This window comes from Polaribacter sp. YIW18 (assembly GCF_057219325.1).
The window spans coordinates 115,344-173,014 of record NZ_JBXVVE010000002.1 but is presented as its reverse complement, the minus strand read 5'-3'; the positions used below and the strand labels follow the sequence as shown (position 1 = coordinate 173,014).

The 57,671-nt window shown below is 29.7% G+C and carries 52 protein-coding genes, 1 other RNA gene and 1 riboswitch (2 of these 54 cut by a window edge); of the genes, 24 read left to right on the top strand and 29 right to left on the bottom strand.

Going from position 1 to position 57,671, the window contains the following annotated elements; translation table 11 throughout:
• A protein-coding gene (locus tag AC2D6T_RS02935) for a M28 family peptidase (RefSeq protein ID WP_484680405.1) crosses the window boundary here: on the bottom strand, positions 1 to 190 show its 5' end (the start). Its footprint begins 791 nt before the window's first position; only the first 190 of its 981 coding nucleotides appear in the window; it begins with the start codon at positions 188 to 190; its stop codon lies off the left edge, out of view.
• Positions 191 to 396: 206 nt separating this feature from the next.
• On the opposite strand from AC2D6T_RS02935, the gene kdsA reads away from it, so the two are divergent.
• Both kdsA and AC2D6T_RS02925 read left to right on the top strand, forming a co-directional pair.
• The gene (kdsA, locus tag AC2D6T_RS02930) at positions 397 to 1,215 is read left to right on the top strand and encodes a 3-deoxy-8-phosphooctulonate synthase (RefSeq protein WP_298947936.1); all 819 of its coding nucleotides are present in this window, start codon (positions 397 to 399) and stop codon (positions 1,213 to 1,215) included.
• Between the two features lie 387 nt (positions 1,216 to 1,602).
• Positions 1,603 to 2,175 carry a hypothetical protein gene (locus tag AC2D6T_RS02925; protein ID WP_298947937.1) on the top strand — a complete coding sequence of 191 codons (573 nt, stop codon included), beginning with the start codon at positions 1,603 to 1,605 and terminating at the stop codon, positions 2,173 to 2,175.
• Between the two features lie 235 nt (positions 2,176 to 2,410).
• Here the strand turns inward: AC2D6T_RS02925 and AC2D6T_RS02920 are convergent, their stop codons facing one another.
• Together AC2D6T_RS02920 and AC2D6T_RS02915 are read right to left on the bottom strand one after the other, a co-directional pair.
• The gene (locus AC2D6T_RS02920) at positions 2,411 to 2,635 is read right to left on the bottom strand and encodes a DUF3820 family protein (protein ID WP_298947938.1); all 225 of its coding nucleotides are present in this window, start codon (positions 2,633 to 2,635) and stop codon (positions 2,411 to 2,413) included.
• A complete protein-coding gene (locus tag AC2D6T_RS02915) occupies positions 2,622 to 3,827 on the bottom strand; it encodes an NAD(P)-dependent oxidoreductase (RefSeq protein WP_484680404.1) in 1,206 nt (401 codons plus the stop codon). The genes AC2D6T_RS02920 and AC2D6T_RS02915 overlap by 14 nt, the downstream gene beginning before the upstream one ends.
• Before the next feature lie 521 nt (positions 3,828 to 4,348).
• On the opposite strand from AC2D6T_RS02915, the gene ssrA reads away from it, so the two are divergent.
• Positions 4,349 to 4,743, top strand: a transfer-messenger RNA (tmRNA) gene (gene ssrA, locus AC2D6T_RS02910).
• A 301-nt stretch (positions 4,744 to 5,044) separates the two neighbouring features.
• On the opposite strand, the gene AC2D6T_RS02905 is transcribed toward ssrA, so the two are convergent.
• From AC2D6T_RS02905 to AC2D6T_RS02895, 3 genes are all read right to left on the bottom strand, one after another.
• A complete protein-coding gene (locus AC2D6T_RS02905; RefSeq protein WP_484680403.1) occupies positions 5,045 to 5,284 on the bottom strand; it encodes a hypothetical protein in 240 nt (79 codons plus the stop codon).
• Positions 5,285 to 5,468: 184 nt separating this feature from the next.
• Positions 5,469 to 5,642, bottom strand: a complete 174-nt coding sequence (locus AC2D6T_RS02900; protein WP_484680518.1) for a tetratricopeptide repeat protein — start codon at positions 5,640 to 5,642, stop codon at positions 5,469 to 5,471.
• 154 nt (positions 5,643 to 5,796) lie between these two features.
• Entirely contained in the window at positions 5,797 to 6,459 is a 663-nt protein-coding gene (locus AC2D6T_RS02895) for an IS6 family transposase (RefSeq protein WP_484680402.1), read from the bottom strand.
• Here AC2D6T_RS02895 and AC2D6T_RS02890 point away from each other — a divergent pair.
• The 5 genes from AC2D6T_RS02890 to AC2D6T_RS02870 all read left to right on the top strand — a co-directional run bounded on the left by AC2D6T_RS02890 (position 6,445) and on the right by AC2D6T_RS02870 (position 10,411).
• The gene (locus AC2D6T_RS02890; RefSeq protein WP_484680401.1) at positions 6,445 to 6,837 is read left to right on the top strand and encodes a hypothetical protein; all 393 of its coding nucleotides are present in this window, start codon (positions 6,445 to 6,447) and stop codon (positions 6,835 to 6,837) included. The genes AC2D6T_RS02895 and AC2D6T_RS02890 overlap by 15 nt on opposite strands.
• A gap of 92 nt (positions 6,838 to 6,929) precedes the next feature.
• Positions 6,930 to 7,508, top strand: coding sequence for a hypothetical protein (locus AC2D6T_RS02885; RefSeq protein WP_484680400.1), 579 nt, complete (start codon positions 6,930 to 6,932; stop codon positions 7,506 to 7,508).
• A gap of 627 nt (positions 7,509 to 8,135) precedes the next feature.
• Entirely contained in the window at positions 8,136 to 8,966 is an 831-nt protein-coding gene (locus AC2D6T_RS02880; protein WP_347187009.1) for a helix-turn-helix transcriptional regulator, read from the top strand.
• A 99-nt stretch (positions 8,967 to 9,065) separates the two neighbouring features.
• Entirely contained in the window at positions 9,066 to 9,614 is a 549-nt protein-coding gene (locus AC2D6T_RS02875) for a carboxymuconolactone decarboxylase family protein (RefSeq protein ID WP_347187010.1), read from the top strand.
• Positions 9,615 to 9,676: 62 nt separating this feature from the next.
• Positions 9,677 to 10,411 carry a cysteine hydrolase family protein gene (locus AC2D6T_RS02870; RefSeq protein WP_347187011.1) on the top strand — a complete coding sequence of 245 codons (735 nt, stop codon included), beginning with the start codon at positions 9,677 to 9,679 and terminating at the stop codon, positions 10,409 to 10,411.
• A 145-nt stretch (positions 10,412 to 10,556) separates the two neighbouring features.
• On the opposite strand, the gene AC2D6T_RS02865 is transcribed toward AC2D6T_RS02870, so the two are convergent.
• Positions 10,557 to 11,219, bottom strand: a complete 663-nt coding sequence (locus AC2D6T_RS02865; RefSeq protein WP_484680399.1) for an IS6 family transposase — start codon at positions 11,217 to 11,219, stop codon at positions 10,557 to 10,559.
• A gap of 868 nt (positions 11,220 to 12,087) precedes the next feature.
• Here AC2D6T_RS02865 and AC2D6T_RS02860 point away from each other — a divergent pair.
• Positions 12,088 to 13,125, top strand: coding sequence for a hypothetical protein (locus AC2D6T_RS02860; protein WP_484680398.1), 1,038 nt, complete (start codon positions 12,088 to 12,090; stop codon positions 13,123 to 13,125).
• A complete protein-coding gene (locus AC2D6T_RS02855) occupies positions 13,122 to 13,646 on the top strand; it encodes a tetratricopeptide repeat protein (RefSeq protein ID WP_484680397.1) in 525 nt (174 codons plus the stop codon). Before AC2D6T_RS02860 ends, AC2D6T_RS02855 begins: the two co-directional genes overlap by 4 nt.
• A 68-nt stretch (positions 13,647 to 13,714) precedes the next feature.
• On the opposite strand, the gene AC2D6T_RS02850 is transcribed toward AC2D6T_RS02855, so the two are convergent.
• Positions 13,715 to 14,464, bottom strand: a complete 750-nt coding sequence (locus AC2D6T_RS02850) for an N-formylglutamate amidohydrolase (protein ID WP_484680396.1) — start codon at positions 14,462 to 14,464, stop codon at positions 13,715 to 13,717.
• A 25-nt stretch (positions 14,465 to 14,489) separates the two neighbouring features.
• Positions 14,490 to 14,583: riboswitch (SAM-I-IV-variant riboswitch) on the bottom strand.
• 139 nt (positions 14,584 to 14,722) lie between these two features.
• Here AC2D6T_RS02850 and AC2D6T_RS02845 point away from each other — a divergent pair.
• Genes AC2D6T_RS02845 through AC2D6T_RS02830 form a run of 4 tightly spaced genes read left to right on the top strand, consistent with a single transcriptional unit; the run spans position 14,723 to position 19,940 of the window.
• Entirely contained in the window at positions 14,723 to 18,280 is a 3,558-nt protein-coding gene (locus AC2D6T_RS02845) for a DEAD/DEAH box helicase family protein (protein ID WP_484680395.1), read from the top strand.
• Complete coding sequence (locus AC2D6T_RS02840) at positions 18,277 to 19,197, top strand: endonuclease NucS domain-containing protein (RefSeq protein ID WP_484680394.1); 921 nt, start codon at positions 18,277 to 18,279, stop codon at positions 19,195 to 19,197. The genes AC2D6T_RS02845 and AC2D6T_RS02840 overlap by 4 nt, the downstream gene beginning before the upstream one ends.
• A 2-nt stretch (positions 19,198 to 19,199) precedes the next feature.
• The gene (locus AC2D6T_RS02835) at positions 19,200 to 19,499 is read left to right on the top strand and encodes a DUF6804 family protein (RefSeq protein ID WP_484680393.1); all 300 of its coding nucleotides are present in this window, start codon (positions 19,200 to 19,202) and stop codon (positions 19,497 to 19,499) included.
• Positions 19,500 to 19,538: 39 nt separating this feature from the next.
• The gene (locus AC2D6T_RS02830; protein ID WP_484680392.1) at positions 19,539 to 19,940 is read left to right on the top strand and encodes a hypothetical protein; all 402 of its coding nucleotides are present in this window, start codon (positions 19,539 to 19,541) and stop codon (positions 19,938 to 19,940) included.
• 412 nt (positions 19,941 to 20,352) lie between these two features.
• Here AC2D6T_RS02830 and AC2D6T_RS02825 read toward each other — a convergent pair whose 3' ends face one another.
• The 5 genes from AC2D6T_RS02825 to AC2D6T_RS02805 all read right to left on the bottom strand — a co-directional run bounded on the left by AC2D6T_RS02825 (position 20,353) and on the right by AC2D6T_RS02805 (position 27,383).
• Positions 20,353 to 23,388 carry a DEAD/DEAH box helicase gene (locus AC2D6T_RS02825; RefSeq protein ID WP_484680391.1) on the bottom strand — a complete coding sequence of 1,012 codons (3,036 nt, stop codon included), beginning with the start codon at positions 23,386 to 23,388 and terminating at the stop codon, positions 20,353 to 20,355.
• A gap of 137 nt (positions 23,389 to 23,525) precedes the next feature.
• The gene (locus AC2D6T_RS02820; RefSeq protein WP_484680390.1) at positions 23,526 to 23,807 is read right to left on the bottom strand and encodes a helix-turn-helix domain-containing protein; all 282 of its coding nucleotides are present in this window, start codon (positions 23,805 to 23,807) and stop codon (positions 23,526 to 23,528) included.
• Positions 23,808 to 23,869: 62 nt separating this feature from the next.
• Positions 23,870 to 24,652, bottom strand: coding sequence for a hypothetical protein (locus tag AC2D6T_RS02815; protein ID WP_484680389.1), 783 nt, complete (start codon positions 24,650 to 24,652; stop codon positions 23,870 to 23,872).
• Positions 24,653 to 24,715: 63 nt separating this feature from the next.
• Positions 24,716 to 25,957: a tyrosine-type recombinase/integrase gene (locus tag AC2D6T_RS02810; RefSeq protein WP_484680388.1), complete on the bottom strand. Its 1,242-nt coding sequence runs from the start codon at positions 25,955 to 25,957 to the stop codon at positions 24,716 to 24,718.
• Positions 25,958 to 26,297: 340 nt separating this feature from the next.
• Positions 26,298 to 27,383: an aldose epimerase family protein gene (locus AC2D6T_RS02805; protein WP_484680387.1), complete on the bottom strand. Its 1,086-nt coding sequence runs from the start codon at positions 27,381 to 27,383 to the stop codon at positions 26,298 to 26,300.
• 348 nt (positions 27,384 to 27,731) lie between these two features.
• Here AC2D6T_RS02805 and AC2D6T_RS02800 point away from each other — a divergent pair, with 348 nt between their 5' ends.
• Positions 27,732 to 28,817 carry a glycosyltransferase gene (locus tag AC2D6T_RS02800; protein ID WP_484680386.1) on the top strand — a complete coding sequence of 362 codons (1,086 nt, stop codon included), beginning with the start codon at positions 27,732 to 27,734 and terminating at the stop codon, positions 28,815 to 28,817.
• Between the two features lie 3 nt (positions 28,818 to 28,820).
• Here AC2D6T_RS02800 and AC2D6T_RS02795 read toward each other — a convergent pair whose 3' ends face one another.
• Positions 28,821 to 29,705: a glycosyltransferase family 2 protein gene (locus AC2D6T_RS02795; protein ID WP_484680385.1), complete on the bottom strand. Its 885-nt coding sequence runs from the start codon at positions 29,703 to 29,705 to the stop codon at positions 28,821 to 28,823.
• Positions 29,705 to 30,391, bottom strand: a complete 687-nt coding sequence (locus tag AC2D6T_RS02790; RefSeq protein WP_298947943.1) for a cell division ATP-binding protein FtsE — start codon at positions 30,389 to 30,391, stop codon at positions 29,705 to 29,707. The genes AC2D6T_RS02795 and AC2D6T_RS02790 overlap by 1 nt, the downstream gene beginning before the upstream one ends.
• Before the next feature lie 161 nt (positions 30,392 to 30,552).
• On the opposite strand from AC2D6T_RS02790, the gene AC2D6T_RS02785 reads away from it, so the two are divergent.
• From AC2D6T_RS02785 to AC2D6T_RS02760, 6 genes are all read left to right on the top strand, one after another.
• Positions 30,553 to 33,591: a tetratricopeptide repeat protein gene (locus AC2D6T_RS02785; RefSeq protein ID WP_484680384.1), complete on the top strand. Its 3,039-nt coding sequence runs from the start codon at positions 30,553 to 30,555 to the stop codon at positions 33,589 to 33,591.
• Positions 33,591 to 35,357 (top strand): TonB-dependent receptor, encoded by a 1,767-nt coding sequence (locus AC2D6T_RS02780; RefSeq protein WP_484680383.1) that lies wholly within the window; start codon positions 33,591 to 33,593, stop codon positions 35,355 to 35,357. The genes AC2D6T_RS02785 and AC2D6T_RS02780 overlap by 1 nt, the downstream gene beginning before the upstream one ends.
• A gap of 117 nt (positions 35,358 to 35,474) precedes the next feature.
• Positions 35,475 to 36,905 (top strand): M20/M25/M40 family metallo-hydrolase, encoded by a 1,431-nt coding sequence (locus AC2D6T_RS02775; RefSeq protein WP_484680382.1) that lies wholly within the window; start codon positions 35,475 to 35,477, stop codon positions 36,903 to 36,905.
• A gap of 4 nt (positions 36,906 to 36,909) precedes the next feature.
• Entirely contained in the window at positions 36,910 to 37,272 is a 363-nt protein-coding gene (locus AC2D6T_RS02770; protein ID WP_484680381.1) for a DoxX family protein, read from the top strand.
• A gap of 10 nt (positions 37,273 to 37,282) precedes the next feature.
• Positions 37,283 to 38,896: an amidohydrolase gene (locus AC2D6T_RS02765; RefSeq protein ID WP_484680380.1), complete on the top strand. Its 1,614-nt coding sequence runs from the start codon at positions 37,283 to 37,285 to the stop codon at positions 38,894 to 38,896.
• Between the two features lie 39 nt (positions 38,897 to 38,935).
• A complete protein-coding gene (locus AC2D6T_RS02760; RefSeq protein ID WP_484680379.1) occupies positions 38,936 to 39,388 on the top strand; it encodes an FKBP-type peptidyl-prolyl cis-trans isomerase in 453 nt (150 codons plus the stop codon).
• Positions 39,389 to 39,452: 64 nt separating this feature from the next.
• Here AC2D6T_RS02760 and trpA read toward each other — a convergent pair whose 3' ends face one another.
• From trpA to AC2D6T_RS02690, 14 genes are all read right to left on the bottom strand, one after another.
• Positions 39,453 to 40,217, bottom strand: coding sequence for a tryptophan synthase subunit alpha (gene trpA, locus AC2D6T_RS02755; protein WP_298947950.1), 765 nt, complete (start codon positions 40,215 to 40,217; stop codon positions 39,453 to 39,455).
• A gap of 13 nt (positions 40,218 to 40,230) precedes the next feature.
• The gene (locus tag AC2D6T_RS02750; protein ID WP_484680378.1) at positions 40,231 to 40,998 is read right to left on the bottom strand and encodes a DUF3050 domain-containing protein; all 768 of its coding nucleotides are present in this window, start codon (positions 40,996 to 40,998) and stop codon (positions 40,231 to 40,233) included.
• Positions 40,998 to 42,182: a tryptophan synthase subunit beta gene (gene trpB, locus AC2D6T_RS02745; protein ID WP_298947952.1), complete on the bottom strand. Its 1,185-nt coding sequence runs from the start codon at positions 42,180 to 42,182 to the stop codon at positions 40,998 to 41,000. The genes AC2D6T_RS02750 and trpB overlap by 1 nt, the downstream gene beginning before the upstream one ends.
• Before the next feature lie 31 nt (positions 42,183 to 42,213).
• Positions 42,214 to 42,921: a phosphoribosylanthranilate isomerase gene (locus tag AC2D6T_RS02740; RefSeq protein WP_484680377.1), complete on the bottom strand. Its 708-nt coding sequence runs from the start codon at positions 42,919 to 42,921 to the stop codon at positions 42,214 to 42,216.
• Between the two features lie 77 nt (positions 42,922 to 42,998).
• Positions 42,999 to 43,787, bottom strand: a complete 789-nt coding sequence (trpC, locus tag AC2D6T_RS02735) for an indole-3-glycerol phosphate synthase TrpC (protein WP_484680376.1) — start codon at positions 43,785 to 43,787, stop codon at positions 42,999 to 43,001.
• A gap of 18 nt (positions 43,788 to 43,805) precedes the next feature.
• On the bottom strand, positions 43,806 to 43,976 hold the full coding sequence (locus AC2D6T_RS02730; RefSeq protein ID WP_298947955.1) for a hypothetical protein: 171 nt from the start codon (positions 43,974 to 43,976) through the stop codon (positions 43,806 to 43,808).
• A 56-nt stretch (positions 43,977 to 44,032) separates the two neighbouring features.
• Complete coding sequence (gene trpD / locus AC2D6T_RS02725) at positions 44,033 to 45,025, bottom strand: anthranilate phosphoribosyltransferase (RefSeq protein ID WP_298947956.1); 993 nt, start codon at positions 45,023 to 45,025, stop codon at positions 44,033 to 44,035.
• A 31-nt stretch (positions 45,026 to 45,056) separates the two neighbouring features.
• Positions 45,057 to 45,662 (bottom strand): anthranilate synthase component II, encoded by a 606-nt coding sequence (locus tag AC2D6T_RS02720; RefSeq protein ID WP_484680375.1) that lies wholly within the window; start codon positions 45,660 to 45,662, stop codon positions 45,057 to 45,059.
• Between the two features lie 72 nt (positions 45,663 to 45,734).
• Entirely contained in the window at positions 45,735 to 47,126 is a 1,392-nt protein-coding gene (locus AC2D6T_RS02715; protein ID WP_484680374.1) for an anthranilate synthase component I family protein, read from the bottom strand.
• Between the two features lie 261 nt (positions 47,127 to 47,387).
• The gene (gene gatB/aspS, locus AC2D6T_RS02710) at positions 47,388 to 50,741 is read right to left on the bottom strand and encodes a bifunctional amidotransferase subunit GatB/aspartate--tRNA ligase AspS (protein WP_484680373.1); all 3,354 of its coding nucleotides are present in this window, start codon (positions 50,739 to 50,741) and stop codon (positions 47,388 to 47,390) included.
• Entirely contained in the window at positions 50,741 to 52,135 is a 1,395-nt protein-coding gene (locus AC2D6T_RS02705; protein ID WP_484680372.1) for an amidase family protein, read from the bottom strand. The genes gatB/aspS and AC2D6T_RS02705 overlap by 1 nt, the downstream gene beginning before the upstream one ends.
• A 1-nt stretch (position 52,136) precedes the next feature.
• Positions 52,137 to 52,403, bottom strand: coding sequence for a hypothetical protein (locus AC2D6T_RS02700; RefSeq protein ID WP_484680371.1), 267 nt, complete (start codon positions 52,401 to 52,403; stop codon positions 52,137 to 52,139).
• Positions 52,404 to 52,699: 296 nt separating this feature from the next.
• A complete protein-coding gene (locus AC2D6T_RS02695; protein WP_484680370.1) occupies positions 52,700 to 53,542 on the bottom strand; it encodes a hypothetical protein in 843 nt (280 codons plus the stop codon).
• A gap of 39 nt (positions 53,543 to 53,581) precedes the next feature.
• Positions 53,582 to 53,956, bottom strand: coding sequence for a hypothetical protein (locus AC2D6T_RS02690; protein WP_484680369.1), 375 nt, complete (start codon positions 53,954 to 53,956; stop codon positions 53,582 to 53,584).
• Positions 53,957 to 54,332: 376 nt separating this feature from the next.
• Between AC2D6T_RS02690 and gyrB the strand changes: the two genes are divergently transcribed.
• The 3 genes from gyrB to mdh all read left to right on the top strand — a co-directional run.
• Positions 54,333 to 56,270 carry a DNA topoisomerase (ATP-hydrolyzing) subunit B gene (gyrB, locus tag AC2D6T_RS02685; protein WP_298947963.1) on the top strand — a complete coding sequence of 646 codons (1,938 nt, stop codon included), beginning with the start codon at positions 54,333 to 54,335 and terminating at the stop codon, positions 56,268 to 56,270.
• A 165-nt stretch (positions 56,271 to 56,435) separates the two neighbouring features.
• Positions 56,436 to 57,473, top strand: coding sequence for a DUF6588 family protein (locus AC2D6T_RS02680; RefSeq protein ID WP_438989827.1), 1,038 nt, complete (start codon positions 56,436 to 56,438; stop codon positions 57,471 to 57,473).
• A gap of 125 nt (positions 57,474 to 57,598) precedes the next feature.
• Positions 57,599 to 57,671 carry the 5' end (the start) of a malate dehydrogenase gene (gene mdh / locus AC2D6T_RS02675; RefSeq protein ID WP_438989205.1) on the top strand. 854 nt of this gene lie beyond the right edge of the window, so only the first 73 of its 927 coding nucleotides appear in the window; the start codon lies at positions 57,599 to 57,601; its stop codon lies off the right edge, out of view.

Sequence of the window (57,671 nt, the reverse complement as noted above, 5' to 3'; positions counted from 1 at the left end):
CTTTTTCAATACCTTCTGTACCTGCTTTTCTTCCTTCCATTTCATCAGAAGCCAACGTATATAAATGCTTTTTTACAAGTGTGGAGTCTATAAAAAAAGCCTTTACAGCTTTACTTTTAGTGCTACTATTTACTATAGGTTTACCATCTATACCAACTTTAGCTGTTTGCACAACTTTACAACTATACATATTAAAAATAAATACGAAAACAAATACAATACTTTTAACTAATTTGGTCATAATCTGATAAAAATTTAAGCTATAAATATAGCGAATTAAAATAAGAATCTAAAAGAAGAATAGATTTTAAACAGTCATCATTACTTCATTATGACTTCAAAAAAAACAAAGCTAAAAACATATATTTTTATGTATTTTTGATAAAAATTTTACAGATGATTTTATCAGAAATACCAAACATAAAACACACCACCTCTAATAACTTTTTCTTGTTAGCAGGCCCTTGTGCTATCGAAGGCGAAGAAATGGCTTTAAGAATTGCAGAAAAAGTAATCTCTATTACAGATAAATTAGAAATTCCTTATATTTTTAAAGGAAGTTTTAAAAAAGCCAACAGAAGTAGAATAGATAGCTTTACAGGTATTGGAGACGAAAAAGCATTGAAAATTTTACGTAAAGTTTCCGAAACTTTTAACGTACCTACTGTTACAGATATTCATGAAGTTTCAGACGCTGCAAAAGCAGCACAGTATGTAGATGTGTTGCAAATTCCAGCATTTTTGGTTCGACAAACAGATTTGGTTGTGGCCGCTGCAAAAACAGGCAAAGTTGTCAACTTAAAAAAAGGGCAGTTTATGAGCCCTGCTGCCATGAAACACGCAGTACAAAAAGTAAAAGATGCTGGTTCTAATAAAGCATGGATTACAGATAGAGGTACTATGTTTGGGTATCAAGACATGATTGTAGATTTTAGAGGAATACCAGAAATGCGCGATTTTGCACCTACTGTTTTAGACGTTACACACTCTTTACAACAACCTAACCAAACTGCTGGTGTTACTGGCGGTAGGCCAGAAATGATAGAAACCATTGCTAGAGCTGGTGTTGTAAATAATGTAGATGGTTTATTTATAGAAACACATTTTGATCCTGCAAACGCAAAGTCAGATGGTGCTAATATGTTGCATTTAGACAACTTAGAAAACCTACTAACTAATTTAGTTACCATCAGAAAAACAATCAATAATTTATAATATGTTTTATTTTTTTTTCGTTTTAAATCGCTTTAGCTACTCATTTTTTTCCAAAAAAGATAAAAGGTGTGTGTAAATAATATACATAACCTTTTAAAATATTTTGTATGTAAAAAATTATACTTTTTTTTATTTTCTTAAATTAAATAGTCATTATATTATATAGTTGAGCAAATAGCCAAAAAGGTCTATCATTTAAGTAATAAAAAGGAATTTTCCTTTTGATTTGTAAATCAACTTCTTGAATAGTGCTTTTTATGAAAATTTGCAAATGCATCTAAATAGAATTAGATGGTTTTGGCTGTTTTAAAAAGTATGCTTCTCCACAGAGTATATGAATAAAAAAAGGTAAAGGTAATTTTGTATCTTTACGAAAGTTAAAAAAATATGTCAAACAAAATACATTTACACGATAATTTTGAAGTAAACTTTCAACTTAAAGGTTTTAATAGCATATTAATTGGTATATATATATTTTTAGCTGCCTATGTCTACAAATATGTTTTAGATAGTTATTTGATAGACGATAACCCCTTAGCTTTGTTATCTCCACAACTAATTGAAATATTGTTTATTTCTGTTGCTTTTTTTGTTACTTTATTGAGTTCATTAGCATTATTTTTTAGTGGAAAAAGAAAAGCTAAAAGGTTTCAATTCAAATTATGGAATGGAAAAACTAAAACTGCTTTTTTAAAATATTTGTTAGGTATTTTTATTATTTCTATTAGTGTTTTAACTTTAAAAAACTATGGTAACATAAATTTTATTACTCCTGCATTTTTATTTTTATATGGCTTATTACTTTTAATTTTAAAAAATAAAGGCAGTAAAAGTTTATATATTTTAATTAGTTTGTGTTTGCTGCTAGGTGTTTTATGTATTTTAATACCAACATATTGGTATTCTTCTTTAACCATTGTTGCTATTGCACATATCACTTATGGTGTAGTTGTAAAATAATTTATTTTTAAAAATATTTTTTTTTTACTCAAGTATAATTTTATGTTTTAATCTAATAAATTATACCTCTTTTTATTGTTGGCAATATTTATAGCCAAATCCACAGGGCTTTTACAGGATATTCTGTAAAAGACTAGTTTAGTTTTTTATTTATGAACACCTTTATAATAAAAAGTATTTTTTAAATATTTGTAAAAAATAGAATTAAGCTTTAAATAAAAATTTATGGTTTGAATTATTTAATCTTTCTAATTAAATCTTCTAAACCATTTAATTTTAACTCGTAAACTAATTGCATTTGTAACCCTAACTTACCTTTTGGAAAACCTTTGTTGTGATACCAAACCATATAATGCTCTGGTAAATCTATTAAAAATCTACCTTTGTATTTACCAAAAGGCATTTTCATTTTAGCTAAATCAATTAAAAATTGCCTGTTTTGTAGATTATTCTTTTCCATCTACATAATCTTGTAAATAAGAAAAACGAGGTGTTAATTTGCCATTTTCTGTCATTTTAGCACGTTGTAAAACTCCATCTTTATCGTTATTAAAAAAAGCAGGGATTACATTTTCTAAAAACATTTCTCCAAAACCTTCACTTGCATCTTTTGGCAATTCGCAAGGTAAATTGTCTACAGCCATTACTACTATAGCATCTTTATCTTTAAAATTAACTTCTTTTTCTGTTTGTGGGTTATAACCGTAAATAGGATCTGCAATGGTTGAAGAACGAATTGTTGAAGCTACAGGACCATTGATATCACATGAAATATCTGCTACATATTTTATTTGAAAATCGTTTGATTTTGCATCTTCTCTTGTGTATAAATACGGAGCTCCATCACCATAAAAATGACCTGCAATAAAAAAGTCGGTTACCTTTGCAAAACGCATAAAATTAGCTTCGTAAGCTTCTGGATGCTCGTAAAAATCGAAATTATCTACTACCTTACCATCTGTGCGTTTGTTATAATCTAACACATCTGCCAAACAATACACTGTTTCTGAATAAGTATTTTCTAAATACTCATTTACAGAAACTTCTCTTATCTGCATGGCATCTAACATTTCTTTGGCTCCATAAGCTACTTTACCATTCCCTGTTAGTAATATTTTTATTTTTTTTAGGTTGATTGTTTTTAATTCTGAGATTAATTCTTGTTGGCTGTCTAAAGTTTCTGCTTTAGGTAAATTAAAGGTTTCGTTTGCTAAACCAATGGCTCTAAAACCATTGTAAGCGCCAACGATGCCAGCATACCGTCCGAAACCAATTAAACGTGCGCCATTTTCTTTTACTATGGTTTCATGATCAAAAAGTTGATTTTTTTTATGTAAAATAGCCTTTAACAAATCTCTATTATAGGGTTGTTTTTTAATAGTATGACTAAAGAAAAAGTATTTTTTATTGGGTATTAAAGCATCAATTGGCACTTCTTTTACACCAAATAAAACATCGCAGTCTGATACGTTTTCTACAACATCTATTCCTACATTTTTATATTGCTCATCAGAAAAAACTCTTATGGCTGAACTTTCTACAACAATTGCTGCTGTTGGATACTTTTGCTGGAATTGCTGCAGTTTTTTTGGTGAAAAAACAACTCTTCTATCTGGTGGATTTTTGCGCTCTTTAATAATGCCAAACTTCATATTTCTGTAATTTTATTCGAAGATATTTATTTTAATGTTAATTACGAAAAATTAATTTACTCTTTAGACTTCTATTTCTAATTTTAATATAAAATCGCCTTCATTTTGTTTGATATAAAAGGTTTTGTTATCATCGATGCCATTTCTTGTAACCTCGTGTACTATTCTGTTTTTGTTGATTTATTTTTCTTTAAAACTTAGCGTTGTTATACTTATAACTTTTTGTATTTTTGCAGACCGCGTTAAGGATTGAAGTGATATCCTTTTTTTGTTATTTTTAATATGTATTCTATTCTTTTAAAAAGATTGTTTTTTTTATACTAATGTTAAAATAAATGCTGCAAAAAAAGATTTAACGGAAAGCCTGACCTCGCTTTTTTGCGGGGTAACGCCCTAAAAAATGGTCTGATTTTTAAACTATTTTTTATGTTCTTTGAAAAAATATAATAAGAGTTGTTACGATGCTAAAATAAATTAAGTGTTGTGTTGACTACGCAAAACAGGTTTTGCAAACTTATTAAGGGGACGACTGGTTTTGACAGCAAGGTCAGTGAATTTGTAAGCATATCAAGGAATGAAACTATACTTGTAAAACTTGTTTCAACTTTATAAACGGCGAAGATAACTACGCTTTAGCTGCCTAATCTGAATTAATAGTAAGATTAAGCCTCGGCTCACAAGGTGAGCAAGCTTTATGTCCACGAAAAGCCTTGGTTTATGGCGTTTCATTTATGGGCATCGTAAAAATAAACATAGAAAACTTGTAGCTTTGGCAGGTTTTTGAAACTAAAAAAGATAAGTTAAAAGTGGATTGTTCTTAATCAGCTTTTAAACGAAAACTAAGAAAGAACTAAATATGTAGAAAGCCAATTTGTTGCTTGTTTGGACCCGAGTTCGATTCTCGGCGTCTCCACAATTAAAAAACCTAACAATTTAATAGTAAATTAGTTAGGTTTTTTTATTTAATATTTTGTACGATTTATGTACGATAAATTAAAAATATTTTTATAGTGTCTTATAAGTTTATAACTCATACACACATCTTTTAATAGAGAAACCCTTTTGAACGTAGAGTTTAAAACCCAAAAAATCCTAGGCAAAATTATAAAAACAAGACCCCCTATCGATTTTAAAGTCGGTTTCTTTTTTGAGGATTAGCTGTGAAATGTGTATATAGCCCGACTACTGTGTATATCTAATAGTTATTTTAGAGAGGACTATTTAAAAACCAACTTCTTATATATCTCTTCTGGTTTCTTTCTTCTAGTAAGCCTATTGAACTCTTTTATTTTTTGTTGCTTTAATCCTGAAACTAAAACCTTGTCTTCTATTTGGTCTAAGGCACTTATTTCACCCTCTAAGCTTATAATTTTAAGTACATACAGAAACTGTTCCTTATTAAGTTTAGGTACGTCAAACACGCTAATTCTGTTTGTGAAATATTCTTTGTGTGTCATAACTTATTGTGCTACCAAATACGAATTCTAATGTTTATATTGTTTTTCAATCTTAGATCAAAATACAACCCATAAAAGATTAATGAGTTGATACGATACTTTAGTTTAATCCACTTTCTATGGAAAGGATTTATTTTTTTTTATAATTTTTTAAAAAACTTTTTTGCGTTTAATTTGTCTACGGTTAATTATTAAGATTACTAATTTCCTCAAGAAGGTTTTTAGCATCTTCATTTCCATTTTTTTCGATTGCTTTTTTCAAATCTATAATAGCTTTTTCTTTTTCGTTAATTTTTAAATAAATTCGTGCTCGATTGTAATAGTGATCTGAAAAACTACTTTTAGAATCTGGATTAATAGATAGGTTTGAATAATGTAAAGCATTTGTGTAATCCGCTAAATTATAATAAGCAAGAGCTAGTGTGTCACAAGTATTTTCATATAACTTATGTTTTTTAGGTTCTGTCGCTTCTGCTAAAATTAAGCATTAAGTTTTAAACTAATTTAATTTTTTAAGAAGCTAATGATATAAATGATTTGTAGGTTGAAATTTTAGGGTTCACCAGTTGATTTTTCTTTATCATTCTAACTACTTCTATTCCTGATATGGTTCTCTTTGCTGATTCAAATTCTTTAAAACCTAGACCTAGCATAACACGCCACTTTATCATTCGATGGTCTTTTTCTACAATATTATTGAGGTATTTGCATTGCCTTATTTTTATGTTTGAATAGTTTCTTCGATTGTATAGTTTTATCGCAGCTTTATTCGACCCACTCTTATCGATGTTTATAAGTTCTGGATTAACATTATTCTCTATGGCTTTGATTAAAAATTTCTGTGCAGATATGCGTTGTCTTCTTTTAGTTAACAAAAAGTCTACAGTATTCCCTTCTTTATCAACTGCTCTGTATAAATATCTCCACTCACCCTTTACCTTAATATAGGTTTCATCTAGTCTCCACCTTTTCCCAACTAATTTTTTTCTCTTTTTGAATTGTTGTTCTAAAAGAGGTGTGAATTTGAATACCCAGCGTTGAATAGTAGCATGATCCACTTTGACTCCTCGGATAGATAAAAGTTCTTCTACATCTCTATAGCTAAGACTAAACCTTAATTTGAAGTAAACAGCTTGTAATATGATTGCTTTAGGAAAACAGTGACCTTTGAACATCTTTTTTGTTGTAAATTTAAAAAAATAAAATTTTTCATTACATTAGATGCGACAGAACCGGAACAAAATTTAAATCAAATAAAAATGAAAAAAGTAATGACAATTTTCGGAGCAATCATATTTGCTTCAACAATTCTGACAAGCTGTGGAGGCGGATCTATTGAAAGTGATGCTAAAAAAGTGGCAGAACTTCAATGTAAAGCTCAACAACTAATGAAGAAAGCAACATCTGGAGATATGTCCGTGATGGAAGAAAGCACCAAGTTGGCTTCTGAAGCGGCAACTTTATCACAAGAAATGGAAGGGAAATATACATCTGATTCCGATAAACAAAAATTTGCAGAAGCCTTATTGAAAGAAATGGGCAATTGCAATTAATTTAATAAACAAGTGGAGACCAGAGACCACAATAAAAAACGGGGCGTATCCCGAAAAGCCTTATGAGTAGGAAAATTAAAAAAGGAAATAATATGGACAACAAATTTTTTACATTCATTAAACCTTATTTGTCATTTATTGACAACGGAGACCTTTATCGCAAGCCATTTAGCTGGCTTTATGCGTTATTAGCAATAATAAATTTAATAGTGCCAATTTTTGTTTTTTATCAAGCTGTAGATAATGACATCTTTGATACTCCTGCCAAATTTGTAATAGTATTCCTACTTGTATGGCTAATAATAGCTTTTGCAGGTTGGTTAAGTTTTCAACTTTGGTGGGATAGAAAATCAAAAGTAATTTCCACATCCAACGTAGGAGACGAATTTGTGGCTACACCTGTTTTCTCTCATCTTATACAGACAATAGGTGAATGGCTTGGGACTTGGATTGGTATTGTTGGATTTTCAGTTGCTTTATTGACAACACTTATTTTAGGAGACGAAGGCTATTACTTATCAGAAGCACTTGGACTTGCTTTTATGGAAACTGGGTTTCTGTTTATAATTCTGATGCCAGTTTACGGCTTCTTAATTATTGTTGCCGCAAGATTTTTAGCTGAGCAATTTAGAGCACTATCTTCAATTGCTAATAATACAAGAAAGAATTAAAACCAGCCCATAACATTGTATATGCGATAATTTCGGGGTTTTGTGGTAAAAAGAAACATTGTGCAGGTATGTAACATTTGTACAAACTTGAAAGGTCAGTACCTTGAAATCCCGCAACTACGCATATACTTGTCCGTTGTGAGCAATAAGTGCCAACTTTTGGTCATTTCATATTTATTATTTCGGAATTTTTAAAAGCGGAAAGCTATTTATTAAAATGGAAAAAGTGGAATTGACAGCGGAAATTACAGTTTCTAAACTTATCGATTTCATCGTATGAGAGCTCGCTATCAAATACGTTAGGAACGCATATAAGTTTAAAATTACGGTTTTTTTTTTAGAAAGTCAAATAAAAGACTGAATTTTAGTATTTTAATAAATAGCTTGGAGTCTTATATAAGTGAATTCCGAATTATTTTTATGACGAAACCTTACACGGTACGTAGTGTAAAGTTCATAAGAAAAATAAACTAATAAAATGAATGTCGAATTAGTGTAGCGTTGGACTAACTACATAAATATGAACAATAAAATTATTGTTATATTTACTGCACACAACAGCGTGCATAACAAATGCCCTAGAAAGGGCACTTGCCATGCACACATACGTTAGCTGTCATTAAAAAAATGAAAATAAAAGGACAAACAGACGAATTTATTGAACTAACGGAACTTGATACTAGCTCTTGTTCTGTTTTTAATCAGCCAGAACCAAGTAGTTTGACCATTCTTTGGTTTGAAACAAGTGACAACAACTTTATTATAGATGGGAAAGCATATTCATTTACCAAAAATCAAATTGTCTTTTTTACAGAATTTCATAAGGTTAAAGTACTAAAAAAAGGATCCTCAAAATTTTTAAGATTCAATCGCCCTTTTTTTTGTATAATAGACCACGATGTAGAAGTTAGTTGTAGAGGTATTTTGTTTTTTGGTGCATCTCAATTACCTATCATTACAATTCCAAAAGAAGAAATTGAACATTTTCAAATACTTTGGAAAATGTTTACAATAGAAATGCAGTCTAAAGACAACTTACAAATAGGTATGTTGCAAATGATGTTAAAACGATACCTTATACTATGTACCAGATTATATAAGGAGCAAAATCAGTTTTCAAAAAAGAAAAAAGAAAATGATATTATTAGAGATTTCAATTTTTTGGTAGAACAGCATTTTAACACAAAACATACAGTTGCCGAATATGCAGATCTTTTATTTAAATCCCCAAAAACAATCTCTAACATATTTTCAAAAATAGGAACAAAAACGCCATTAACTTATATTCAAGATCGTAAAATGCTGGAAGCAAAACGATTATTATTCTACACGGACATTCAAATTCAAGAAGTGGCATTTAAAATTGGATACGATGATGTTCAGTCATTTAGTCGATTTTTTAAGAACCAAGAAGGTATTTCTCCTTCAAAATACCGAGAAAAATCTCTTATGGGATAAATCGCCAACTCTAAGGGAAATCTTACCTAATAAAATACTCTATTCTGTTAGCATCTTTGCACTATCAATAATGATAAACAATTATAAAAACAGAATATTATGACACATTTTAATGTACCAACAAGAGAAGAAGTATCTTCTAACAATCAAGATATTTTTGACAACCTAAAAAAAGCAGTAGGTTTTGTTCCTAACCTTTATGCAACCATTGCATATTCAGATACTGCTTTAGGCAATTATTTACAATTTCAAAATGCAAAAACATCACTTTCTAATAAAGAAAAGGAAGTTGTAAATTTAGTAGTTAGTCAAGTAAACGGCTGTAGCTATTGTCAATCTGCTCATACAGCAATTAGTAAACTAAATGGTTTTACCGAAGAACAAATTTTAGAATTAAGACAAGGATATTTTTCAAGTAACGAAAAATTTGATGCACTTGTTAAGGTTGCAAAAGCAATTACCTTAAACAAAGGAAAAGTTGATGACGCAACACTTGATGCGTTTTTTAATGCTGGCTATTCAAAAGGAACTTTAGTTGATGTAATTCTAGCAGTAGGCGACAAAGTTGTAATGAACTACTTACACAATTTAACTAAAATCGATATTGATTTTCCAGTAGTTCAAGAATTAGAAACAATACAAGCATAAATAAAAACGGTATTTAAATTATAATACCATCACAAAATAATTAATTTTTAAACAGATAAAAAATGAAAAAAATAGCATTAACATTAACAGTAGTATTAGCAAGTATAACAAGTATATTTGCTCAATTACCAGATCCAGGATTTACAGTAGATGAAAATACTGCAATTGTAATTACAGATCCTCAAAATGACTTTTTAAGCCCAGATGGAGTAACTTGGGGAGTTGTTGGAGAAAGTGTAACAGCAAACAACACGGTAGACAATATCGAAGCTCTTTTTAAAGTAGCAAAAGAAAAAGGAATTACAGTATTTGTATCACCTCATTATTATTTTAAACACGATCATTCTTGGGAAATTGAAGGTGCCTTAGAAGTATTAATGCACAAAATTGGAATGTTTGACAGAACAGATGCTTTATCAACAGAAGGCTTTGAAGGTTCTGGTGCTGATTGGTTAGATAAGTACAAGAAATATATCGATGGAGATAATGTAATTGTTACAAGTCCTCATAAGGTTTATGGTCCAGAATCTAACGATTTAGCATTGCAATTACGTAAGCACGGATTTAGCAAGGTAGTTTTAGCAGGAATGTCTGCTAACCTATGTACAGAATCACATATGAGAGATTTAGTTGAGTCTGGCTTTGATGTCTCTGTTGTAAAAGATGCAACTGCAGCTGCAATATTACCAGGAATGAATGGATATGAAGCAGCTCTTGTAAATTTTAGAATGATTGCTAGTCATGTTTTTACAACTGAAGAAGCTGTAACAGAATTGAAAAAGTACACTAAAAAATAAATCTCAATAAAATTTATTTTTATGAAAGTGAGGGCTTTATGGCTCTCACTTTTTTTGTTTTATATTATAATTCTTAATATTAAAGAAAACGGATTCTGTCGCATCTGCTAAAATTAAGCATCAAGTTTTAAACTAATTTAATTTTTTAAGAAGCTAATGATATAAATGATTTGTAGGTTGAACTTTCAGGGTTCACCAGTTGATTTTTCTTTATCATTCTAACTACTTCTATTCCTGATATGGTTCTCTTTGCTGATTCAAATTCTTTAAAACCTAGACCTAGCATAATACGCCACTTTATCATTCGATGGTCTTGTTCTACAATATTATTGAGGTATTTGCATTGCCTTATTTTTATGTTTGAATAGTTTCTTCGATTGTATAGTTTTATCGCAGCCTTATTCGCCCCACTCTTATCTATATTTATAAGTTCTGGATTAACATTATTCTCTATGGCTTTGATTAAAAATTTCTGTGCAGATATACGTTGTCTTCTTTTAGTTAACAAAAAGTCTACAGTATTCCCTTCTTTATCAACTGCTCTGTATAAATATCTCCACTCACCCTTTACCTTAATATAGGTTTCATCTAGTCTCCACCTTTTCCCAACTAATTTTTTTCTCTTTTTGAATTGTTGTTCTAAAAGAGGTGTGAATTTGAATACCCAGCGTTGAATAGTAGCATGATCCACTTTGACTCCTCGGATAGATAAAAGTTCTTCTACATCTCTATAGCTAAGACTAAACCTTAATTTGAAGTAAACAGCTTGTAATATGATTGCTTTAGGAAAACAGTGACCTTTGAACATCTTTTTTGTTGTAAATTTAAAAAATTTGATTTTTCCTTACATTAGCTGCGACAGAACCGATGTAAAATAAATTACCTCATTAAAACTGATACTAAATATTCATAATCAGTCATTTCAAAATAAACTTACTCAATTTTGGAATAAAGAAACAGAGGTTATTAGTTCTTGGAAGAAAACACCTAAACGATTTGAATCAATCTTTGTTACACTATAACTAAACTTAGGCTTTATAAAAACGGTAAAATTTTTAGTGTGACATTTGTTAAAAAAAAAATAAATGCGGAAAATCACTTAATTTAAATACGGAAAACCGAAACCTATAAAAAAAAACGTATTTTAGCCAGTAAAATAAATTAAAATGAAAAAAAAAATATGAGCAATTAGCGGATGTTAAATTTAAGCTTAGAGAAAGTTTATGTAAGCTCCTAGATGCTGTAAAAGAAAATGAAGGTAAAGAATTAAAAAAATATCTTTTAAGAGATATTGAAATGAAAGTTAGAGAAATAGAATATCACTAGCAAAGTTAAATATATTTAGAGGCTTGTATCTTTTCATTGAGAATAAGTTACTAAAAACTTAAATCATGTTGTTCGGAATATACAGAAAAAAAACCATAAACGGAGTATGCAAAATTTCAAAAAAAAAAAAAAAAAAATTAAATATTTTAAAACCTTATTAATTGTAATCGGACTTTAATCACTACACAAACATTTTCACAGAACTATACATACAAGCGAGATGCTTTTGACAAACAAAAAATAAATATCCTAGACAGTTATGGTAATGAAGTTGGTTATTATAAAGTAGATGCATTTGATAACAAAAAAATTTTACTAATAAGAGTGCTAAACTTATAAAACAAAATTTTATGTTTATAAAACAAAACTTTAAATTCGTTTTTTTAATCTTTCTTTTTATTTCAAATATTCAAGCACAAGATTTTTACTTAGACGGATCAACAGATTCAAAATCTATTTATAAAATTATTGACCCTAAGTGGTTAAGTATCTCACAGTCTGAAGCAAATTCTTTTTTAATTAATTCTGGTTTCAAAAATATTTCAGTTCAAAAAAATGCAGAGTATACTTCTTATACTGGAAGCTTTAATGAAAGTAAAAAATATACTTTTTATAGAACCTTAATGTTTAAAAATTTTCAGTGTGCTGCATATACAGATGAAGTTGTTATGGTAAGAGAGTGTGCAGAATGCATGACAAGTAAAATCTTAGCAAACAATAGCTATAACATTCAAATGAAAAAAAGTGCTTCCTCTTTTGACAAGGAACAAAAACAACTTTTTATAAATGAAATAAAAAAAAGTTTTAAAAAAGACGGAATAACTGACTTTATTGAAATTTTCAATTATCAAGATAATTTTAATATAACAAAGAATATAAATAAAAATAGTTATCATATTGTTAGACATGCGTCTTTAGAAAAGATATTAAATTCAAACGCATATAAAATGACAGTAACAAAATCAATTATTTCAAATGTTACAGGAGTAATAGTTGGTGAAAGATCTTTAGATAAAATAAATACTTTTGATCTACCTGAAATGGTTAGGTTATTTCTTGAGGATTGTAAAGATCATGGGATTGAATTAAAGCAATCAAACATAGTTGCTGAGTTTAAAGAGTTAGAAGAAAATATATTAGGACTGAGTTATGGGAGGAACGATGATAAACTAATAAAAGTTTATGTAGATCCAGTAAAATGGTCTAACGCATCAAAACCAAAAAAATGGTACCTAATATATCACGAATTAGGTCACGATGTATTAAATCTTTCTCATGGTAATGGGGGAAAAATGATGTTTAATTTTATAGATAGATCATATTCATGGGAAGAATTTAATAATGATAAAGAAATAATGTTTAAATTTTATAACAAATACTACAAATGAGAATATTTACATTCATTATTATATCGGTTTTCTCTCATACCTATTTATACTGTCAATCGGACTCTTTAGAAGATATTGTGAAAGCTGGACATTATGTTAAATTGGGTCTAAAACAAGCTAGCCAAGGAAGTCATAAAAATGCAATCTTAACATTAAGCCAAGCACTTAAAATAAGACCTAATGATAAAATTATATTATATGCTAGAGGTAACTCTTACATGCAAACTTATGATTATAAAAATGCTATAAATGATTTTAGTAAATCTATTGAAATAGATCCATCCTTTGAAGATGCATATTTTAATAGAGCTTTAGTTTACACAAATTTAAAAAATCATAGAAAAGCGATAAAAGATTTTTCCAAAGTTATAGAGTTAAATCCAGAAGATTCCGAATCTTATTACAAAAGAGGTGTTAATTTTGGTTTTTTAGGAGATACTACTTTAGCTTGTTATGATATAGAAAAAGCGAAGTCATTAGGGTATATAATACCTGAATCAATTTCAGCCATTTGTAAATAATAATTTTTAGTCTTAACTGCACCTAAAAACAAATTAAAAAAAATATAATTATTATTTTATTATTTTCCTTAATATGTATAGATTTTAGTTTTCTTTAATAATTTTAAGTATTCTTGAACTACTTCTTTAATTTTTTCATAACCATCTGACTTTTCTGTTCCTGATAGGTATAGCTTTCTATTCACCTCTAGCATTATAGACTGTACCATTTCATATTTTTTATAGTATTCCATTGGAACTATAGTTCCACTATAAGGCTCGTCAATACCCAAACTATACCCTAGTTCCTCAAAGTATCTCTTAGATAACTCAATAAGCTTCTTTGGGGTGTGGAAACCGTCTGTTCCAATATTAAAGTCAGGTCTAAAAGAGGACTTGTTAACAGCGCAATTAAATGATTCTTCAGGGAATGAATGACAGTCCACAATCAAACACTCCCCCTTGGCTTCGAGGCTTGATTTAACAAGGTTTAAGAGCTTTTCGTGGTGCTTTCTATAATAGTCTTGGAGTATTGTTTTACGTAGTTCTGGAGTTACTGTACGAAGCGTATCGCCATTGTCAAACTTCTCATAAAGAGCTCCCATACCAAACTTCGCCATTTCCTCTTGGCTATCGTCTTCAAAGCGTTCTACATCGCAGAATATTCTAGAGAATGGTGTTATAACCTTATCATCAGTCTCGGTTCCAAATAGGTCGTCTGTATACCAGTCAGTTAATTTCCCAATCTCTTTGGTAATTTTTTGTTTGTCATCGACATATCCATCAAAGAATGGGATAGCGGTTGATGAGTGTGGAATGTGTAGTATTAATTTTCTCATACAAATAGTTTTATTTGTACTTTGATAAAGACGTTTATTGTGACGTAATGTCCGTATTGTCTTACCACCGTGGAGACTTCTCTCGGTTGGTACCTATTTTTAGGTTCAAAATACGGTTAAAATTACTTATTTTAATTGTAATTGAGATACTTCATTTTAATTTATCTTAAATTAAATTTAATTTTTAATGAAAATCTACTTGTATAACATTGTTGTTATATTTTTTTTATATTTGATTTGAAATGAAAAAGAATTTAAATGCCTCAATCACAAAAAACATTAGAATTTCTTCAAAAACTTAAGGATAAAGGTCATTGGAATGATGACTATGATTATTCTGAGGTTGAGTATAAAAATGCTCACACTAATATCAAAATAATTTGCAATAAACACGGAGTTTTTTCTCCGAAACCAATGAGTTTAATAAAAGGTTCAAAATGTTTAAAATGTAGTATTAATGATAGAAAAGGTAAATCAAAATACTCTTCAAATGAAATAGTTGAAAAATTCAAAGAAATACATAATAACTTATATGATTATTCAAAAGTAGTATATAAGACAACCCATTCAAAAGTCAAAATAATTTGCAAGGAACACGGTGTCTTTGAACAATCACCAAAGTCTCATTTACGGGGTAGTGGTTGCCCTAATTGCCATGGCTCAGTAAATTACAACACAACCTCCTTTTTGAACACCCTCAAGAGTAAAGGTTATTGGAACGATGATTACGACTACACTGAAGTCATTTATGTTAACGCAAAGACGCCTGTAATTCTATTTAATAAATTAACAAGAACACGTCACAAAGTTAATTCATTTTCATTATTAAATAAAAATTCAAAATGTGTCATTCAAAATGCTATTGATAAAACAGACTTTTTTATAAAATCTTCAAAATTAATTCATGGTGATATTTATGATTATTCATCAACAAAATATGTTCCGGGTAAAAAAGTTAAAATAGGATGTGCTAAGCATGGTGTTTTTGAACAAGCACCAAGCAAACATCTTAATGGTTCTGGTTGTAATTCATGCGGAAATGAATCCATAGGAAACAAATTAAGAAGTACTGATGAAGAAGTTATTCAAAAATTTAAAATTATTCATAGTGATTTATACGATTACTCATTAGTAAAATATTCAAATACTCATGAAAATGTTAGTATAGTTTGCAAAATTCATGGTGTTTTTGAACAATCACCTGGTAGTCATTTAAGTGGCTCAGGATGCCCAACTTGTAACAGAGGTTGGAGTACTAAAAGTGTTGTTAATTTTGTTAATGACATCCAAAATGAGGACATACTAAATATGGACCCTGTAGAGCTTAATATGCTTATTGCTCAGGGTAAACTTCCAAAAGAGTTCGAGGAGTTAGTTTTTACTCTTGAGGGAACCAAAGAAAACTCTCTAAAAACACTTAAAGAAAAGTTAGGGATTGATGAAGAGGAAGAGTTAAGCGAAGATAGAACAGAAGAACTCTCAGATAAATTACTGGAGTTAACCTCAGCCTATGACGATGAGTTAAACGATGCCATCTCTGCTATAGAAGCGCCATCTATTGAAGATGTGGAATACTCTGAGCAAGAGCAAAAAAAGCGTCAAGGTCTACCAAGTATTTCTAATGAAGATATTCTTGTTTTAGATAAAGAACTAATTGGCACTTGTGATGATGAGGCAGTTGAGTTTTTTATCCAGTACAAACTTAAAAAGGTTTGGAACGAAGTTATAAATGATAAAAGAGAGGTTGACGACATAAAAGCCTTAAATGGGGGAGCAAACTCATCTAGACTTCGAGATTTATTTTTAGAGGAATATAACAAGGTAATTGCCTACACACCGCCAAAAGGTTATGCTTTTAAGTATCAACCTAACATGATGCAGAAACTCACAGTTCAGAGAGTTAAAGACTATAAGCGCTATGGGAATTGGAGTGGTACTGGTGCTGGTAAAACAATCTCATTTATAATTGCAAGTAGAGAGATAGATTCAAGGTTAACAGTTGTTATCTGTCTAAACTCAACAGTTTCCCAATTAGAGAAAGACATATTAGATGTGTATCCAGATAGCTTTGTTCATTCAAGCTTTAAGAAAGGTCAAAAGTTCGATAGGTCAAAATACAACTACCTGCTTTTAAATTACGAGAAGTTTCAACAAGGGTATACAGAAGAGATATTTCAAGATTTAAACGAGAATAACCTCATTGATTTTATTGTTTTGGATGAGGTACATAACTCCAAGCAAAGAGATAAAAACGAGAGCCTCCGGAGAGGTTCTTTAATGCGTTTAATAGGGCGTTCAGCAGAGATGAATACTAACTTTCATTTACTTGGAATGAGTGCTACACCAGTCATTAATAACCTTATTGAGGCGAAGTCATTACTTAAGCTTATTACTGGTAAAAAGTATGATGATATTAATACCAGAGGGACTATCACTAATGCTCTAAAGATATTCAATCAATTACTTCTAAATGGAATTCGTTACATACCTAAGTATGATATTATTTTAAAAGAACTTACAGCAGAAAACACATCTACACTTGATATAGATGGCACTGATTTAACGGAAAAGTTAAAAGACAATAGTAGTAAAGATTATCTGGGCTTAGAAAAAATATTGTTAGAGAGTAAGCTAACCATTTTAGGAGGCTATCTTAAACCTAAAACTATTATATACACCTATTTTACTGATAAGGACAGAATTCCAAAAAGGGTTGCTAAGTATGTGAAATCGAAAGGTTTTTCTCATGCACTCTACATAGGAGAACAAAGTACAGAAGAGAGGGAACAGAGTAAGCAAAATTTCATTGAAGGCGAGGTTGATATTTTAATAGCTTCGAGAACTATAGGAACAGGTGTTGATGGATTACAAAATGTTTGCAATAGAATGGTATTACTTACTCTTCCATGGACAGATTCAGAGTATACGCAACTAAAAGGACGTATATACAGACAAGGTAGTAAGTTTGGAGATGTTGAAATTATCATTCCACAAGTATATGTAGAGTTGGATGACAAGCGATGGTCATGGGATAAACAAAGACTAAAATTAATCAGAGAAAAGAGAACACTTGCTGATGCTGCTGTGGATGGAATAATACCCTCTAAGCATATACCATCAAGACAAAAATTATGTTCAGATTCTTTACAAGCATTAAGGTCTTGGAAAGAGAGAGTAAATGATGGTAAGGTAACATCTATAGAACGAAAAGATTTAGTTTTACCATTAAGACCAGAGATTGTTGAATACCTTAGGGCTTCTTTAGGAGACTTCTCAGAGATGAATAAATCTTGGAGTATAACAAGGTCTGAAAATACATTTAAGCGACTTAAAAATAATGAGGAGGAATGGTGGCATTACCATGATTTGTACAAGAAAAGAAGAAAAGATTGGGATGAAATTCCATATTTAGAGATAGCAAAGAAAATAAAGAAATGTCCAGAATGGATAGTTGCTGATATGGGCTGTGGAGAAAATCTATTATCAAAAGAAGTTTCTAACAAGGTACATGCCTTTGATTATGTAGCCATAGACAAGGATGTTACAGCATGTGATATAAGTTCTGTACCTCTTGCAGACCAAGAGATTAATGCTGTTGTCTTTTGCTTATCTTTAATGGGGTCTAATTATTTAGACTATATCAAAGAAGCCTTTAGAGTTACCAAACCTTATGGAAATATATTTATTTGTGAACCCAAAAAGAAGGTAGAAAAGCGTATCGAGGTATTGAAAAAAGAGATAGAATCAATAGGGTTTAAAGTTATAGAGGTAACAACGAGCTCACAATTCGTATATATACACGGAATAAAATTATGAAATATTATAGAATAATGCCAGGAGGAAAAAGCGCTCATTTAAGCGATTGTCTTAAAGGAGAATTTATAGGAATTGATTTTGGTTTAAATGAAGAATTATCAGATTTTATTAATTACGATTGGGAAGCTTTTAAAAAGAAATTTAAACCATACTATAAAAATTTAAATCCAGAAAAGTCTAACATTGCTATTGGTTTGCATGCTGGAAGTGTTCATGCAGTATGTGTATACTTGTCGAAAGGTGACATAATTCTTTGTCCTGATGGGAATGGAGTGTATCATGTTGGAGAAATTTCTTCAGATTATTATTTCGTAAAAGGAGAAATTCTTCCTCATAGAAGAGGGGTGAAATGGTATAGTAAAACAGTAAGTAGATTTGACATGAGTAAATCTCTTCAAGGATCTACTGGATCTGGATTGACTCACTGTGAACTAAGTGATTATGCTGAAGAGATTGAAAAACTAATTGATGGGAATAAGCCAGCATCAATAGTATCTAATGATAAAACTATAGAGGATCCAACAGAGTTTGCATTAGAAAAACATTTAGAGGATTTCTTAGTTAAGAACTGGAAAAGTACTTCTATTGGAAAAAAATATGATATTTATGAACTTGATGGTGTTAGTGTAGGTCAACAATTTCCTTCTGATACAGGACCATTAGATATTTTAGCATTAAGCAAAGACAAAAATACATTTTTAGTTGTAGAGCTTAAAAAAGGGCGTGTAAGCGACAATGTTGTAGGTCAAATACAGCGTTACATGGGATATGTTAAGGAAGACCTAGCTGAGCCTCATCAAGAAGTCAAGGGTATCATAATAGGCTCTGAGGACGACTTAAAAATACGCAGGGCTTTATCTGTAACAACTAACATTGAATTTTATAAATATAAAGTGAATTTTAAACTGCATCAATAATTGTGAAGAAAACAATAGCAATAAAAATAATCTTAAGTATCCTCTTTTTGGTATGCTTGTTAGATATGCCATACGGATACTATCAGTTTGTTAGATTTATAGGCATGATAGGTTTTGGTTTATTAGCTTTTGAGAACTATCAGAAGAATCAGACATGGTTTGTTGTATGGATAAGCTCTGCTCTTTTAATTAATCCTTTTTTTAAAATAGCTTTGGGAAGAGATATGTGGAATATTGTTGATGTGATTTGGGCAGTTTTACTTGTTGTTAGTATATTTTTAAATAAGAGGTTTGTGGATTAATTTTAAAACATAAGTATATGGAAAAGTTTTTTTGAGTCAATGATTGGTAAATTTTTGAGATGGTTAGCTTTAATACCAGGAGCATGTCTAGCTTTAATTTTAGTCCCTAGTTTAATGGATTTAGTTCTTCTTTTTGCAGGACCATATGGTACTAATGAATCTTTTTTATCGACCATTTTTAGACCTTTAATTGTAAGTGGAATAGGTTCTTGGGCTTTTGTTTATATTGGTTCATATATTGCGCCTTTATATAAGAGAGTTGTGAGTATTATACTTTGTATTATTTTGATATCCTTATTTTTACTAATAGTTCTAGGTATTATTAAAAATGACTTATTATGGGCGAATGGTACTTATGAAGGTTGGTTGTTAATTGCAGCTATTTTAGCGTTGATAGTAGGCTCTATATATGGTGTAGTTCAGGTATGGGAGGAAAATTAATTTTATTAGTATTAAGTTTAAATTATTTTTATTCTAAACCATATACATATCCTCTTCTCTAGTTTCTGCTCTTTCTAATCCTCTTAAATAGGTTAGACTTACATTTATAGATGAATGCTTAATAGCTGAGTTAGCTAAATCTTTGAATTAAAAAATGACCTCTGTGTACCATTCTCAAAAGAAAAACCCATTAATACTTTGAATCAATCATAGTTACACTATAATTAAATTTTTTAGCAATTGATATACAGTTACTTATATAAGTGATATTTAAGTATGTTTTGTTTAGTTAGCATATGAATGGGAGGGGTGTAATAGCCCATTCACATAACCAATAAAGTATTATAAAACCCAGGATTCTTAAAAAACGGTCAAAACTACTTGTTTATTCTATATATAACATTAGTAGTTTTTACCGTTTTCCCTTAACTGTATAAGTTTTAGTTTTCTTATTATAAGTCAGTATATAAAACTGTTTTATAATTCTATCTATTACCTCGTAACTCGGTTTGTTTATAAGATGAAGTGTATCAAAGGCTTTATCTATGTCTCCACGAGTGAACTTATTATTTTCTGCTAAACCATTTATTACCCCTAAAATTAGTGTCTTATTTTTCTCATCCCCTTTGGATCTTGGGTTATTTAGAATAGACATTGTCTCTAAATAGTAAACTTCGTTATTAAGTTTTTGTATTGATGTAAGTGATTTTTCACGAATAATAAACTGGTGTGGACCATAACCTAAATCTTCTATACGCATATAGTAGCTGTAATATTTTTCAAATAATTTCAGATGTTTTCTAACTGCCTCAATATACTCATCCTCCCATTCTAACTCAAAGTCACACTCATTTATTCTCTCTCTAATGTTCCTATCTTGAGCTTCATAATGTAAGATACTCAGCACAGTATTAAAGTGGTATGCCCATAGGTCTCTAATCTCTAACTTTACATCTTTATCCCATTTAATTTTAAAGGTCCTATCTATTTTTTTTGGTATAAAGTTTTCGTCCCTTATGGTCTTTATGTTGAAGTTTTCTAAGAACTTATCAAGCATGTAAGGAGTAAACCTTCCAAAACTTTTAAGAGTTGTATTATAAGCAACATATGGCTCATTTATGGAGCAGCCGTCCATGAGGAAATACTTATTATTATTAAACACGTTCGCATAGGTTAGGTAATCGTCAAACTGATTACTCCATGTCTTTAAAGTTTTTATACTGTTATGGTAGTAGTCTTGGTCATTCATATAATTATAATTATAGTTCAGGGAGTACTTCCTATATAAGTAGTACTTAGTTTCTGTATCATGATTCCTTAATCTATTGAAGAACTGTGGGATTGGTTCTGGTCTAGGATTAAATACATTAGATTCAATAAAAACGACACTATCGAAATCCTTATCATATATATTAACTCCTTCATCAATCAAACTAGTTGTTAAAACAATTTTTACATAGTTAGGAAAACGACCTTTCTCTATTAACATCCTATATTCATCACCTTTCTTCACTCGGTTGTCTGAAAATAAAACTAGAATTTCACGTTCATCATAACCATCTTTATCAATTAGTTCAGCCTTAATAGAATCAAGATTATACTGACTATTTAACCTAATAAGACACTTACCTCCATGATCCCTGATATGGTTAATTGCAGTAGCGTATCCAGAGTTATTTGTAAACCTTTCAATTACCTCAATACTAGGAATGCTTTCTTTTTCGCATTTAATAATTTTAAAACCTAGATTACTTATAATACTATTAGGAGTTCCTGTTAGACCTATAATTTTTGATTTACTTTCATTCAAAAGAGATGCTAAAGGTACTAGAACATCTCTGTAATTATTTGATGTGTAGAGCTTATGTACCTCATCTACAATAATGTAGTCAAACTCTTTTGTAGCGATATGTTTAACTCCTTGTTCATAGGTACATACAAATATATTTGATGATTTAGCTTTAGAGTGATATGTAAAATTACTGTCTCCTGTTAAGTAGGGAATCTTAAATTTTTCAGCTGTTTGAGTAACAATAGACTGAAGAGGTGCTAAAAATATAGTACTTTGATTTTTCATAGCTTTAAAATACTCAATAGTCCCTCGAGTTTTTCCATGCCCAGTACCTGCATATATGCAAGTTATTTTATAGTCATTAACAAAATTCATAACTTCTTCCATATTGCTAGCTAAAAAATCTTTAATAATAATCTTACGATCGTATCTAATAGTTAGCTCTGGAACTTTTAAATATTCATGAACATGATTTAGGGTTTGTTCATTTACATTGAGCTTTTCAATAAAGTCGTAACGTTGTGGTATAGTTAGTGATGTTAAGGGGTTACATAGTTCAAATATGTCTTGACTACCTAGATTGTCATTATTTAGGCTAATGATAGCCGACTCAATAACATCCTTTTTAGCTGGAACTACTTCATACTTTGGCTTTAGTGTTTTAGTAAACTCATTACTTGACATACCCTTACTTCTTGCATATAGATCAAATGGGGTATATAATCCTTCTCCATAACTAGAGCTATGACTATAAAATGTATTACTATCAGCATTAACTTGTCCAGTACTGTCGCTAGAAGTAGACGGGTGAAGCCATCTATTATCGGATACTTTATAAAATCCACTATCCAACAAGGCATCCTCTATTGGGGTGTTCTCGTTAAACTGATATCTTACACTACCTTCAAATCCATAATTACTTTTAAAGATTGGTACTCCTGTATGGGTAATATGATCCTCTTCAGTAATATTTATATTAATTTGAATTGGATTATTATTTAGTTTAACAGATACCTCTTGAGGATAAACTTTTCGGAGTTGTCTAAAAGTATTTTGTTTTTCATCAAACTGAACTTTTATGTTTATTTCTTTACTAATAAGCCTGGTTAGCTCAGAACATATTTTATCTCCTATTTTTTTATGAAGATTTTTCTTATCTACAAGTAAATCCTTTAAGTATGGAACGTATAATGCTCCTGCTATACCGAACCCACTGTGCGATCTAAAGACAAAAACACAGATAGTTTGCAAGTAATCAAATACATCACTGTTTAGCTTTGCATCAAAGAGATGTTCATTTTCACCTTTTTTGTTTTTTGTTTGTTTTTTTACATCAATATCAAAGAATAGTAAGTTGGTAGAATCTTTACAGAACTCACCTCTAGTTCCTCCCTCATAAATACCTTTTAAAAAGTTAGGGGCATTATTCTTTGTTGTTTTCTTAGGTAATGTATTTATAAAACTTACTGCTTCTTCTAAGGAATAGTGATTGATTACACCATGATTAAGACCCTTTGGGTTTTTCTCAGAATACCACTGATCTACGAGAGATATACATTTCTCAGAGAAATCTATATTTTCTTCAAGGTTCGAGAATTTAACATCAATAATAGTTTTCTTTTTAATACTACTTGTAACTTTTTTAAACTCCTCCATTACTTCTCTAGTTTTATCATTAAACTTTTGATTTCACTAGCCTTGATGTATATCTGATAGTTTTGAAGTATAACTCTATCTTTAAATTGACCTTTAATAAAATTAAGGTTTTGTGATTTTGAAGTACTCATACCCTTTTATTTTCTTAGTGGAATTAAAGATTTAAGTAATTCAGATTTTTTATAGTACCTGCGGTTTCCAATACCGTAAGCAATCACCTTCCCTTTGTTTGTCCAATGCCAAAGTGTTGAAGAATCAATTTGAAGAAATTTACATGTCTCATCCCTAGTTAGTAACTCGTCAGGGTCATGAGTAGAAATTTCTCTTTTAAAATTTTTTAATTGACTTTTAATGCCGTCTTCAATTATTGCTTTAAGACTTTCTGCATTTAAATTTTCTAATAGAATTGTTTTTACCATAATAATTTGTTTTAAAATTAATATTGCAAAAATCTATATAGAAGCCTTATTTCATAAACACGCTACTGTTCATAAATTGTGCTTTTTTTGTGCTTTTGTGTAATTTGATCTTTTATCGTTTTGTAAAGTTTAAATTTTTTATTGTTATTCATATCATATTCTAATTGTCTATTGTCAATCTTACTAATATGAATATCGTATTTTTCAGAACTTAAAAACCTAACAAAATCAATTTGATTACAGATTAAAAAATCTTTTTCCATAGCATAAAAAAGAAAGCTGAAATATGCTAGTAAATTTTTTTCTGATTTGTACATGTTAAACATTTCTAAAAAGATATTAAACCCTAAATCATTCTTAAAAATCTTAGTATGATTGTTTTTTAAAAGTTTTTCAGGTTCTTCTGATTTAATATCTGTTATAAATTTTATGTTTTTAGAAATTCTGGTAATTGTTTTTATAAAATCTCTCAACCACAACTCTTTAAAGACTTTTTCATCATTAGGGATTAGTTTATTTAAAACAAATCTTTTACGTAAACTTCCTTCATTAGATTTTCTAACAAAACTATAATCCCAATATGAATCTTTATTATTCTTGTCTAGGTCCAAATTATTATTCCCACATTGACTTTTTATAGCTTTATCAAAATTTTTAATAATAAGTTTTACTTTTTTTTCTTCAGCATTAATTAATATACTTTGAAATTGAGGGCAATTTATATCCAAAAAGTCATCATCAATATACTCTTCCTCAAACCAGATGATGTAATGAATAGATTTTGATTCAAGATTTAATTTATTAATTAGGTTTGAGTAATTCAGTAAGTCTTCTATTGTTTTCATTTTTTTTTATATTAGTGAGAAATGTATATAAAAAGTAATAATTTAAACAACTTTATAATTTAGTTAAAAATATTTAAAGGTTTCTTTTGCTAAGTCTTTATTGCTTTTCCCTATATAATTTAAAAACATAGCTTCTGAACTATGATTTGTTATGTTAATTAAATAAGTAGTTGGAATTTTACCATAAAAATTAGTAGCGAAACTACGTCTACCAATATGAGAGGTAACTAATTCATATTTATTGTATATTCCCTCTTTCTTTCTCATACCTTTTTCAGTTTTTTTCATTTTACTACCCTTTACTGACTCATCTATTTCAGCAAGTTTACAAACTTGTTTTATATAATCATTATATTTCTGATCTGAAATTTTATATGGAAACTTTCCGTTTCTTTTTTGTAATATCTCCAAAATCTTAGGATGTATTGGAATTGTTGTTAGCTTTCCTGTTTTCATTTGAGTAAACTCAAGAAAATGTTTATCAGTCTCTACGCGTATATGTTTTTCTGTAAATCTCATAAAATCAGATATTCTTTGCCCTGAATAGCAACTTATAATCAACCAATCTTTTGCATTATCTAAGGTGTCGCTTAATTTATTTATTCCGATATTTTCTATTCTATTCAATTCCTCTATACTCAAATATATATTTACTACTTTTTCTTTATCTAGTCGTAAACTATCTAATTGATAATGTGTCTGTAAACCGAGGAATCGAGCGTGGATACAAAATGTTTTAATAATTGCTAATTCTCTTTGTATGGTGTTTTGAGAATATAATTCATTCTTACAGTAGCTTACAAATTCATTTTTGAAATCATTATTTATATCTGATATTAAAATTTGTTTTTTTCTAAACTTTTCAAGCTTTTTTAATTTATGTCTTATAACATTAAATTTCTTAAATGAAGTTTTTTTTACCTCATTTTTTCTGTAGTCAATATAAAAATCAATATAATTTATTAAATCTGTAGGAATTGTTTTTTCTTTCTGAATGGGGTTATAATAGAGTTCAACTTGATTAATAATCCATTCTTTATTAATTTTACCTGGATCGGTAGTATTAAATGCTTTTAAGATGTGGTTTTCTATTTTATTGAGTTCGTTATTGATATCAGTTTGCATATTGGTAACCTCAATGTCTTTTGATTTTTTTTTATGTTGCTTATTCCAATATGTCTTTTCAACTTCAAGTTTTGTTTTTGAACCAAAAACATAATCTTTTCCTTTGTATCGAAACAATAAGCGTAAAATCAAATTGGACTTATCCTTTGTAGAACGATATAAAAAGTTGATTGATGCCAAAACTAGATTACTTTATAATACAAATATAATATTTTGTACGGCATTTGTACGGTAAAATGAAAACTAATTAAAACTATTTAAAACTATTTAAAACTCTAAATTTCTCTTAAATGATTATATTTGTTGATATTATAGAGCCAGCTCAACAAAATTAAAGGTTTATAATTTTAGCGATTTTTTATATTTGTATTCTCGGCGTCTCCACAATTAAAAAACCTAACTAATTTATTATTAAATTGTTAGGTTTTTTTTAATTGATTATCAGTATTTAAATTGCTAAAAGTTAGCCTAAAACGTAAGCAAAAATAAAATCGATTTATATCATATACACTTTTGCGTTTTACTTCACCGAAAATTTAAATGAAGTTGTAGTTGAATAAGTGTCTCCAGGTTTCAAAATTGTTGATGGAAAATCTTTTTGATTAGGAGAATCTGGGTAATGTTGTGTTTCTAAACAAAAGCCTGTTCTATTTGTATAAATACCACCTTGTTTATTTGGTAAAGTTCCACCTAAAAAGTTACCTGTATATAATTGAATTCCTGGTTCATCAGAAAAAACTTCTAATAATCTACCACTATTTGGTTCGTAAGCAGAAGATGTAAAACGTATACCTTCATTTTGGGCATTTAAAACCCAACAATGGTCGTAGCCTAATCCTCTTTTTAATTGCTCATTATCAGCATTAATGTCTTGCCCAATTGTTTTTGGCTCTCTAAAATCAAAAGGAGTATTTGCAACTTCTTTAAGCTCTCCTGTTGGAATTAAAGTTCTGTTTACAGGTACAAATCTATCTGCATTTATTTTTACAATGTGATCTAAAATAGGTTTAGAAAAATCTCCAGATAAATTAAAATAAGAATGTTGCGTTAAGTTTACAATTGTTTTTTTATCGGTTGTAGCTTGATAAGCAACTTCTAAAGTATTGTCATTCGTTAAAGTGTAGGTAACTTCTGTATTTAAATTTCCAGGATATCCTTCTTCCATATCTTTACTCAAGTAAGATAATTTTAAAGCCCCTTTATCTTTTAAAACTTCTGCAGTCCAAACAACTTTATCAAATCCTTTAACGCCTCCATGCAAATGATTTGAACCATCATTAGTTTTTAAAGCATATTCTTTACCATCTATAGAAAATTTACCATTTGCAATTCTATTACCATACCTACCAATTAAAGCTCCAAAATAAGGGGTTGCTTTTTCATAACTTGCCAATATTTTGTAACCTAAAACAACATCTTCTGAAACACCCTTTTTATTAGGTACTTTTAATGTAGTTATGATACCTCCGTAAGTAATAATACTTACTGCCATACCTTTTTCGTTTTTTAGGGTAAAGCTTTTTACAGAAACACCATCTCTGGTTGTGCCAAAAACTTCTTCTGAAATAGTAATAGGATTATTTTTTGTTATTTGTGTTGAATTCATTTCTTCTTTTTGTCTGATTTACATTTAATATGCTAAAAGTAACTAAAATTTCGGTCAACAAATAAAGATACTTTTTAAATACATTCATAAAAATAATCTAAAAAAACATTAAACCTAAAGTAAGTCTATACTATTTAATTGAAAATATAAACTTACTCGTTTGAACTATCGTTTAAAACAAAAATTTCTTTTTAGCTTTTTTTAGCTAAACATTTAGAAATTTCACAAAATAGCTATTGCAGCGCTTTTTCATCAATATAATTATAAGTTAATGTATTTAAAATAAAAATCACTTACTTTATTATACTTATAGTTTACGCTATATTTGTTTTTTTAAATTTCTTTTTGTTGAATAAAATAATAGTTTCTGTTTCAAACGATTTACATACAGACCAAAGAGTTGCTAAAGTTTGCGACTCTTTGTACAAAAATGGTTACGAAATTGTTTTAATAGGTAGAAAGCTAAAAAACAGTAAAAGTCTTATTAGAAAATACAGAACAAAGAGGTTTAAACTGTTATTTAACAAAGGTTTCTTATTTTATTTTGAATTTAATTTAAGATTATTTCTGTACCTTATTTTTACCAAAAAAAACATATTATTGGCAAATGATTTAGACACACTCTTACCTAATTTTCTAATTAGTAAAATACAGGGTAAAAAATTAATTTTTGATAGTCACGAATTGTTTTCTGAAATACCAGAATTAGTGCACAAACCAAAAATTAAAAATTTTTGGATATGTCTAGAAAATTGGATGTTACCAAAACTTAAAAACAATTATACAGTTTGCAATAGTATTTCAAATTACTACAAGAAAAAATACAACGTAAACTTTACAACTATAAAAAATTTACCTTTTAAGAAGGAGGTAAAAAAAGGGACTTTTAATTTTGATACAAAGGATAAAAAAATAATTCTATACCAAGGTGCTATAAATATTGGGCGTGGACTAGAATTAATGATTGATAGTATGGAATTTTTAGACAATCATATATTGGTAATTATTGGGTATGGAGATATTTACAAAGATTTACAACAAAAAGTAAGTTTAGAAAAACGAGATGAAAAAGTAGTTTTTTTAGGTAAAATGGCACCAGAAAAATTACAATTATTAACGCCTTTAGCAGATATAGGAGTTAGTGTAGAGGAAGATTTAGGTTTAAATTATAGGTTTGCACTACCTAACAAAATTTTTGATTACATACAGGCAGAAGTACCAATTTTAGTATCTGACTTACCTGAAATGAGACAAGTTATTACAAACTATAAAGTAGGTGAATTTATTTCTAAAAGAAAACCAGAACTAGTAGCAAAACAGATTAAAAACATCTTAGAAAAAGACTTTTCGGAAAAATTAAAAATAGCTAAACAAGAATTGATTTGGGAAAAACAAGAAGCCGATTTACTATCTATTTTTAGAAATATAAAATAACATTTAGGTTGCTTTTTTATCCTTTTTTAAAAAACAGAAATAAGCCACTTTCAAACAATTTAAATAAAATACCGATTTTTTTTGCAACGCTTTTTTCTCAAAAAAAGAATATGTTTTTCCAATAATACTTGTAAGTTTTAAAGCATCTAATTTATTAGCTAGTTTTAATAACTTTAAATCGTATTTGGTTACTAAATTTTGCTCTTTTAAATAAAATAGATTTTCTATAGCTTTTTTTGTTTTTTTAATAAATATCAAATCAGTATCTAAACCTAAATGGTATACTTCATTTGCTAAATGCTCTATTTTGTAGCCATTTTTAATCAAATCTAAAGAAAACAACAAGTCTTCTCTACCATATTGTGTTAGTTTTTCTTCAAAATTTACCTGATTAAAAATTTTCTTTTTAATTAAAAAATTTGAGGTAAAAAAATATTTTTCGGGTTGTTGTTTTCTTTTTTCAACAGAGACTTCTTCTTGTTTTTTTCCGAATTTATAGCGTAAGAGATTTACATTTTCTTCCTTATTTTCATATAGTAATCCTCCACAAAAAACTGTATTTTCTTTTTGAAAACAGTTTACATAGTTTTTCATAAAATTGTTAGTTACTGGCATTACATCTGAATCTAAAAAAAGTAACCAAGTGTAATTTGCTTTATGAGATAATAAATTTCTTATTGCGCTTCTGCCAATATTTTTATTTAAAGCAGAAAAAATTGCAAAATCTAAAGTATTTATTTTTTCGTTTTCTGTATTTAAAACAGACTTAGAAGCATCATCTAAACAAATAATTTCAAATTTTATATTTTCTAAAATTAACTGTTGATGAATTTCTTTCACCAAAAAAAAAGCGTTGTAATTATATGTGGGTATTAAAACTGAAAGCATTATACAGTGGCTTGTTGGGCTACTTCAAACAACTCACCACCTTCGCATTTTAATGTTTTTTGCTTAAATTTTACAATTAGTTGATAATCATGTGTAGCCATTAAAATGGTTTTTCCACTTGCGTGGATTTCGTTTAAAAGCTCCATTACTTCCATAGATGTTTTGGGGTCTAAATTTCCTGTAGGTTCATCTGCTAAAATAAGTTCTGGGTCGTTTAATAAAGCTCTTGCAATAGCCACTCTTTGTTGTTCTCCTCCAGAAAGTTCAAATGTTTTTTTATAGTATTGAGATTTCATTCCCACTTTATCTAAAACTTCATGAATTTTCTCTTTCATCAACTCTTTGTCTTTCCAACCGGTTGCTTTTAAGACAAATTTTAAATTATCAAAAATATTTCTATCATTCAGTAATTTAAAATCTTGAAAAACAATACCAATTTTTCTTCTTAAAAACGGAATTTGCTTTTCTTTTAACTTTTTTAAATCAAAATCTACAATACTGCCTGATCCTTTTTGCAGAGGTAAATCGCCATATAAAGTTTTCATTAAACTACTTTTACCACTTCCTGTTTTACCAATTAGATAATAAAAATCTCCTTTATTTATGGTTAAATTAACGTTAGAAAGCACCAAAATATCTCTTTGGTAAATATTTGCGTCTTTTAATTGTAAAACAATATTTTGCATAATTTGAAGTAGTTTGTACAAACTTAAAAGTTTCTATTGATTTTTTTACTATGAATTGGCAACTATTCTTATTTTTGAATAAAATTATTATATTTTACACTTCCCTAATCCAACAAATTAAAATTTTGTACGTTATTAATTTTGAATGTAAAAATAACTATATGAAAATTCGTTTTTTAAAAAAACTATTTATTTTCTTGTCTATTACATTTGTAGTAAATTATAGTTTTTCGCAACAAACAGTTGCCAATACTACAGATTTAAAAGTGTTTAACAATGCGCTAAATCTGTACAATAGTAAAGCTTATGCTGTTGCTCAAAAAACATTTGCACAGGTTAGCAAATTTGCGTCTATGGGCTCTAATTTAAAAGCAGATGCTAGTTATTATGAAGCTATGTGTGCTGTAAAATTAAATCAGCCAGAGGCAGATAAAAAAGTTTTAAGTTTTGTTAAAGAAAACCCAAGTAGCAATAAAAAAAACGTTGCTTTTTTTAATCTTGCCAATTATTATTTTTCTAATAAAAACACTACTTACGCTTTAAAATGGTTCCAAAAAGTAAATATTAATGCACTTTCAAACGAAAATCAAAAGGAATTAAATTTTAAAATGGGATATAGTTTTGTAGTTACCGAAAACTTAAACCTAGCAAAAGAACGTCTCTTGCCTTTAATTAACGATGCAAAATATGGCAATGATTCAAGATACTACTATGGTTTTATTTCTTACAAATTAGGAGATTATGACAAAGCAGAATCTACTTTAAAAGAAATTGCAGACAATGATTTATATAAAGCAGAAATCTCTTATTACTTATTAGATATTAGTTTTAAAGCTGGTAAATTTAATCGTTGTATAAAAGTTGGTTTAGAACTCTTACCAAGCATAGATAAAAAGCTAAAATCTGATGTTTCTAAAATTATTGGAGAAAGTTACTTTAATTTAAAAAAGTATGCACAATCTATACCTTACCTAAAGGTTTATAAAGGTAAAAAAGGTAAATGGAACAATACAGATTATTATCAATTAGGATACGCTTATTACAAACAAAACAATTTTAAAAATGCTATTAACAATTTTAATAAAATTATTGATGAGAAAAATGCAACTTCGCAAAATGCATACTATCATTTAGGCGAATGTTATATGAATTTAGAAAAAAAACCTGAAGCTTTAAATGCATTTAAGTCTGCTTCTGAATTGAACTTTAATAAAAATATACAAGAAGATGCAGCTTTAAATTATGCCAAATTAAGTTACGAAAGTGGCAACCCTTTTAAAACTGTTTCTGAGGTTTTACAAGACTATTTAAAAAAATATCCGAATTCTAAAGCCTATCAAGAAATTAATGAGTTGGTAATTTCTTCTTTTTTTAATCAGCAAGATTACAAAGGTGCTTTGGCATTTTTATCAGAAAAAAAATCGAAAGCAAACACTAAGTTAACTTTTGAAGTTTCATTATACAGAGGTATCCAGTTATTTAACGAAAACAACTATAAAGAGGCGCTCCCTTTTTTTACAACTGCAAAACAATCTACAATTGACAAAGTGCAACTAAGGGCAAAATATTGGGAAGCAGAAACAATTTATAGGTTGAATAATTTTAAGGATGCTTTACAGAAATTTATCACTCTAAACACTACTTTACAGTCCAATAGAAAAGATGATTTTAAACTAATAGATTACAATATAGGCTATAGTTTTTTTAGGTTGAAAAATTATGAAAAAGCAGCACTATGGTTCTCTAAATTTTTAAAACTTAATTCCATTGCAGACCCTTATAAATTTGACGCACTTATACGATTAGGAGATAGTTATTTTGCAACTACAAATTATAGAAAAGCTATAGATACTTACAAAAAAGTAACCGAAAATTTTGGTTTAGGTGCAGATTATGCCGAGTATCAAACTGGAATGAGTTATGGTTTTATAGATGCTAATAAAGCAAAAATTAGAGCTTTAAAAAATGTAATAAACAACTATGAAACTTCTACTTTAAAAGACGATGCGTTGTATCAACTTGGAAACACCTATGTAAAATTAAAAGATTCTAAAAATGCTAATATTACTTATAATAGGTTGATAGAAAAACACCCAAAAAGCATATTTGTTTCTAGAACGCTTTTAAGACAGGGTTTGCTTTATTTTAACGAAAATAAAAACATACAATCCTTAAAAAAATATAAAGATGTTGCTGCAAGATTCCCTAATACTCCAGATGCTTTAGAGGCTGTTGCCAATGCTAGAAACGTATATATTGATGAAGGAAATTTAGAAGATTATGTAAATTGGACTTCTTCTTTAAAATTTGTAAATATTAGTAACTCAGAACTAGACAATACTACATTTGCAGTTGCAGAAAAAAAATATTTAGAGTCTAAAAAAAGAGAGGGAATTATAGAAAGTTTACAAACTTATATTAGAAAATTCCCAAAAGGAAAACATATTTTAAAAGTAAATTACTATTTAGCAAATATATTTTTTAAAGAAAAAGAATTTAAAAATGCGATACCTTCTTACGAGTTTATTATAAATAATAATACTTCTGAATTTACAGAAGACTCTTTAAACAAATTAGCACAAATATATTTAGAGCTAGCAGAATACAAGAATGCGTTACCTCTTTTAGACAGGTTAGAGCAAGAAGCCTATATTACAGAAAACATCTTGTTTGCGCAAAGTAATTTAATGAAAGGTTATTACGAAACTGAAGCTTATGATTTTGCCATAAAATATGCTAAAAAACTTTTACAAAAAGACAAATTAGACATTACTCTAAAAAACGATGCTAAAACTATTATTGCAAGATCTGCCCTAAAGAAAGAAGATTTTAGCACTGCAGAAGAATATTATACAGCCGTAGAAGAAACTGCCAATGGCCAATTAAAAGTAGAGGCCTTGTACTACAATGCATATTTTAAAAATCAGCGAAAAGAGTATGAAGCATCAAACAAAATCGTACAAAAACTAATTTCAAAATATACTACATACAAATATTGGGGTGTAAAAAGCTACGTAATTATGGGTAAAAATTACTATGGTTTAAAGGATGTATATCAAGCCACTTTTGTATTAGAAAATGTAATTAAAAACTTTAAAGAATTTAAAGATATTATTGAAGAAGCACAACAAGAATTAAATAGAATTAAAGAAAACGAAGCCAAAACTAACAATTCAGTTAACCCAGAAAAAAAGAACTAATGAAAAAAGGCTTTCTAACATACATGCTATTATTTGTTTTTTTGTCTGCATTTGCACAAGGGCAAAAAAAAGATACTATTGTAAATACAGAGGTTGTTAATGTAGTTACAAAATACAACCCAGAAATAGCAGATGCAAAAAAAATAAAAAGCAATCCTACCATAAAATTGTTAAAGAAAAATAATAAGAAAAAATTGAAATACACTATTTTTTCAGCACCTGTAGCATCTACATTTACACCTAAAACAGGAGTTTTAAAAAGTATAAATTTTGATGTAAAAGAAAGGATTTACAACAATTATTTTGCTGGTGGTTATGGTAATTATAAAAGCCCTTATGCTGAGTTATTTATATATCATCGCACACGTTTTGACAACGAATTTGGTTTGCATGCAACATATGTAGCATCAGCAGAAAATGTTAGAAACTCTCTTTTAAATAGTGATTTTTCTAACTTTAATGCTACCTCATTTTTTAAACAAGAAGCAAGCTCTTTTGATTGGAAAGTAACTTTAAACACAGAACTTAACAAGTATAATTGGTATGGTTTACCCTCTAACAAAATGTTCAACCAACTTGTTATAAACTCAATAGATGAAGTCCAGAACTACAACTATTTAAAGCTAGCAGGTAAATTTAAATTTCATGATTCGTACATAAAACATGGTAATATTGCTGTTTCGTATTTTACAGATAACTATAATAGTGCAGAAGTTTTAGTTGATTTTGATTCGCAATTGTATTATCCTTTAGATTTTTTGAGTAAAAACCTGAATGAAATTGCTATTAAAGCAGGGATAGAATTTTTAAAAGGAAATTTTAAAAATAATTATAATGATACTACTCGTAAAATTAATTATAATCAAATAACCTTTAGAGTACATCCCACGTATAAATTAGAGTATTTAGGACTCAATTTAAATGCAGGTTTAAAAACATATGTATCGCTAGACCCAGAAAACAGTAGCAATAATATTTTTATATTTCCCAATATATTTATACAAACTCCAATCCTAAAAAAATATATAAATACTTATGCTGGTTTTACAGGAAATTTACACACCAACACCTATAAAAGTTTTACTGAAGAAAATCCATATGTATCACCAACATTATTTATAACACAAACTGCAGAAACCTCTAATTTTTACGCAGGTTTAAAAGGAAACATTACAAGAGACATTACTTACAACCTAAAAGTGAGTTTTATCAAAGAAGAAGACAAACCTTTGTTTTTAAGAAATAGTTCTAAATCAGATGGCACAACATCTATTATTCATGGAGAAAACTTAAAAGGTTATGAGTATGGTAACTCTTTTAGAGTTTTTTATGATGATGTAAAAACTACTACAATATTTTCTGAAATAGAATATTTATTTAATAAAAACCTTACTTTTTCAACACAAGTAGAATTTAATAATTACACAACTACAACCGCTGTAGAGAACTGGAATTTACCAAGCTTACAAAGTACTTTTTTAGCCAAATACAAAACCAATTACTGGTATGCGACAGCTAATATTTTTTATGTAAGCGAGCGTAAAGATGTTTTATACAATGCCATAAACTCAACTAGTTTAGAAGGCATAGAAACAATAAATTCTTTTGTTGATATAAACTTAAATGGAGGCTATCATTTTAATGATAAGTTCTCAGTATTTTTAAATATAAACAATGTTTTAAACACAAAATACCAACGTTTTGCAAATTTTGACACGCAAGGTTTTCAAATATTGGGTGGTATTACTTACAAGTTTGATTTTTAATTGGTAAAAATTCATTAAAAAAAGATTTATTTTTAGTGTAATAGAAAAACTTGCATAATTTTTTAAAAAATATATAATTTCAATTTTGTAATTTTATAGCAAACAAAAAACAACTTCATGAAAAAGGTTTTACTTCTAATGGCTGTTTCACTTGCTATTATTTCTTGTACTAAAAAAACTAAAAAAATAGCAGAAACAGGTCTTTCTACAGAAGAAAAAAAAGATTCTACCACTATTAAAACATTATTCAATAGCGCTTTAACAGATGGTAAATCTTACGAATGGTTAAGAGATTTAACTCAAAATATTGGTGGTAGATTATCTGGTTCTCTAGAAGCAGCAGAAGCTGTAGAATGGGGTGCAAAACTGATGAAAAACGTAGGTTTAGATTCAGTTTGGCTACAACCAGTTATGGTACCACATTGGGTTAGAGGAGAAAAAGAAATTGCTACATATACTACAAATAAAACACAAAAAAATGTACCCATTTGCGCTTTAGGTTTTTCTGTTGCTACTCCAAAAACAGGTGTTTTAGCGGAAGTGATAGAAGTTAGCTCTTTAGAAGAAGCCACAAAGTTAGGAGATAAAATGAAAGGTAAAATTGTGTTTTTTAACAGACCTTTCGACAATACTTTAATCAACACTTTTAAAGCTTATGGGGGTTGTGTAGACCAAAGAGTTCAAGGTGCTGCAATTTGCGGTAAATTTGGGGCAAAAGGCGTTATTGTGCGTTCTATGACAAATTCCATAGATGATTTCCCTCATACAGGAACCATGTCTTATGGAAATTTACCAAAAAGCCAATACATACCAGCAGCAGCTATTAGTAGTAGAGCTGCAACAATTTTGAGTGATGATTTGAAAGAAAATCCAAACTTAAAATTCTATTTTAAACAAAGCTGTAAAACACTACCTGATGCACCTTCTTTTAATGTAATTGGAGAAATTAAAGGATCAGAAACACCCAAAAATATTTTTGTAGTGGGTGGTCATTTAGATTCTTGGGATTTAGGTGAAGGAGCAAATGATGATGGTACAGGAATCGTACAATCTTTAGAAGTTGCCTATTTGTTTCAAAAAAACAACATCAAACCAAAAAACACTTTACGAGTGGTCTTTTTTATGAACGAAGAAAATGGAACCAGAGGTGCAAAAAAATACGCAGAAGTATCAAAACAAAATAAAGAAACACATATTGGAGGCTTAGAATCGGATGCTGGTGGTCACACACCAAGAGGTTTCTCTATTGATGCAAATACCATAAACACAAAACTATTACAAAGCTGGAAAAAACTATTGTCTCCTTATGGTTTACACGATTTAGATAAAGGTGGTTCAGGTGCAGATATTTCTCCTTTAAAAGGCGAAAACGTAACTTTAGTTGGTTACAGACCAGATTCTCAGCGTTATTTCGATTACCATCATACAAGTAGAGATACTTTTGATAAGGTAAACAAACGAGAATTAGAATTAGGTAGTGCATCTATGGCTAGTATTATTTATTTAATGGATAAATATTTATACAATAACACTCTTGTTAAACCATAATTTTATGGATACACTTTCACTTTTTTTAAAAATAATTTTAGGAATTTTATTCTGTTTTGCAGGTATCATGCACATTATAAAACCAAAAATTTTTAAAAACTTTATTCCAGATTTTTTACCAAAACTTACAGTAAACTATCTTTTTGGTGTCATAGAATTTTTATTAGGAATTGGTTTATTTCTTTCAAATTATACAAAACATGCAGCCGTAGGAATTTTTATATTAATGATTATTTTCTTACCAATCCATATTTGGGATGCAACAAAAATTAGACCAGCAATTGGCTCTAAAAAAATAGCTTACATTAGAATACCTTTACAGTTTTTATTAATGTATTGGGCGTATTATATTTATCTAAATGCTTAAAAGCAATACAATGAAAAAATTTATACAATTTGCTATTATTACATTCATAATCTATTCTTGTACAAAAGAAAAAGTAGATTTAATTGTAGTAAACGCAAATATTTATACCGTAAATAACAATTTTGATAAAGCAGAAGCTTTTGCTATTAAAGATGGCGTTTTTGTTGCAGTTGGCAACAATCAACAAATAGAAGGCAAATATGAAGCTACAGAATTTATAGATGCAAAAAACCAAACAATTGTACCTGGTTTAATTGATGCTCATTGCCATTTTTACAGAATGGGTTTGCAACAACAAAAAGTATCTTTAGAAGGTACAAAAAGTTATGATGAAGTTTTACAAAAATTAGTCGACTTTCAAAAAGAAAAAAATACAACTTTTATTACAGGACGTGGATGGGATCAGAACGACTGGAAAATTAAAAAGTTTCCAACCAAAGAAAAACTAGATGCTCTTTTCCCTGAAATTCCTGTTGCTATTACAAGAGTTGACGGGCATGCGTTATTAGTAAACCAAGCTGCATTAGATTTCTCTGAAATAACAGCCCCTTTTAAGGTAAAAGGTGGAGAATGTATTTCCAAAGACGGGAAACTTACAGGTGTTTTAATAGACAATGCTATGGATTATATAAAATTCCCAAAAACCTCTAAAAAACAAGCCATACAAGGTTTACTAGATGCTCAAAAAATAGCTTTTTCTTATGGTTTAACCACTGTAGACGACGCTGGTTTAGACAGAAACACTATAGAATTAATAGACAGTTTACAAAAAATAGGCTCCTTAAAAATGCGTGTTTATGCAATGGTTTCTGGTGATAAACAATCGCAAATTGATTACTACATCAATAAGGGAATTGTTAAAACTGATAGATTAAATGTTAGGTCTTTTAAAGTGTATGGTGATGGTGCTCTAGGCTCAAGAGGAGCTGCAATGCGTAAACCTTATTCAGATAGAGAAAATCATTTTGGTGCATTTATATATGCCCCTAAAAGATATCAAGAAATTGCAACGCAAATTGCTGCCTCTGATTATCAAATGAACACCCATGCTATTGGAGATTCTGCAAATACTTGGATGTTAAAAACATATAAAGAAGTATTAAGAAACGATAAAAACAGACGCTGGAGAATTGAGCATGCACAAATAATATCAGAAGAAGATTTTGATAAATTCGATAATATTTTTCCATCTGTACAACCTACACATGCCACTTCAGATATGTATTGGGCAGAAAACAGAATTGGTAAAAAGAGAATGAAAGGTGCGTATGCCTTTAAAGATTTATTAAATAAATATGGTAAAATTGCATTAGGAACTGATTTCCCTGTAGAACAAGTAAATCCATTTTTAACATTTTATGCAGCAACAATAAGAAAAGATTTAGACAACTATCCTGAAAATGGTTTTCAAATGGAAAACGCTTTAAGTAGAGAAGAAACTCTAAAAGGGATGACTATTTGGGCGGCATATTCTAATTTTGAAGAAGATGAAAAAGGAAGTATCGAAGTTGGTAAATTTGCTGATTTTGTTATACTAAATCAAGATATTATGACTGTTGAAGGTAATAATATTCCTAAAACTGAAGCTGAAAGTACTTATTTAAACGGAAAAAAAGTATATTAAATTTTTTCTTTTATATTTACCAATTAAATTTTAAGAAAAATGAAAAATATTTTATCTCTTATTCTATTTACTACTCTTTTTGGTTCTTGTTCTTCTAATGATGAACCAAATTTTGAGCCTCAAACAGAAGCTGATATTCTAAAATACATTGACGAAAATGGTTTAAATGCAGAAAAAAGTAATACTGGACTTTATTATGTGATAGAAAACGAAGGAAGTGGAGAAAATCCAACATCAACCTCTAATGTTACTGTTGCTTACAAAGGTTATTTTTTAAATGGAACAATTTTTGATAAAAGTAATTCTAGTGGAGTTTCGTTTAACCTACAACAGGTAATAAAAGGTTGGACCGAAGGTATTACCTATTTTAAAGAAGGTGGAAATGGAATTTTAATAATTCCATCTAACTTAGGTTATGGTAATAATGGAAGAGGAAGTATACCTGGTGGCGCAGTTTTGGTTTTTGATATAAACTTAATTAGTGTGAACTAAATGACAAAGCGAAACAAAAATGTTTCGCTTTTTTTTATTCTTGCAATAAATAATTAAGTTCTTCTTAACTTATAATTGGCGCTATAAAATCCTTAATTTTAGAAACACCATTTGCCGCTAAATACCTAATAAATGCTGAGCCAATGATAGCTCCAGTTGCATAATTACAAGCAGTATCAAAAGTAGTTTTATCTGAAATACCAAAACCTACAATTAATTTACTTTGTAAATGCATGTTTTTTATTCTTTCAAAATAGGCTATTTGCTCTTTTGAAATTTCTCCTTTAGCACCCGTAATAGATGATGATGCAACTACATAAATAAACGCTTTTGTGTAAGCATCTATTTTTTTTATACGATCTTCTTCTGTATTCGGTGTAATTAAAAATACGTTTGTTAAACCATATTTATCAAATAATTGTTGATAATGATTCTCATATTCTACCATTGGTAGATCTGGAATAATTAAAGTTTCAATACCACATTCTACTACTTTCTGGCAAAATTTATCTTCACCATATTTTAGCATTTGATTTAAATATCCCATTAAAACTAAAGGAGTTCTATTCGTTGTCTTAATTGTCATCAGTTGTTCAAAAACAACATCTAAATTAACACCATTTTGTAGTGCTTTCTGGCTACTATCTTGTATTGTTGGGCCATCTGCTAAAGGGTCTGAATATGGCAGACCAACTTCTATAAAATCAACTCCGCTTTTTTCTAATTCCGTAATTACTGTTGTAGTATCTTCTAATTTTGGAAAACCACAAGTAAAATAAATGGAAAGTAAGTTGTTTTTCTCCTCCAATAATGTATTTAATGCTTTCATTTAAACCTTTTTTTTAACTTAAAAGTTGTGCTGCTATACCGCTCCACAAAAGAATTCTTACTTCTAAAGATTTTTTGGCAACCTCTAAAACTTCAATCCATTTTTGATCATCATTGCCACATAATTCTGATATCATTTGCAAAGATAAAGGACCATGCTCATCACCATCCAACTCTATATGTCTTTTTAAATAATACACAAAGCTGTCATAATTATTATCTTCTGTAGAGGCTTCATTTACAATATTTAAAAACATGTCTGGTATTACATCTTCTCTACCAAATGTAAATGCACTGGCAATTTTATGTAATTGTTTCGATGCAATTACCTCAAAAGTAAAGTTTACAAATTCTTTGACAGCTTTTATAGTATTGGTTTTTTCTAAACTTTTATTTACAGAGGTTGATTGCTTTAAGGCTTCAATAAAAAAATGAATTTCTTTCGTATTTGCTCCCATTTCATTCATGGCGTCTAAATACATTTCAAAATGACTTTTTACAACACAATCCTTATCAAAATCACTTTCTTCTGCTAATGTTATTTCATTGATAAAACGAACCAAATTCGTATTTTTCTTTGGAAACCATGGCAAAGAAACTGATGTTAAATTGATTTGTAACGCTTTTAAAAGCGACATAAAATCCCAAACTGCAAAAACATGACTTTCCATGAATGTTTTTACATCATCTATATTTTCTAGTTTTTTATATAGCGAATGTTGGTTTAATTGTTGTCTTAAAGGCGCTATCTCATTTTCTATAAAACTAATTCTCGAATTCATTATGCTTCTAAGTGTTTGATATATATTTCTAAATCTTTGTCTCCTCTACCAGATAAATTAATCACTACAACTTGGTCTTTTGTCAAATCCATTTTTGGTAAAACCGCTAAAGCATGCGCTGTTTCTAAAGCAGGAATAATACCCTCTATTTTAGTTAACTCGTAAGCTGCTGTTAATGCCTCTTGGTCTGTAGCATTCATAAATTTGGCTCTTTTACTCTCATATAAATAGGCGTGTAAAGGCCCTACTCCTGGATAATCTAAACCAGCAGAAATTGAATAAGGTTCAACAATTTGACCATAATCATCTTGCATTAAAATGGTTTTAGAACCATGAATAATACCCACTTCACCTAATTGGGATGTTGCAGCACTTTCACCAGAACTTACACCTAAACCTGCAGCCTCAACTGCAATTAACTCAACTTCTTCATCATCAAAATAATGATAAAAGGCACCTGCAGCATTAGAGCCACCTCCCACACAGGCAATAATGGTATCTGGATTTTCTTTTCCTGTTTTCTCTTTTAATTGCCATTTCATTTCCTCAGAAATTATAGCCTGTAATCTAGCTACCATATCTGGATGTGGATGTGGACCAACTACAGAACCAATTAAATAAAAGGTTTCTGGGTTTTGAATCCAATATCTAATAGCTTCATTAGTAGCGTCTTTCAAGGTTTTTGAGCCTGATGTTGCTGCAACTACCTTAGCACCTAACATTTTCATTCTAGCAACGTTAGGTGCTTGACGTTCGATATCTTTTTCACCCATAAAAACAGTACAATCTAAGCCCATTAAGGCACAAACTGTAGCTGTTGCAACACCGTGTTGTCCTGCACCCGTTTCTGCAATAATTTTGGTTTTACCTAACTTTTTTGCAATTAAAATCTGACCAACTGTATTGTTTACTTTATGTGCTCCTGTATGGTTTAAATCTTCGCGTTTTAAGTAAATATGCGCTCCATATTTTTGGGATAACCTTTTTGCTAAATACAATGGAGTTGGTCGTCCAACATAGTCTTTTAGCAACGATTTGTATTCTTTTTGAAACTCTTCAGATTCGATAATTTGAATGTAATTATCTTCTAATTCTTTTACATTTGGATACAATAATTCTGGAATAAATGCGCCACCAAATTGTCCGAAATATCCATTTTTATCTGGTTGAAATTTACTTTTCATATTTTTATTCTAAGCTGTTATTGCGATAAAATTACTTCACTGTATTTGTAAAGAAGCTATTTTTAAACTTCTCTAACTCTTCTATTTTCTTAACCCCTGGTTTGCTTTCAAATTTACTATTTACATCTAACGCATAAATGGGTAAATTAGATTTTAATACTATTTGTAACTGTTCTAAATCATTTAAACTTATACCTCCACTTAAAAAAAATGGCTTTTTGTAAGGGTAATTTTCTAAAACTGACCAATCAAATTTTACACCATTACCACCTCTTTCTTTTCCTTTGGTATCAAATAAAAAATAATCGACTACGTCTAAGTAAGGTTGTAATGCAGAGAAATTAAATTCATTTTTTATGCCAAAAACTTTTATAATTTCAACTTCTTTTTTAGAAATATAATGCTGATTTTTTTTCTTTTTGATCTGCTTATTTTCTTCTATAAACAAGGCTCTATTGTTTGCTAATTGCTGTTTTAAATCTAAAATATATGATACAGATTCATCTCCATGTAACTGAATAGCATCTAATCTATACTCCTCTACCAAAGAGACAACAATTTCTATATATTCGTTTACAAAAACACCTGTTTTCTTAATTTCTTTTGGCAATTCTGGAATAATTCCTTCAAAATTTCTTTTCGATTTTTCATAGAAAATAAACCCCAAATAGTCTGGTTGTAAAGCAGCTACTTGTTGCATATTTTCTGTAAATTTCATTCCACAAACCTTTAATTTCATATCTCTTTGTAATTCCCCAATTTATAGGAAATTAATTTATTATGTTATAACCTTCTCTTTTAAGACAATAACGTGTATTATCTAATGTGATTGATAAATTCTTGACAAGCTTCACCTGGGTTGTCTGTTTTCATAAAATTTTCTCCAATTAAAAAACCTTGAAATCCAAATTCTTTCAATCCAGTAATTATTTTTGGGTCAGAAATTCCACTTTCTGATAGTTTTAAGCAAGTATCTGGTATTTGATTTGCTAATTTTATAGAGTGCTCTAAATCAACTTCAAACGTTTTTAAGTTTCGATTATTAATCCCAATAATTTTATTATCTAAATCGTTAATCTTATCTAAATCTTCTTGCGTATGAACTTCATACAAAACTTCCATACCTAAATCTGTTGTAAGATTTCCATAATTTTTTAATTCTTCGGATGTTAAGCAAGAAGCGATTAATAAAATTACATCTGCTCCAATAGCTTTTGCCTCAACTATTTGAAAACCATCTACAATAAAATCTTTTCTTAAGATTGGTTTTTGTTGGTTAATAACTCTTGCTTCCATTAAATCTGCCATGGTTCCTCCAAAAAAAGAGGTATCTGTTAAAATAGACTGTGCTGCTACATTAGCATCTAAATAACCATTAGTAACTTCTGCAATGGTTGCTTTGTCGTTAATAATTCCTTTTGATGGAGATTGGCGTTTATATTCTGCAATTATACCTGTAGAACCTACTTCTAACAAAGACTTTTTTAAAGAAAATGTAGTTCTACCAAAACTAGGACTTTCTACCAATTTTTTAACAGGAATTTCTGCTTTTATCTTAGCAACTTCCTTCTTTTTAAATGCGATTATTTTATCTAAAATTGTCATTTTAATAATTACAAATTTTTAATTATTCATTCTCTTATTTCTATATCTCAAAAAAAGATAAACAATAACACCAACTATTAATCCAGTTATTGTGTGCTTAAAAAGCTCTTTTGTTTGCACGCCAACTGCAGCTCCCATTAATAAAAATGCTGGAATAATTAGAATTAAATTGTTTTTCTTTTTTTTCATTATTAGCTTTCATTATAGACCTTACAGGTTATAAAAACCTGTAAGGTCTTGTGAATTTATAAACTTACTAATTTTTCTAATGTTTGTTTTGCTTTTAAACCCAATAAAGAATCTTTACTTTCTTTAAAAGCAGTTTCAAAACTTTTATTTTCATCAACAATAGTTAATGCAAAAGCAGCATTGGTTAATACTACATTGTTTTGCGCTTCTGTACCTTTTCCTTCTAAAATGGTTTTAAAAATTTTTGCAGCATCTGCTACATTATTTCCTCCAAATATTTCTGATTGTGCAATTCTTTTCTGACCTAAATCTTTTGGATTTATGATTTGTTCGCCTTTTTTTGTAAACAACTTAAATGCGCTTGTGAGTGAAATTTCATCATAACCATCTAATGCATGTATAATTCCGTAATTGATGTTTTTTTCTTCTTGTAAAATATAATTATACAAACGTGCAGTTTCTAAATTAAACGTACCTAACATATGGTTTTTGGGTGAACTCGGGTTTACCAAAGGTCCTAACATATTAAAAAATGTTTTTAATGCCAATGCTTTTCTAGTTGGACCCACAGCTTTCATTGCTGGATGAAATTTTGGCGCATGCAAGAAGCAAATGTTTGCTTTTTCTAAATGTACTTTTAAAGTATTTTCATCGTTAGTAAATTGATACCCAAAACTTTCTAACATATCTGATGAACCAGATTGCGAAGAAACAGAGTAATTACCATGTTTTGCCACTTTTTGACCTGTACCTGCAACTACAAAAGAAGTTAATGTAGAAATATTAAACGTATCTTTTCCATCTCCTCCTGTTCCAACAATATCAATAGTGTTGTAATCAGAAAAATCGACTTTTATAGTCAATTCTTTTAAGGCGTTTCTGAATCCAGAAAGTTCATCAACAGAAATCGGGCGCATCATAAAAACCGTCATAAAAGAAGCTAAATGTGCGTCGTTATATGTTGAAGCAGCAATATCTTTTAAGATTTGTGTTGCTTCAGATTTTGATAGTCTTTCGTGATTGTATAGTCTGTTTAGAATTTGTTTCATTTTATGCTGAATTTATTTCAGTATCTTTTTGTTATAATGCTGAATCAAGTTCAGCATTAGACACTTTACAAGCGTCTATAAAATTTGTAACCAACTGCTCACCAACATCAGTTAAAATAGATTCTGGATGAAACTGAACTGCAGAAATTGGATACACTTTATGCTCGATTGCTTGTATTAAACCATCTTCATCTCTTGCTGTTACTTTTAATGCTTCTGGAAACCCTTTGTCTGTTGCTGCCCAAGAATGATAACGTGCAGCCATAAAAGTTTCTGAAACATTTTTAAAAATGACCGCTAAAGGATCTGTAACCTTCATTTCTGTGGCTACTCCGTGAAAAACGTCGTCTAAATTAATTATGGTTCCTCCAAAAACTTCTGTAATGGCTTGCAAGCCTAAACATACTCCAAAAATGGGTTTAATACCTGCATAGGTTTTTATTACTTCTTTTAAAATTCCTGCTTCATTAGGTATTCCAGGTCCTGGAGATAACATTATGATATCAAAATTACCAACATCTGCAATACTGATTTCGTCGTTTCTATAAACTGCAGGAAATTTTCCTGTAATTTTTTCTACCATGTGTACCAAATTGTAGGTAAACGAATCGTAATTATCTAAAATTAATATGTTCATTTTCTTAAATGCTATAAGTTTTAAGCTATTAGCAATAAGCATAAAGCCTATTGTATATAGCGTAATGCCTGTTTAAATATTTTCTGCCAAAATCAGTGCTTTTTTTAAGGCTGCTAATTTATTATTTACTTCTTGTAATTCTTTTTCTTCATCGGAATGAATTACAATTCCTGCTCCTGCTTGGTAATACAAAACATTATTTTTACTTACAAAAGAACGAATTGCAATGGCTAAATTCACAGAACCGTCTAAACCGATAATCCCTACTGCACCTCCATAAAATCCGCGTGATTGGTTTTCATATGTATCAATTAGTTGCATAGCTTTATATTTAGGTGCACCACTTAAAGTTCCTGCTGGAAAAGTGTCACCTACAATTTCTATTGGGTTTCCTTTTAACTTTCCTGAAACTGTAGATACTAAGTGAATTACATGACTAAAGTACTGTACTTCTTTGAATACCTCAACCTCGACATTATCTGCATGTTTGCTTAAATCGTTACGAGCTAAATCTACCAACATTACATGTTCTGCAGTTTCTTTTTTATCTGCAGATAATTTTTTACCCAATTGAATGTCTTTTGCCATATCTCCTGTTCTTCTGAACGTTCCTGCAATTGGATTGATTGTAGCTCTTCCTTGAGTGATTTTAATTTGTGCTTCTGGTGAAGATCCCATCAACTTAAAAGAACCATAATCGAAAAAGAATAAATAAGGAGAAGGATTTATAGAACGTAATGCTCTGTACACATTAAATTCATCTCCTTTAAATTTTTGTTGAAATTGACGCGATAATACCAACTGAAAAACATCGCCTCTTTTACAATGCGATTTTGCTTTTTTAACGTATTCTATAAATTCTTCTCCTTTTACGTTAGAGGTTTCATTACCAACAATTTCGAAACTTTGGGTATTAAACGCTTGTGCATCTATAATGGTCTGAATTTCTTTAATGCGAGATTCTGTGCCTTCTTCTACGTTTTCTATTAGAATCATTTCATCATTAAAATGATTGATGGCAATAATAAATCTGTAAAAACTGTATTGCATTAACGGAATTGCTGATGGTGCTTTTTCTACGTTTAAGGTAATATTTTCAAAATACTGAACAGAATCATAAGTTGTGTAGCCATACAAACCATTAAATGCTTTTAATTCTGCAGGACAGTCTAATTCTATATTTTGGGTGTATTTTTCGAAAATAGTATTAAAATTTCTACCAATTTTTTCTTTTGCAATTTCTTTTTCTTTGTGAGAAAAAACTAAATGATGATTTTCTGCTTTTATTGAAACTACAGGCTCAATAGCAATAAAAGAAAAACTTTCTTCTTTACTGTGGTAATCTGAACTTTCTAACAAAAGCGTATTTGCAAATTTATCTCTAAAACGCAAATACAAACCAACAGGTGTTATGGTGTCTGCAATTTGTGTTTTTGATAATGTTTTAAATTTTATTGTATTCATAACTGATTGTCAGTTCGAGCGCAGTCGAGAACGTTTTAATTTCTCTTAATTTGATGCCAACTCGACTGCGCTCGAGAAGACATTTTTTAACTGAAAAAAGGCTTATCGTGAGATAAGCCTTTTTTTATAATTTATATATACAGGTTTAGCGCTCACTTATTAAATAAGAGAGTTCCACCACCAAGTATTTTTTGTGTTTAATTTCATTATTGATACAAAAATAAGATAGATTTTTAAATTGAGCAACCTTTTCAAATGATTTTATTTTTTAATAATCTTCACGTTCATTTCTTCTACCTTTTTATCAGATAAAATTGATGGTGCATTAAATAATAAATCTTCTGAACTTCCTGTTTTTGGAAACGCCATTACCTCTCTAATAGATGCTTTCTTTTCTAAAATCATCATTAACCTATCTACACCCCAAGCAATTCCTCCATGAGGTGGCGCACCATATTGAAAAGCTTTGTACATAGTACCCACACTTTTTAGCATTTCTTCTTTATTGTACCCCATATTTTTATAGGTTGCTTCTAAAATTTCTGCTTTGTGTGCACGCACAGAACCTCCACCAATTTCATAACCATTTAAGATTAAATCGTATTGCTGTGCAATAATGGTTCCAATTTCTTCATCATTTCCTGTCATGTGTTTTTCTAAATCGTACACTGCTGGCATAGAAAAAGGATTGTGTGTAAACGTCCATCTACCGTCATCATTTTTCTCGAACATTGGAAAATCTACTACCCAAGCTGGTCTTAATTCTTTTGGATTTATTAGTTTTAAAATACGTCCCATTTCTTGGCGAACAGCGTCTAATGCTTTGTTTGCTGTTGCATAATCTGCTGCTGAGAAAAACACGATATCTCCTACTTTAGCATTCGTAGTTTTTATGATATTTGCCGCAATTTCTTCGCCTAAAAACTTAATTATTGGCGATTGCAAATCGTTTTCATTTACAATAATATAAGCCAAACCACCTAAACCATGTTGCTGTGCAATGGCTGTTAAGTTTTCTATTTGACCTTTAGACATACGTTTGTTTCCTTGTTCTGCTGAAGAAACCTTGATACATTTTACAATACCCCCTTCTTCTATAGGTTTACTAAAAACTTGGAAAGTAGTATCTTTTACAATGTTTGTAATGTCTTGCATTTGCAAACCATATCGTAAATCTGGTCTATCGCAACCATATTTATCCATGGCATCTTTATAGGTAATTACTTCAAAAGGATGTAAAATCCATTTTTTACCATATATTTTTTTAACGACTTCATTAAACATTTTGGTGTTTAAATCGATAATTTGCTGCATACTTGCATAGGCCATTTCTATATCTAACTGCGTAAATTCTGGTTGACGATCTCCTCTAGAGTCTTCATCTCTAAAACAACGTGCGATTTGGAAATATTTCTCAAAACCACCAACCATTAACATTTGTTTGAATTGTTGTGGTGCTTGTGGTAAGGTATAAAAAGAACCAGATTGCTTTCTTGTTGGTACAATAAATTCTCTTGCGCCTTCGTCTGTACCCGCTGTTAAAATTGGTGTTTCAATTTCTAAGAATTCTTCTTCATCTAAAATATCACGCAATAATTTTATGACTTTATGACGATTAACGATAGCTCTTTTAACATCGTCATTTCTATGATCTAGAAATTTGTACTGAAAACGAACTGTTTCATTTGTTTTTGTAGCTCTTTTTATTTCGAAAGGCAAGGTTTTAGAAAGGTTTAAAATTTCTAATTCAGAAGTTTCTAACTCAATTTTACCTGTTCTTAAACCTGCATTATAATCATCTTCATTTCGTTCAACAACCACACCTGTAACGGAAATTACAGACTCTGGTTTTAGTTTTACCAATTCATCTAAATTAGGAAAAGATTCTCTACTTAAACGTACTTGAAAAACTTGCCCACTTGCATCTCTTAAATCGATAAACATTAATTCACCATGATCTCTTACACTAGAAATCCAACCTGACAATGTTACTTTTTCTGAAATTGAATTTTCTGATAATTGAGAAATTGTATGTGTTCTATATTCTTCTTTTATAATGATTGGAACTTCTGTTAATTCATCTTCTTGTTTTTCGGATTTTGGATTAGATCCAACTTCTAACTTCCCACTTTCATCTTTACGTTTATTGCCTCCATTTTCCAACTTCTCACCTCCTGTATTTTTAGCAAGTTGCTTTAAAATTCCTTCACGAATTACTTTTCCTGAGGCACCTTTACCAATTATACCAATTACTTTTCCTACAAGAATACCTGCTTTACCTTGGTTTCCAGCTTTAATATCATTTGCAATGGCTTCATTTTCTGAAATTACTTTTGTAATCGCTGCTACAATTTGCGCTTCTGAAATGGTATTTTCATCAAAATACTTTTTATAATCAAAAGTTCTGTCTTTTAAATACCTTGTAATTCCGTTTTGAACTAAAACAGACGTAATTTTATCTTCTTTAAATAATTGAAAAATTTCAATTAAATGATTGATATCGTGAATGTTTTCATACTCATCTGCACCAATATTATTAACCAATGTTTTTGCAACAAAAGAAGGATCTTGTAGCACATTATTTATGGTCATAAATGTTTTAGAACGAGTGGCATCAGCCGTAAAAAACTTTGCGTCTTGTGGTAATACATCACCTTTAATTAAAACAGATTCTACTGCATGTGGCAATGCACTTGCATCTATTTTTATAGAATTTACCACCTCTTTAATGGAAACGAAAGGAATATCTGGTTCAGAGATAAATCTGTAGTCTGCCTCAAATTCTTTTTTACGCATGGTTTTGGTTTGCTTTAAATCTGCATCCCATAAAACCGTAGTTTGTTCTGGTCTAAATTCTTTGTGTTCTGTGTAATAATTTAATTGTTTTTCTACCTCTTCTTTTAAAGCTTCCATCATAAACTTAAAAGAATTTAAGTTTTTAATTTCAGTTCTTGGATTTAAATTATAGGTGTGATTTTTTCTAAGAGAAACAGACACATCACTTTTAAATTCTCCTTTTTCTAAATTAGCCTCAGAAATGCCTAAGTTTTGTACAATTCGCTGAATGTATTGTGCATAGGTAGATGCATCTTCTATATTTCTAATACAAGGATCTGTTACAATTTCTATTAATGGAACTCCTGCTTTATTAAAATCTACCAACGAAATTTTCTTTTCGTGCATTAATTTAGCTGCATCTTCTTCGATATGAACTTGGGTTAAATTTACAGTAAACTGGCTTCCATCATTTCTAAAACAAGACACTTGTCCGTCTGGAATTACAGGGTTATGAAACTGTGTAATTTGTATGTTTTTAGGATTATCTGGATATTCGTAATGTTTTCTATCCCAAGAAATAACTTCGTTTGAAAAAGTTGATTTTACTGCTTTTCCAAAATAAATAGCTTTGTTAATTGCTTCTTTATTTATAGCTGGCAAAACCCCCATTTGTCCTGTACAAACAGCACAAATATTTGTATTCGGTATTTCGGTTTCTTCATTTGGGCAAGAGCAAAATAATTTACTCTTGGTATTTAGACGAACATGCGTTTCTAAACCTATGATTAACTCTAATTCGTGTGCTTTTAAAGCCTCATTTAATTGCGCTAGTTCCATTATAAAATATCGTTTAAAAGGTTAGCGAATTGTAATACATGTGCATCATTTTTTTTATCTGCTGTAAGTTGTAATCCTGTATTTGTTCCTTTTGGTAAGGTTAAGGTTGGTAATTCTGCCAAACTAAAACCAACGGTATATGCATCAGATAAATACATAGCTAAAGGATCTTTTAAGCTGTCGCCAATTTTAGGCGGATTTTGAGGGGTTACTGGAGACAAAATGATATCTACTTCTTTAAAATCATTTGTAAATCTTGCTGAAATTTGATTTCTAACATCTTGTGCTTTCAAATAAATTTCATCAGAAAAACCTTGAGATAACACTTGATTACCACCTACAATTCTTCGTTTTGTTTCTTCAGAAAATTTTTCTGAACGGGTTATTGAATAAGTATCTTTTAAAGTATCACCTTCAATTCTTGCTCCGTAATTGGTACCATCTAAACGCGATAAATTAGAAGCAGTTTCTGCCATTGCTAATGTGTAATAAGTAGATACTAAAATATCAGAATCGAAAAATTCTAATTCTTTTACTGCAATTCCTTTGGCTTTTATCTTATCAATTGTTGCTAAAAAGTCTGCTTTTATTTCTTTTGAAATTGCTTTACTTTCAATAAAATTTCTAAAATAACCAACCGTTTTAATGTTTGATGTATTTAGATCTTTTTTAATTTTATCTGACTTATAAGTAGTTTGATCTTTTACATCTTTACCACTCATTATATTTAATACAATTCTAATATCTTCTATAGATTTTGCAATTGGACCTACACAATCTGTAGAAGATGCATATGCCATTAAGCCATACCTAGAAATACGACCGTAAGTAGGTTTTAACCCATACACTTTATTATAACCAGCAGGTTGCCTAATAGAACCACCTGTATCTCCACCAATTGAAAATATGGTATAATCTTTGGCTACATTTACAGCAGAACCTCCAGAAGAACCTCCACCTACTAAAGCTGGATTTACAGCATTTTTTACTGCTCCAAAAATGGTGTTTTCAGAGGATGAACCATGTCCAAAAGAATCGCAATTTTCTTTAACTAACGGTATTGCACCAGCGTCTAGCAACTTCTGAATAGCGGTTGCTGTATAGGCAGATTTGTAGTTTTTTAGCAAATCTGAACTGGCAGTTGTATAGGTTCCTTGCACCATGTACACATCTTTAATTCCGAATGGTATCCCTTCTAACAAACCAATTTCTTGCCCGTTTGCAATTTTTGCATCTACTTTTTTTGCCAATTCAATAGCTGTTTCCTCTAAAAGTGAATTGACCGTATTGAATGTATTTTGTTGTAACAAATCTAATTTTTCTTGTACCAAAGCTGTACAAGAAATTTCTTTGTTTATCAATTGTTGATGAATTTTATATATCTGCGATTCCATATTAATCTTCTATCACTTTAGCAACTGCTAAAAACCCGTTTTTCTCTTTTGGAAAGTTTTCTTTGATAATTTCCTTTTCTATAGCTGAGCTTTCTACAACTACATCTTCTCTTAAATCGTTTAAAGAAACTACCTTATTATGTACAGTTGTATTCGAATTATTTTGCTGATTGGCATTTTTAATAACGTCAAAAAGCTTATTTACAGATTCCGAAGGTTTTGCACCTTTTATACTAGACAAAATGTCTACTGTCATTATTTTACTCATTTCTTATTTTTTTTTATCTCGAAATCAATTCAAGACATGAAAAAAAGCCTTCCAAAATTGGAAGGCTTTATATATTTATAAACAACAACCTTCCTGCCCTAAAAATTAGGATTATTGAAATTACGATTGTTATTATTACTTGTCATTTATTATAATTTTGCACCAAATATAGAGAGAATAAATAGACTACGCACTATTTTTTAAGATATCTAAACTTATTTATGAATTTAATAATTTAAAGAATAATTATTTATTAGTTCTTCAAAATCTAAAGTTTTTAGTGCTTTTGATTGATGTTACTTCAAAGAAACCTGATATTGTAAAACTGCCAAACCTTTATAGCCTTTTTGTTGAATGGTAGTAGCATCAAATATTGGTCGATGTTGATATCCCAAACTTATTTTATTGTCATGTTTACCATTCATTAAAAAATTTACCGTAAAATCATACACTGTCATTGGATCATTTAATACATCCCAGTTAGAAGATTGGATAGCAATATTAGGTTGTACAACTACAGAATGCCCTAAAACCTTATCTTTTGGAAATGCATACCCAAATTGCATGTACCAGGTTGTTCCTGTTCCTATCATAGGAAACGCAACTCCTGCTCTGTTAAAATCTGTACCTCCACCAGTTGTTGGGTTGTTTGCACCTACATTTCTAATATAGTTTTTTCCAAATTGATAATCATAATAACCTAAATAAGCTGTAATTGCTGCATTATTAACTAAAGGTAAATTTAAAAAAGAATCTACAGCCCAATGTTTTATAGCGTACAAATTTGTGATTGCTAAACTTGTATCACCATCACTCATAGCTTTTTCTTGAAACTGAAAACCTGCACCAATGTTAAATACTTTTTTATCTTGTACATAAGTACCAGTTTGATATGCAGACTTATTAGATTCGTGTTCAAAAAACTGATACTTTACATAAGAAGATGTTTTAATTCTTGGTCTATTATTAGCAAAATTAACTTCGTTATTTGGAGCCGTATTAACTAATAAAGGCCTATTAAAAACCAATCTATAGTCTATTTTACCAAATTGTCCCTTAAACCAAATACCTAATAAACGACCAATATCATCTGCTTTTTCTACAGTATTTAATGTAAACAATGGAGAGTCTAAACCCATTAGTGTTTTATTAGATCTGATATTCCATCTATTTAAACCCTACCAACCCGATTTACCGATAACTACCTCAAAAGCTCTATTAAAGGTATATTCTGCGTATAAATCTAACACCTCTAAAGGAAACTCTTTAGTTCTAAAATTATAATTATTTCCACCTAGAATACTATATAAAAAAACGTTGGGTGTAACTTGAGAGGAAATTGGAATTCTTAAACGGCGAATAGAAACATCGGCAAAACTGTTTGTTAATTCGTTATTAATTAAAGAGCCTTCGTTTAAATCTGAATAACGTAACCAAATTTGCCCTCTTAAATTCCAATTTACAGTTGGTTTAATTTTTTTTCTCTCTTGCCCTAAAGTGATGGTTGAAATAAGTAAAACTACAATCAACAAACTATTTTTTAGTATTTTCATTTTATGTACATTATCATCAGAACAAAATTAAGGGTAACTATTTTTTAATTTTGTGACAAACATCATGTTTATACTCCTTTTTTTTACATCAAATTGACACTAAATGGTTCTCTCTCATAAATTTTAAAATCTTAAAATAAAAGCTATAACGCATTTTTTTAATTCTTACAAAAGTAAAAAATAAGAAAATTATAAAAATCTATTTTAAGATGCTTTTCAGAGCTTTTAAGGCACTTTTTTGTTTTTAACAAATGTTGATAATTTTAAAAGCAAATCGCTAAAAACACTTGAAAAAGGGATTAAAAATTGTAAATTTGACTTAGAAAATTCGTTTAACGAGTTTTATCAACCTAAAAATAAATAATTCACTTTTATAATGAGCGACGAAATTAAAAAAGAATATGATGCTTCCAGTATTCAAGCATTAGAAGGTATGGAGCATGTTAGAATGCGCCCTTCTATGTATATTGGAGATGTTGGAATACGCGGTTTACACCATTTGGTGTATGAAGTTGTAGATAACTCTATTGATGAAGCCATGGGTGGCTATTGTGACACCATAGAAGTTACCATTAACGAAGACAATTCTATAACCACAAGAGATAATGGACGTGGTATACCTGTTGGAATCCATAAAAAAGAAGGTGTTTCTGCTTTACAAGTAGTAATGACCAAAATTGGTGCTGGTGGTAAATTTGATAAAGATTCTTACAAAGTTTCTGGTGGTTTACATGGGGTTGGTGTAAGTTGTGTAAACGCACTATCTGACCACTTAACAGCTACAGTTCATAAAGAAGGTAAAATTTGGCAACAAGAGTATGAAAAAGGAAAAACTTTATACCCAGTAAAAACTATCGGAGAAACCGATTTTACAGGTACTATTGTTACTTTTTTACCAGATAAGTCTATTTTTAAACAATCTACAGAGTACAATTACGAAACGCTTGCTACAAGAATGCGTGAGTTAGCATACCTAAACAAAGGTATTACCATCACTTTAACAGATAAAAGAAATACCGATGATGAAGGAAACTTTATCTCAGAAACATTTCATTCTGACGAAGGGTTACCAGAATTTATTAAATACCTAGATTCTACAAGAGAGCAATTAACTGCCAATGTAATTTCTATGGAAGGTGAAAAAAATGGTATTCCTGTAGAAGTTGCTATGGTGTACAATACTTCTTATGCAGAAAATTTACATTCGTATGTAAACAATATTAATACACACGAAGGTGGAACACATTTATCTGGATTTAGACGTGGTTTAACCAGTACATTAAAAAAGTATGCCGATGAATCTGGATTACTTAAAAATGTAAAGTTCGAAATTGCTGGAGACGATTTTAGAGAAGGCTTAACAGCTATTGTTTCTGTAAAAGTAGCAGAACCTCAATTTGAAGGACAAACCAAAACAAAATTAGGAAATAGAGAAGTTACTTCTGCAGTATCACAAGCTGTTTCAGAAATGTTAACAGACTACTTAGAAGAAAACCCTAATGATGCAAAAACCATTGTTCAAAAAGTAATTTTAGCTGCAACTGCAAGACATGCAGCACGTAAAGCCAGAGAAATGGTGCAACGTAAAACAGTCATGTCTATTGGTGGTTTGCCTGGTAAATTATCTGACTGTTCAGAAACAGACCCAGCACAATGTGAGATTTTCTTAGTTGAAGGAGATTCTGCAGGTGGAACAGCCAAACAAGGTAGAGATAGAAACTTTCAAGCAATTTTACCACTTCGTGGAAAAATTTTGAACGTAGAAAAAGCAATGCAACATAAAGTTTTTGAAAACGAAGAAATCAAAAACATGTTTACTGCTTTAGGTGTTTCTATTGGAACAGAAGAAGACCCAAGAGCTTTAAATTTGTCTAAAGTTCGCTATCATAAAGTAGTAATTATGTGTGATGCTGATGTTGATGGATCACATATTGCTACCTTAATATTAACATTCTTCTTTAGATATATGAGAGAAATGGTAGAGCAAGGTTACATTTACATTGCAACACCTCCTTTATATTTGGTTAAAAAAGGACAAAAAAGAGAATATGCTTGGGATGACAATCAACGAGATATGATTGCACAAAAGTTTGGTGGTGGTGTAAATGTTCAGCGATACAAAGGTTTAGGAGAAATGAATGCAGAGCAATTATGGGACACAACCATGAACCCTGAATTTAGAACTTTAAGACAAGTAACGATTGATAGCCCAACAGAAGCAGATAGAGTTTTTTCTATGTTAATGGGAGATGAAGTACCTCCAAGAAGAGACTTTATTGAACGTAATGCGAAGTATGCAAATATTGATGCATAAATTCTCTTTTTTTTAAATTAAAAGAAAAACCTCAGTTTTAAGTTGGGGTTTTTACCTACTTATAAATAAATAAATGTTTCCCTTATTTTAAGAGTAAAATTATTTTATAACAAAAAATGACAAACTATTTTTATTACAAAAAAATCATTACAAAATTTAACAAAAGTGAAAAAAAATATTTTAATTTTCTTAGGTGTATTTGCCTTAACAATTAACACTAATGCTCAAGACGGATTTGAAGCAATTTTACTTGCTGACAAAAATGATTCTAAAAAACTAATGGAAGCATATTTTGGTCCTGCCATGGAAGGATTTATAAACGCTATGAACAATGGATGGTATCACACTGCAAAAGTGCACAAACCCTTTGGCTTTGATTTGTCAGTAGGTCTTAATGCGTCTTTAGTACCAACTGAAAAAGAATTATTTAATATAAGCGCTTTAGGATTAGCCTCTGTATCTTCAAGCAGCACAGAAGCATCAACTTTTGCTGGCCCTAGTAACACTACACAAATGACAGTAAACACAACCATTAACGGTGAAAGTGCAAGTGCTACTTTTGATTTTCCTGGAGGAGCAACTGAAGATTTGCCTTTAAATGCAGTTCCTGCACCAATGGCACAATTAAATGTAGGTTTACCTTGGAAATTTGAAGCAATGGTTAGGTTTGTTCCTGAAATTAGTATTGGAGAGGATGATGGGTCTGTTAAAATGTTAGGTTTAGGTCTTAAAAAGGAAATTACAGATTGGTTTGGTCCTTTAGACAAAACACCTTTACATGTATCTTTACTTGCATCTTATACAACTATGGATGTAGTTTATGGAATTGCTGATGTAAATTCTGCGAATCTGCAAGTTACAAACGCATTAACAGAATTCAACTTAACAGCATTTACGGCTCAAGCAATTGCATCTCTAAATTTCCCAATAATCAATTTATATGGTGGTGTTGGATATAACAGCGGTACTTCTACTTACAATATGAGCGGAACTTATACAGGTACTTATGATACTGGTTTACCTGCTCCAAATGACACTGTTTCAAAAACTTTAACAATTCCAGATACGTTAGATTTTGAATCTAGTGGTTTTACTGCAACTGCAGGTGCTAGACTAAGCCTTGGATTTTTAAAGATATTTGGCTCTTATTCATTTCAAGAATACAATACTGCTAGTTTAGGTGTAGCTATTAGTATCAGATAAATTTTTAAAAAAATAAAAAAAAAGACATCTAGTTTAGATGTCTTTTTTTTGCTTAAAATTAACTGATAACTTCAACAAAAACCGTATTTTTGCATAAAATTATTAAACAAAAAAACAGAAAAAACATGAAAGTTACAGTTGTTGGTGCTGGTGCAGTAGGTGCTAGTTGTGCAGAGTATATTGCCATTAAAAATTTTG

Bases quoted from the DNA above. Each gene is read 5' to 3' on its own strand.
- AC2D6T_RS02715 (WP_484680374.1), bottom strand. From the start codon at position 47,126: ATGAATACAATAAAATTTAAAACATTATCAAAAACACAAATTGCAGAC.
- AC2D6T_RS02915 (WP_484680404.1), bottom strand. From the start codon at position 3,827: ATGAAGTTTGGCATTATTAAAGAGCGCAAAAATCCACCAGATAGAAGA.
- AC2D6T_RS02765 (WP_484680380.1), top strand. From the start codon at position 37,283: ATGAAAAAATTTATACAATTTGCTATTATTACATTCATAATCTATTCT.
- AC2D6T_RS02730 (WP_298947955.1), bottom strand. From the start codon at position 43,976: ATGAAAAAAAAGAAAAACAATTTAATTCTAATTATTCCAGCATTTTTA.
- AC2D6T_RS02700 (WP_484680371.1), bottom strand. From the start codon at position 52,403: ATGAGTAAAATAATGACAGTAGACATTTTGTCTAGTATAAAAGGTGCA.
- AC2D6T_RS02895 (WP_484680402.1), bottom strand. From the start codon at position 6,459: ATGTTCAAAGGTCACTGTTTTCCTAAAGCAATCATATTACAAGCTGTT.
- AC2D6T_RS02875 (WP_347187010.1), top strand. From the start codon at position 9,066: ATGACACATTTTAATGTACCAACAAGAGAAGAAGTATCTTCTAACAAT.
- AC2D6T_RS02740 (WP_484680377.1), bottom strand. From the start codon at position 42,921: ATGAAATTAAAGGTTTGTGGAATGAAATTTACAGAAAATATGCAACAA.
- AC2D6T_RS02820 (WP_484680390.1), bottom strand. From the start codon at position 23,807: ATGGTAAAAACAATTCTATTAGAAAATTTAAATGCAGAAAGTCTTAAA.
- AC2D6T_RS02780 (WP_484680383.1), top strand. From the start codon at position 33,591: ATGAAAAAAGGCTTTCTAACATACATGCTATTATTTGTTTTTTTGTCT.
- trpB (WP_298947952.1), bottom strand. From the start codon at position 42,182: ATGAAAAGTAAATTTCAACCAGATAAAAATGGATATTTCGGACAATTT.
- kdsA (WP_298947936.1), top strand. From the start codon at position 397: ATGATTTTATCAGAAATACCAAACATAAAACACACCACCTCTAATAAC.
- gatB/aspS (WP_484680373.1), bottom strand. From the start codon at position 50,741: ATGGAACTAGCGCAATTAAATGAGGCTTTAAAAGCACACGAATTAGAG.
- AC2D6T_RS02865 (WP_484680399.1), bottom strand. From the start codon at position 11,219: ATGTTCAAAGGTCACTGTTTTCCTAAAGCAATCATATTACAAGCTGTT.
- AC2D6T_RS02855 (WP_484680397.1), top strand. From the start codon at position 13,122: ATGAGAATATTTACATTCATTATTATATCGGTTTTCTCTCATACCTAT.
- AC2D6T_RS02695 (WP_484680370.1), bottom strand. From the start codon at position 53,542: ATGGGTTTAGACTCTCCATTGTTTACATTAAATACTGTAGAAAAAGCA.
- AC2D6T_RS02785 (WP_484680384.1), top strand. From the start codon at position 30,553: ATGAAAATTCGTTTTTTAAAAAAACTATTTATTTTCTTGTCTATTACA.
- AC2D6T_RS02720 (WP_484680375.1), bottom strand. From the start codon at position 45,662: ATGAACATATTAATTTTAGATAATTACGATTCGTTTACCTACAATTTG.
- AC2D6T_RS02795 (WP_484680385.1), bottom strand. From the start codon at position 29,705: ATGCTTTCAGTTTTAATACCCACATATAATTACAACGCTTTTTTTTTG.
- AC2D6T_RS02790 (WP_298947943.1), bottom strand. From the start codon at position 30,391: ATGCAAAATATTGTTTTACAATTAAAAGACGCAAATATTTACCAAAGA.
- AC2D6T_RS02860 (WP_484680398.1), top strand. From the start codon at position 12,088: ATGTTTATAAAACAAAACTTTAAATTCGTTTTTTTAATCTTTCTTTTT.
- AC2D6T_RS02705 (WP_484680372.1), bottom strand. From the start codon at position 52,135: ATGGAATCGCAGATATATAAAATTCATCAACAATTGATAAACAAAGAA.
- AC2D6T_RS02885 (WP_484680400.1), top strand. From the start codon at position 6,930: ATGGACAACAAATTTTTTACATTCATTAAACCTTATTTGTCATTTATT.
- AC2D6T_RS02775 (WP_484680382.1), top strand. From the start codon at position 35,475: ATGAAAAAGGTTTTACTTCTAATGGCTGTTTCACTTGCTATTATTTCT.
- AC2D6T_RS02815 (WP_484680389.1), bottom strand. From the start codon at position 24,652: ATGAAAACAATAGAAGACTTACTGAATTACTCAAACCTAATTAATAAA.
- trpC (WP_484680376.1), bottom strand. From the start codon at position 43,787: ATGACAATTTTAGATAAAATAATCGCATTTAAAAAGAAGGAAGTTGCT.
- AC2D6T_RS02850 (WP_484680396.1), bottom strand. From the start codon at position 14,464: ATGAGAAAATTAATACTACACATTCCACACTCATCAACCGCTATCCCA.
- trpA (WP_298947950.1), bottom strand. From the start codon at position 40,217: ATGAAAGCATTAAATACATTATTGGAGGAGAAAAACAACTTACTTTCC.
- AC2D6T_RS02905 (WP_484680403.1), bottom strand. From the start codon at position 5,284: ATGACACACAAAGAATATTTCACAAACAGAATTAGCGTGTTTGACGTA.
- AC2D6T_RS02750 (WP_484680378.1), bottom strand. From the start codon at position 40,998: ATGAATTCGAGAATTAGTTTTATAGAAAATGAGATAGCGCCTTTAAGA.
- AC2D6T_RS02880 (WP_347187009.1), top strand. From the start codon at position 8,136: ATGAAAATAAAAGGACAAACAGACGAATTTATTGAACTAACGGAACTT.
- AC2D6T_RS02845 (WP_484680395.1), top strand. From the start codon at position 14,723: ATGCCTCAATCACAAAAAACATTAGAATTTCTTCAAAAACTTAAGGAT.
- AC2D6T_RS02920 (WP_298947938.1), bottom strand. From the start codon at position 2,635: ATGGAAAAGAATAATCTACAAAACAGGCAATTTTTAATTGATTTAGCT.
- AC2D6T_RS02760 (WP_484680379.1), top strand. From the start codon at position 38,936: ATGAAAAATATTTTATCTCTTATTCTATTTACTACTCTTTTTGGTTCT.
- AC2D6T_RS02830 (WP_484680392.1), top strand. From the start codon at position 19,539: ATGATTGGTAAATTTTTGAGATGGTTAGCTTTAATACCAGGAGCATGT.
- AC2D6T_RS02770 (WP_484680381.1), top strand. From the start codon at position 36,910: ATGGATACACTTTCACTTTTTTTAAAAATAATTTTAGGAATTTTATTC.
- gyrB (WP_298947963.1), top strand. From the start codon at position 54,333: ATGAGCGACGAAATTAAAAAAGAATATGATGCTTCCAGTATTCAAGCA.
- AC2D6T_RS02925 (WP_298947937.1), top strand. From the start codon at position 1,603: ATGTCAAACAAAATACATTTACACGATAATTTTGAAGTAAACTTTCAA.
- trpD (WP_298947956.1), bottom strand. From the start codon at position 45,025: ATGAAACAAATTCTAAACAGACTATACAATCACGAAAGACTATCAAAA.
- AC2D6T_RS02840 (WP_484680394.1), top strand. From the start codon at position 18,277: ATGAAATATTATAGAATAATGCCAGGAGGAAAAAGCGCTCATTTAAGC.
- AC2D6T_RS02825 (WP_484680391.1), bottom strand. From the start codon at position 23,388: ATGGAGGAGTTTAAAAAAGTTACAAGTAGTATTAAAAAGAAAACTATT.
- AC2D6T_RS02805 (WP_484680387.1), bottom strand. From the start codon at position 27,383: ATGAATTCAACACAAATAACAAAAAATAATCCTATTACTATTTCAGAA.
- AC2D6T_RS02690 (WP_484680369.1), bottom strand. From the start codon at position 53,956: ATGAAAATACTAAAAAATAGTTTGTTGATTGTAGTTTTACTTATTTCA.
- AC2D6T_RS02870 (WP_347187011.1), top strand. From the start codon at position 9,677: ATGAAAAAAATAGCATTAACATTAACAGTAGTATTAGCAAGTATAACA.